The organism is Klebsiella sp. K-3, assembly GCF_051207495.1.
GTDB classification, from domain to species: Bacteria; Pseudomonadota; Gammaproteobacteria; order Enterobacterales; family Enterobacteriaceae; genus Klebsiella; species Klebsiella aerogenes.
Map to the genome: position 1 here is coordinate 167241 of NZ_JBPNXF010000008.1, position 57671 is coordinate 224911.

45 protein-coding genes, 1 tRNA gene and 1 pseudogene (2 of these 47 cut by a window edge) are annotated in these 57671 nt (G+C 55.3%); 14 read left to right on the forward strand and 33 right to left on the reverse strand.

Annotated features, from left to right (window positions below):
- From ygjK to ebgR, 7 genes are all read right to left on the reverse strand, one after another.
- Positions 1 to 2303 carry the 5' portion of an alpha-glucosidase gene (gene ygjK, locus ACSEMK_RS14930; RefSeq protein WP_430915054.1) on the reverse strand. The gene continues 49 nt to the left of window position 1, outside the view, so 2303 of the gene's 2352 nt are visible here — the first part of the coding sequence; its start codon is at positions 2301 to 2303; the stop codon falls past the left edge of the window.
- Between the two features lie 17 nt (positions 2304 to 2320).
- The gene (ygjJ, locus tag ACSEMK_RS14935; protein WP_435336602.1) at positions 2321 to 3379 is read right to left on the reverse strand and encodes a protein YgjJ; all 1059 of its coding nucleotides are present in this window, start codon (positions 3377 to 3379) and stop codon (positions 2321 to 2323) included.
- A 12-nt stretch (positions 3380 to 3391) separates the two neighbouring features.
- The gene (locus ACSEMK_RS14940) at positions 3392 to 4825 is read right to left on the reverse strand and encodes an amino acid permease (protein ID WP_430915057.1); all 1434 of its coding nucleotides are present in this window, start codon (positions 4823 to 4825) and stop codon (positions 3392 to 3394) included.
- 229 nt (positions 4826 to 5054) lie between these two features.
- A complete protein-coding gene (locus tag ACSEMK_RS14945; protein ID WP_009485171.1) occupies positions 5055 to 6488 on the reverse strand; it encodes an amino acid permease in 1434 nt (477 codons plus the stop codon).
- Between the two features lie 94 nt (positions 6489 to 6582).
- The gene (locus ACSEMK_RS14950; RefSeq protein ID WP_004900777.1) at positions 6583 to 7032 is read right to left on the reverse strand and encodes a beta-galactosidase subunit beta; all 450 of its coding nucleotides are present in this window, start codon (positions 7030 to 7032) and stop codon (positions 6583 to 6585) included.
- Entirely contained in the window at positions 7029 to 10121 is a 3093-nt protein-coding gene (gene ebgA, locus ACSEMK_RS14955) for a beta-galactosidase subunit alpha (RefSeq protein WP_435336603.1), read from the reverse strand. Before ebgA ends, ACSEMK_RS14950 begins: the two co-directional genes overlap by 4 nt.
- A 209-nt stretch (positions 10122 to 10330) precedes the next feature.
- Positions 10331 to 11314, reverse strand: a complete 984-nt coding sequence (gene ebgR, locus ACSEMK_RS14960; protein WP_113373109.1) for a transcriptional regulator EbgR — start codon at positions 11312 to 11314, stop codon at positions 10331 to 10333.
- 207 nt (positions 11315 to 11521) lie between these two features.
- On the opposite strand from ebgR, the gene ACSEMK_RS14965 reads away from it, so the two are divergent.
- On the forward strand, positions 11522 to 11854 hold the full coding sequence (locus tag ACSEMK_RS14965; RefSeq protein ID WP_015369597.1) for a tRNA-binding protein: 333 nt from the start codon (positions 11522 to 11524) through the stop codon (positions 11852 to 11854).
- 42 nt (positions 11855 to 11896) lie between these two features.
- Here the strand turns inward: ACSEMK_RS14965 and ygjG are convergent, their stop codons facing one another.
- Both ygjG and ACSEMK_RS14975 read right to left on the reverse strand, forming a co-directional pair.
- Entirely contained in the window at positions 11897 to 13276 is a 1380-nt protein-coding gene (gene ygjG / locus ACSEMK_RS14970; protein ID WP_113373108.1) for a putrescine aminotransferase, read from the reverse strand.
- A gap of 264 nt (positions 13277 to 13540) precedes the next feature.
- Positions 13541 to 14059, reverse strand: coding sequence for a PadR family transcriptional regulator (locus tag ACSEMK_RS14975; protein WP_430915059.1), 519 nt, complete (start codon positions 14057 to 14059; stop codon positions 13541 to 13543).
- A gap of 228 nt (positions 14060 to 14287) precedes the next feature.
- Between ACSEMK_RS14975 and ACSEMK_RS14980 the strand changes: the two genes are divergently transcribed.
- Positions 14288 to 15061 carry a siderophore-interacting protein gene (locus ACSEMK_RS14980; protein WP_430915060.1) on the forward strand — a complete coding sequence of 258 codons (774 nt, stop codon included), beginning with the start codon at positions 14288 to 14290 and terminating at the stop codon, positions 15059 to 15061.
- 103 nt (positions 15062 to 15164) lie between these two features.
- Here the strand turns inward: ACSEMK_RS14980 and ACSEMK_RS14985 are convergent, their stop codons facing one another.
- From ACSEMK_RS14985 to dhaK, 4 genes are all read right to left on the reverse strand, one after another.
- On the reverse strand, positions 15165 to 16814 hold the full coding sequence (locus ACSEMK_RS14985; RefSeq protein WP_430915061.1) for a glycerone kinase: 1650 nt from the start codon (positions 16812 to 16814) through the stop codon (positions 15165 to 15167).
- Positions 16815 to 16888: 74 nt separating this feature from the next.
- Complete coding sequence (gene dhaM, locus ACSEMK_RS14990) at positions 16889 to 18307, reverse strand: dihydroxyacetone kinase phosphoryl donor subunit DhaM (RefSeq protein WP_430915062.1); 1419 nt, start codon at positions 18305 to 18307, stop codon at positions 16889 to 16891.
- A gap of 10 nt (positions 18308 to 18317) precedes the next feature.
- On the reverse strand, positions 18318 to 18950 hold the full coding sequence (dhaL, locus tag ACSEMK_RS14995) for a dihydroxyacetone kinase subunit DhaL (RefSeq protein WP_007372179.1): 633 nt from the start codon (positions 18948 to 18950) through the stop codon (positions 18318 to 18320).
- 10 nt (positions 18951 to 18960) lie between these two features.
- A complete protein-coding gene (dhaK, locus tag ACSEMK_RS15000) occupies positions 18961 to 20031 on the reverse strand; it encodes a dihydroxyacetone kinase subunit DhaK (protein ID WP_113373104.1) in 1071 nt (356 codons plus the stop codon).
- A 556-nt stretch (positions 20032 to 20587) separates the two neighbouring features.
- Here dhaK and ACSEMK_RS15005 point away from each other — a divergent pair.
- Complete coding sequence (locus ACSEMK_RS15005; protein ID WP_007372182.1) at positions 20588 to 21685, forward strand: glycerol dehydrogenase; 1098 nt, start codon at positions 20588 to 20590, stop codon at positions 21683 to 21685.
- Between the two features lie 116 nt (positions 21686 to 21801).
- Positions 21802 to 23733 carry a dihydroxyacetone kinase operon transcriptional regulator DhaR gene (gene dhaR / locus ACSEMK_RS15010; RefSeq protein WP_087859867.1) on the forward strand — a complete coding sequence of 644 codons (1932 nt, stop codon included), beginning with the start codon at positions 21802 to 21804 and terminating at the stop codon, positions 23731 to 23733.
- Between the two features lie 10 nt (positions 23734 to 23743).
- On the opposite strand, the gene ACSEMK_RS15015 is transcribed toward dhaR, so the two are convergent.
- Positions 23744 to 24439 carry a helix-turn-helix domain-containing protein gene (locus tag ACSEMK_RS15015; protein WP_063446155.1) on the reverse strand — a complete coding sequence of 232 codons (696 nt, stop codon included), beginning with the start codon at positions 24437 to 24439 and terminating at the stop codon, positions 23744 to 23746.
- A 516-nt stretch (positions 24440 to 24955) separates the two neighbouring features.
- Here ACSEMK_RS15015 and ACSEMK_RS15020 point away from each other — a divergent pair.
- From ACSEMK_RS15020 to ACSEMK_RS15030, 3 genes are all read left to right on the forward strand, one after another.
- Positions 24956 to 26644, forward strand: coding sequence for an arylsulfatase (locus ACSEMK_RS15020; RefSeq protein ID WP_113373102.1), 1689 nt, complete (start codon positions 24956 to 24958; stop codon positions 26642 to 26644).
- A gap of 71 nt (positions 26645 to 26715) precedes the next feature.
- Positions 26716 to 27978: an anaerobic sulfatase maturase gene (locus ACSEMK_RS15025; RefSeq protein ID WP_047043299.1), complete on the forward strand. Its 1263-nt coding sequence runs from the start codon at positions 26716 to 26718 to the stop codon at positions 27976 to 27978.
- A gap of 36 nt (positions 27979 to 28014) precedes the next feature.
- Positions 28015 to 29010 carry an HAD family hydrolase gene (locus ACSEMK_RS15030; protein WP_430915063.1) on the forward strand — a complete coding sequence of 332 codons (996 nt, stop codon included), beginning with the start codon at positions 28015 to 28017 and terminating at the stop codon, positions 29008 to 29010.
- Between the two features lie 112 nt (positions 29011 to 29122).
- Here ACSEMK_RS15030 and ACSEMK_RS15035 read toward each other — a convergent pair whose 3' ends face one another.
- The 8 genes from ACSEMK_RS15035 to ACSEMK_RS15070 form a co-directional block, all read right to left on the reverse strand.
- The gene (locus ACSEMK_RS15035) at positions 29123 to 30121 is read right to left on the reverse strand and encodes an oxygen tolerance domain protein (protein WP_430915064.1); all 999 of its coding nucleotides are present in this window, start codon (positions 30119 to 30121) and stop codon (positions 29123 to 29125) included.
- A complete protein-coding gene (locus ACSEMK_RS15040; RefSeq protein ID WP_430915065.1) occupies positions 30118 to 31641 on the reverse strand; it encodes a VWA domain-containing protein in 1524 nt (507 codons plus the stop codon). The genes ACSEMK_RS15035 and ACSEMK_RS15040 overlap by 4 nt, the downstream gene beginning before the upstream one ends.
- Positions 31638 to 32615 carry a VWA domain-containing protein gene (locus ACSEMK_RS15045; protein WP_430915066.1) on the reverse strand — a complete coding sequence of 326 codons (978 nt, stop codon included), beginning with the start codon at positions 32613 to 32615 and terminating at the stop codon, positions 31638 to 31640. Before ACSEMK_RS15045 ends, ACSEMK_RS15040 begins: the two co-directional genes overlap by 4 nt.
- Positions 32608 to 33048: a DUF4381 family protein gene (locus tag ACSEMK_RS15050; RefSeq protein ID WP_316424694.1), complete on the reverse strand. Its 441-nt coding sequence runs from the start codon at positions 33046 to 33048 to the stop codon at positions 32608 to 32610. The genes ACSEMK_RS15045 and ACSEMK_RS15050 overlap by 8 nt, the downstream gene beginning before the upstream one ends.
- The gene (locus tag ACSEMK_RS15055; RefSeq protein WP_430915067.1) at positions 33049 to 33951 is read right to left on the reverse strand and encodes a DUF58 domain-containing protein; all 903 of its coding nucleotides are present in this window, start codon (positions 33949 to 33951) and stop codon (positions 33049 to 33051) included.
- Positions 33951 to 34949: an AAA family ATPase gene (locus ACSEMK_RS15060; protein WP_430915068.1), complete on the reverse strand. Its 999-nt coding sequence runs from the start codon at positions 34947 to 34949 to the stop codon at positions 33951 to 33953. Before ACSEMK_RS15060 ends, ACSEMK_RS15055 begins: the two co-directional genes overlap by 1 nt.
- Complete coding sequence (locus ACSEMK_RS15065; protein ID WP_271032093.1) at positions 34946 to 36241, reverse strand: anaerobic sulfatase maturase; 1296 nt, start codon at positions 36239 to 36241, stop codon at positions 34946 to 34948. The genes ACSEMK_RS15060 and ACSEMK_RS15065 overlap by 4 nt, the downstream gene beginning before the upstream one ends.
- 81 nt (positions 36242 to 36322) lie before the next feature.
- On the reverse strand, positions 36323 to 37897 hold the full coding sequence (locus ACSEMK_RS15070) for an arylsulfatase (RefSeq protein ID WP_113373093.1): 1575 nt from the start codon (positions 37895 to 37897) through the stop codon (positions 36323 to 36325).
- Positions 37898 to 38215: 318 nt separating this feature from the next.
- On the opposite strand from ACSEMK_RS15070, the gene ACSEMK_RS15075 reads away from it, so the two are divergent.
- From ACSEMK_RS15075 to ACSEMK_RS15090, 4 genes are all read left to right on the forward strand, one after another.
- Positions 38216 to 38908 (forward strand): helix-turn-helix domain-containing protein, encoded by a 693-nt coding sequence (locus ACSEMK_RS15075; protein WP_113373092.1) that lies wholly within the window; start codon positions 38216 to 38218, stop codon positions 38906 to 38908.
- Positions 38909 to 39241: 333 nt separating this feature from the next.
- Entirely contained in the window at positions 39242 to 39610 is a 369-nt protein-coding gene (locus ACSEMK_RS15080) for a hypothetical protein (RefSeq protein ID WP_430915069.1), read from the forward strand.
- Positions 39611 to 39839: 229 nt separating this feature from the next.
- Complete coding sequence (locus ACSEMK_RS15085; RefSeq protein WP_087859854.1) at positions 39840 to 40136, forward strand: hypothetical protein; 297 nt, start codon at positions 39840 to 39842, stop codon at positions 40134 to 40136.
- A gap of 387 nt (positions 40137 to 40523) precedes the next feature.
- Positions 40524 to 41564 carry a LacI family DNA-binding transcriptional regulator gene (locus ACSEMK_RS15090; protein ID WP_113373090.1) on the forward strand — a complete coding sequence of 347 codons (1041 nt, stop codon included), beginning with the start codon at positions 40524 to 40526 and terminating at the stop codon, positions 41562 to 41564.
- A 26-nt stretch (positions 41565 to 41590) separates the two neighbouring features.
- Here ACSEMK_RS15090 and ACSEMK_RS15095 read toward each other — a convergent pair whose 3' ends face one another.
- The 6 genes and pseudogenes from ACSEMK_RS15095 to ACSEMK_RS15120 form a co-directional block, all read right to left on the reverse strand.
- The gene (locus ACSEMK_RS15095) at positions 41591 to 42937 is read right to left on the reverse strand and encodes an MFS transporter (protein WP_113373089.1); all 1347 of its coding nucleotides are present in this window, start codon (positions 42935 to 42937) and stop codon (positions 41591 to 41593) included.
- 36 nt (positions 42938 to 42973) lie between these two features.
- On the reverse strand, positions 42974 to 45457 hold the full coding sequence (locus tag ACSEMK_RS15100; protein ID WP_430915070.1) for a hypothetical protein: 2484 nt from the start codon (positions 45455 to 45457) through the stop codon (positions 42974 to 42976).
- Positions 45458 to 45490: 33 nt separating this feature from the next.
- Complete coding sequence (locus tag ACSEMK_RS15105; RefSeq protein ID WP_213316642.1) at positions 45491 to 46573, reverse strand: glycoside hydrolase family 88/105 protein; 1083 nt, start codon at positions 46571 to 46573, stop codon at positions 45491 to 45493.
- Positions 46574 to 47254: 681 nt separating this feature from the next.
- Positions 47255 to 48028, reverse strand: a complete 774-nt coding sequence (locus ACSEMK_RS15110; RefSeq protein ID WP_430915071.1) for a hypothetical protein — start codon at positions 48026 to 48028, stop codon at positions 47255 to 47257.
- A pseudogene (locus ACSEMK_RS15115) lies at positions 48025 to 48525 on the reverse strand (tyrosine-type recombinase/integrase); the annotation flags it as partial. The pseudogene ACSEMK_RS15115 and the gene ACSEMK_RS15110, both read right to left, overlap by 4 nt.
- A 360-nt stretch (positions 48526 to 48885) precedes the next feature.
- Complete coding sequence (locus ACSEMK_RS15120) at positions 48886 to 49209, reverse strand: ogr/Delta-like zinc finger family protein (protein WP_047043583.1); 324 nt, start codon at positions 49207 to 49209, stop codon at positions 48886 to 48888.
- A gap of 1097 nt (positions 49210 to 50306) precedes the next feature.
- On the opposite strand from ACSEMK_RS15120, the gene ACSEMK_RS15125 reads away from it, so the two are divergent.
- Positions 50307 to 51068 carry a reverse transcriptase domain-containing protein gene (locus tag ACSEMK_RS15125; protein ID WP_074194668.1) on the forward strand — a complete coding sequence of 254 codons (762 nt, stop codon included), beginning with the start codon at positions 50307 to 50309 and terminating at the stop codon, positions 51066 to 51068.
- A gap of 199 nt (positions 51069 to 51267) precedes the next feature.
- On the opposite strand, the gene ACSEMK_RS15130 is transcribed toward ACSEMK_RS15125, so the two are convergent.
- Positions 51268 to 51343, reverse strand: a tRNA-Ile gene (locus ACSEMK_RS15130).
- Between the two features lie 125 nt (positions 51344 to 51468).
- Between ACSEMK_RS15130 and mug the strand changes: the two genes are divergently transcribed.
- Positions 51469 to 51975 (forward strand): G/U mismatch-specific DNA glycosylase, encoded by a 507-nt coding sequence (mug, locus tag ACSEMK_RS15135; RefSeq protein WP_047065600.1) that lies wholly within the window; start codon positions 51469 to 51471, stop codon positions 51973 to 51975.
- Positions 51976 to 52045: 70 nt separating this feature from the next.
- Here the strand turns inward: mug and rpoD are convergent, their stop codons facing one another.
- The 3 genes from rpoD to rpsU all read right to left on the reverse strand — a co-directional run bounded on the left by rpoD (position 52046) and on the right by rpsU (position 56179).
- A complete protein-coding gene (rpoD, locus tag ACSEMK_RS15140; protein WP_087859835.1) occupies positions 52046 to 53890 on the reverse strand; it encodes an RNA polymerase sigma factor RpoD in 1845 nt (614 codons plus the stop codon).
- Between the two features lie 150 nt (positions 53891 to 54040).
- Positions 54041 to 55786 carry a DNA primase gene (gene dnaG / locus ACSEMK_RS15145; protein ID WP_087859834.1) on the reverse strand — a complete coding sequence of 582 codons (1746 nt, stop codon included), beginning with the start codon at positions 55784 to 55786 and terminating at the stop codon, positions 54041 to 54043.
- Between the two features lie 177 nt (positions 55787 to 55963).
- On the reverse strand, positions 55964 to 56179 hold the full coding sequence (gene rpsU, locus ACSEMK_RS15150) for a 30S ribosomal protein S21 (protein ID WP_001144069.1): 216 nt from the start codon (positions 56177 to 56179) through the stop codon (positions 55964 to 55966).
- A 238-nt stretch (positions 56180 to 56417) separates the two neighbouring features.
- Here rpsU and tsaD point away from each other — a divergent pair, with 238 nt between their 5' ends.
- Positions 56418 to 57431, forward strand: coding sequence for a tRNA (adenosine(37)-N6)-threonylcarbamoyltransferase complex transferase subunit TsaD (gene tsaD / locus ACSEMK_RS15155; RefSeq protein ID WP_032712539.1), 1014 nt, complete (start codon positions 56418 to 56420; stop codon positions 57429 to 57431).
- Positions 57432 to 57477: 46 nt separating this feature from the next.
- Here the strand turns inward: tsaD and ACSEMK_RS15160 are convergent, their stop codons facing one another.
- Positions 57478 to 57671, reverse strand: partial view of an MFS transporter gene (locus ACSEMK_RS15160; protein WP_430915072.1) — the 3' portion only. The gene runs 1276 nt beyond the window's last position; 194 of the gene's 1470 nt are visible here — the last part of the coding sequence; its start codon lies beyond the right edge, outside the window; the stop codon is at positions 57478 to 57480.

Sequence of the window (57671 nt, forward strand, 5' to 3'; positions counted from 1 at the left end):
CTCCACGAGAAGTTGGGCGCTCCCTGCTGGGCGCCGGTCAGCGGATTGTAGTTCTCCTGAATCGGGCCATCGGCGGTTAAGCCTTTGGCGTGCTGGAAGAAGGCGTCCGCCAGCTTCAGCGCCTCATCGCGATGACCGTAGCGCTCCATTCCCTTCAGGCCGAACCAGAACTGATCCACCCACACTCGTCCGCGCCAGTAAATATCGGCGCCAAAGGCCGGGTTGGTCAGCGCGGCGGTGCCCAGCGGCACAAAGGTGTTGAACTCTTTCGGGTCGAACATCACCGAAACCACATCGTCAGCATGTTGCTGCGTCGCCGCGCCGTTAAACAGCGGCGACCAGCCTTCCGGCCCTTTGCCGCGCTCGACGATCGGTTTACCGGCGCAGCCGTTGGCCAGCGGTTGTTCCTCGATACGAATGTCGTAATAGAAGCGGGTCTGCGGGTCGAACATGCAGGTATTGATATAATCCGCCAGCTTCGCCGCCAGCGCCTGATAGCGCTTTGCTTCCTCCGCTTTGCCAAGAATCGTCGCCATCTGCGCCAGATAGTGGTTATCGCTGTACATATAGCTGGCCTGATCGACCGACTCCTGGAGCAGCGAATACCCCAGCAGGTTGCCGTTGCGGTCGCGGTTTTCGGCGAATTTCACCGTCCAGTCGCTGCGTTTGCCGCCGTTGGCGACGTATTTATCCAGCTGTTCTTTATCGATAAAACCAAATACCGCCGCATCGTCGCGCCCGGATTCCCACGATGCCGCTACCTGCGCCGGGATTTCGAGGCTGTCGTAATCGCCTTTGGCCGTCACCTGCTCGTAGGCGCTAAGGCCGGAAAACGTCTGCTTGGTTTGCCCTTTTTTCACCGTGAACAGCATGGCGCCGTCGGCGGTGTTGTGCGCCTTATCGCGGGTTGCGCCATATTCCGGCACGCCGTTACCGTTATGGTCGCGGTTGCGCAGCCACCAGTCATGATAGGCCACCAGCTTCGGATACATCTCTTCCAGCCATGCTTTATCTTTGGTGACGTTATACACCTCCATCACCGACCAGGCCGCGAGGCTTGGCTTGGTGTTGCGTTCGTTCCAGTTGCTGCCGTCGCCGCCGCGCTCGGGGCTCAGGTTCCAGGCAATCAGATCGGGCACAAATCCGGCATCCTGCGGGCGCACCTTATCATTGGCTTTAATCTGCCAGGAGAAGACGGCGCGGATATTCTCTTTGGCGATATCCGGGTTGAAGTGGGCCATGGCGTAGGCCTGTTTCCAGGTATCCCACGGCCAGGTCTGGTTGCCGGAGAACCAGCGGCCGGTCACGGATGGGGTGACGGTGTGGTAATGCACCGCGCCGCCCGGCGCGCGCCAGTTGCCGTTGAGCGTCTCAATGGCTTTCACCGCCACGCGGGTCTGTTCAGCGGTAGCGTCTGGATTGCTGAGCCCTTTTTGCAGATAGCCGTCCCAGCGCTGTTCGGAGGCGGTGAGATAGTAAGCCGGGCGCGCCAGAATATCGCGGATCTGCGCTTTTTCCCGTCGCGCTTGCTCCGCGGTGAGCAGGTGCGAATAAGTGGTGTAGAGGGTGGTGGAGCCGCGGATCTCCGCGCTGCTGGTGAAGCGGTGACCGTCGATACGGGTCTCGGTTGCCAGCGAACGGTGGATCTGATACTGCGATTCGCCGGAAGTCATCAGGTCAGAGGCGGCGCGAACTTTGCCAAAGCTGACCGTCAGGCCGTCGGGCGTGGCGCTCAGACGGCGCTGATAGTCCGGGAAGGCTTCATCAATGGTTTTGTCCGATAGCGCTTTACCCTCTTTGGCGGCCAGTTTTTCCAGCAGTTCGCCATCCCACACCAGCTTCAGTGGAGTGTTGCTGGTGATTTTGGTCTCCACTAGCGAAGTGTGGGCGCTGGCGAAGCGCAGCGTCATCTCCACCTTCACGCCGGGGGCGGTGAGGGTTTGTTTCAGCGCGCCCGGCAGGCTCCAGGCCTGCAGGGTGAAATCAACTTTTTTGCCGTTCTGATACACCGTCAGGCGATCGAAGTTGGTGGCCATAAAGTTGATGTACTCTTCGGTCAGCAGCGCGGGGCCGGGGAAGCCGCCCATGGTCGCCGGGCCGTCGGGCAGCAGGTGGCCGTGCCACGCCCCGAGGTCGAAAAAGGGGTTGAAGCGCTGGTGGTCGTCGGCGTCGAAATCCTGCATATACTGCGGCGCGCCGCTGCGGTCGATGACGTTTTTAAACGCCTGCGCGGTGACGGCGTGGGCGGAAAAACTCAGCATCAGCGCGCAGGCCAGCGGCGTCAGCGTAGTGGTGAGGTTCATGGTATCTCGGCTCCTTGTTACCAGTAGAAGTATTGCATCAGGAAAATTTTGTCGCTCGGGTCGCCGCTGGCGTTGCTGGTGTAAAAACGGCTGTCGGCGGCGGTGGCGAAACGCCCGCCGCCGTATTCGTACCAGATGCCAAATTGCATAAATGCGGTGGTTTCATCAGCGGCGTGGTCCGGGCGGTGTTTGGCGTAGCTGTATGCGGTGGAGAAGTAGAGCCCGCTTAAGGCTTCATACACGGCGCTGGCCATAAAGCCGGTTTCACTGCCGGGAACATCCAGCCCTTTGGCGCGGCCGGTATGGTGCCAGGCGCGGAAGGCCAGATTGGGCGACAGAACGCCGGTCAGGAATAGCTGTCCGGTGCCGTCGGTCACTTCAAGGCCGTTCATCCAGGTGACATCTTTGACGATGTCGTACTGCACGTAGCCGTTGACCATTGCCGGGTAGGTGTACTTATCGTCATAGCGATCATATTTGCCGAAGTGCAGCCAGGCCTTGCTTTCATCGTGATGCCCGGCCGGCGTGGCGGTGACGCTATAGCGGAAATCGCCGCTGCGGTTTTGTACCTTCAGCGCGTACATGATGTCGCGGGTATTGGGGATCACATAACCCAGATCGGGGGTAAAGTCGCCCCACCACTGCAGGTCGTCCAGCGACGAGTCCTGGCGCAGGCTGAGCATGATCTCGGTGTTGTTATCGGTTTTATAGCCGCCATAGAGGCGGTTAAGGCCGCCTTCCACGCCGCCCCAGCTGTGGCCGGGCGTCCAGGCATTGCCCTGGCTATCGGCCTGTACCGTCCAGGCTTCGCCGTAGATCAGCCCGAACCAGTGGCCGTTTTTGACCTCCAGCCCGCCCTCGATATAGGTGCCATCGCTGTATTTATGTTTATCCTCGCCTTCTAAATCCATGTAACCGCCAACCCCCAATTCGCCGTAAAAGCGGTAGGAGGTGGTGGTTAATTCCGGCGTTTTGGTATCGTCGTGCTCGGCCGGATGGACGGTCTCAGCGGCCGCCGCAGGGGCGCAAAAAGCCAGGGCAATGAGTGCCCCGTATAAGTAAGGGTTAGTTTTCATTTTTTAAGGTTTTTAAGAGGTATGGGAAGCCGGAGCCGCTTCTATTTGTTGTTGTTCCTGGGTTAATCCTTTGACGTATTTGCTGTATTTCCACCACGCGAAGCCAAGGAAAATCACGATCCCGCCGACGTTGTAGAAAATGATGGTCAGGATGTTGCCACCGGTTGGGAAGGTTGAGGCGACGAAACCGATGGCGAAAATCACAATCAGCATGGATACCACCACGATGCCGGTAGTACGCGAGCCCATGCGAAAATCGCGCGGCAGATGGTCGAGCTTGCGGCGCAGGTTGAGGTAGGCCAGCATGATGAACAGCGGCGGCAGCATGGAAGCGGCGGCGGTCATGTTGATGATGGTGTTCATCAGATCCTGCACGGTGTTGGATCCCAACGTCGGGATGATCATCAGCGGAATGACGATCAGATACTGGATCCAGGCAGCGCGTGCCGGGACACCGTTCTCATTAAGCTCGACGGTCTTTTTACCAAAGATGCCGGAGGGGATTTCCGAGAAGAAGATTTTAACCGGGGTGGCGGTCCACATCAGCAGCGAGCCAAACATCGCGGTAAACGAAACGAGGCCGACGAACCGGTTCATCAGGATTTCCGGCAGGCCAAAGTAAGCCGCCAAACCGTGGAACACCTGCACCGAGCCGCCGGTAAATTTCAACTCTTTGCTGCTGACGAAGACGTTGATCAGTACGGAGGAGATCGAGTACAGCACGCCGATAAAGATCCCGGCGAGAATGATCACTTTGACGAAGGATTTAGAGCCGCCTTTCACATCGTTGACATATACCGCCACCGATTCCGCGCCGCCCGCCGCCATAAAGATCCACGTGGTAATACCGAGGAACGCCCAGTTGAAGTTAGGGATCATTGCATCGACGGTGATTGGATCGGCTGGCTGTATGCCACCGACCAGCGCGGTACCGGCCAGCAAAATATAGGACAGCGTCAGCAGTAGCATCAATGAAGAGGTCACGGAGGTAATTGGCCCCAGCATTTTCGCGCCGTTGGTGGAGATCCAGGTGGAGAAAGCGAACAGCGCCATGCTCAACACGGTGGTGGCGAACGGCGTCAGAATGTATTCGTAGCCGAGGAAGGCGTAAGAGGCATAGGCGATTACGCGCGGCAGCAGCGAGGTGAAGAAAAACAGGTTTACGAACCAGTAGGTATAGGCGGTGATAAACGCCCAACGGCCGCCGAGCGAACTTTTCACCCAGGCGTAAACTCCGGCCTCGGAGTTTTTATTCAGTGATACGAACTCGGCGATAATCAGGCAAAACGGAATGAAGTAGAACAGGGTGGCGAGGAAGAACATCGGCGCCGACGCCAGCCCCAGTTCGATATTGTTGTTGATGACGTTATTGAAACTGTAAACGGCGGCAAAGGTCAGCGATAACAGGCCGAACTTGCCGATGGTATTACGTTTAGTATCAGACATAACACATCTCCACACATTGTCCTTCAGAGGGTCGCTGAAGGGGGTTGTGTTGTTTGTAGGGTAGAGGTAGTTAAGAATTAATGTCGATTTTAGTAAAAGTTTTAGTAAATAGAAGTAAAGAAACCGAATAGCTTTAACTCGATCACGAAAAAGGTTGAGTAATACGTAATCAGGCGAGGGATAAAAAAATCCCGCCAGCCGACGAGGGGCTGACGGGACGACAGGAGCGTTATTTACCGGCGGCAGCAGCGTTAACCGGCGCCGCGGCGCGCAGACGTTGCTGCTTTTTTTCAAAGCGGGTGATCCACCACCACGCCAGGCCGGAGAAGACCGCGGTCATAAAGACGTTGATAAAGAAAGCGTTAACCAGATCGACGCCCGGCGGGAAGGCGGAAGCGGTCATGCTAACCACGAAAATCACTATCAGCATCGATACCACGCTCATGCCCACTTTTCTTGAGCCCATACGGAAGTCGCGTGGCGTGTCATCGTGTTTCCAGCGGAAGACGAAGTAGGCGGCCATGATGAACAGCGGCGGCAGCATGGCGGTACCGGCGGTGAGATTAATGGCGGTGTTCATCATCTGCTGCACGCTGGCGGAGCCGAAGCCGTTAACAATCAACATCAGGAAGACGAACAGGAACTGCCACCAGGCGGCGCGTACCGGCACGCCGTGGGCGTTCAGCTCGGTGGTTTTCTGGCCGTAGATACCCTTCGGGATTTCCGAGAAGTGGATTTTGACCGGCGCGGCGGTCCACATCATCATGCTGCCGAAGATAGCGATAAACAGGATGATGCCAACGAAGCGGCCCATCAGCGCTTCAGAAATGTGGAAGTAGGCGCCGAGACCGGTAAAGATTTCCACCATTCCGCCGGCGTAGGTCAGGTTTTCACGGGCGACAAAGACGTTAACCAGCAGCGAACCTAAGGCGTACATACCGCCAATCAGCACCCCGGCGGTGATGATGACTTTAATAAAGGATTTCTGCCCGCCCTTGGTGTCGTTGAGGTAGGCGGCAACGGTTTCCGCGCCGCCTGCGGCCTGGAAAATCCAGCACATAATACCGAGCGTCGCCCAGTTGATGGTCGGCTCCATCGCCGCCAGGGTAATCGGCTGCGCCGGGACGTGACCGGAACCCAGCGCGGTCAGCGCGCCGACGACGTAAATCGCGAACAAAGCGAACACGCCGTAGGCCACACATTCGGAAATTTTCCCCAGCCAGGTCGCCCCTTTGGTGGATATATGGGTGGCCATGGCGAACAGCACGATGGAGATAAGCGAGGTCACCATCGGCGAGAAGGGGATCGCGTAACCGGTGATCGCATACGAGGCGTAGGCCACCACGTTCGGCAATAGCGAGAGGAAAAAGAACAGGTTCACAAACCAGTAGAGGAAGGAACCAAGATAGGCGGCGCGGGTGCCCAGCGGCTGCTTCAGCCACGCGTACATCCCGGATTCAGAGTGTTTATTGGCCGAGACGAATTCGGCGATGATAAACACGAACGGGATAAAGTAAACGATAGTGGCGAATAAGAAGATAGGCGCGGAACTGAGCCCTAACTCAATGTTATTATTGACGATATTTCTCACGTTAAAGACGGCGGTAAAGGCCATCGATAGCAGCGCGAACTTGCCGATTTTGGCACGTACAGATTCGGACATACGTCCTCCAATCATTCATCTACCCGCCGCAGCGGGCTGGAACCGAAAGGCCAACGGGCGTACCCGTTGACCTCCCTTGTCGCTTAACGCGGGTTTACTTATTGAGGAAGTAGCCGTCTTCAACCGTGACTCGCAGCACCACTTTTTTTACCGGCGCATCGCAGATAAAGCGGTAGGCTTCGTCGATATCGCAAATCACCATCTGCCCTTCATGAACCTTCACCGTTTCACCGATCCCTTTCAGGTATTCGCGATCGGTTTCGTCGCGGTAGCAGGCGACGGTTTGCAGATTTTCTTTGGCGGCAAACTCGATTTTCTGCTGCCCTTGCAGGTAATAGTGCACCTCAAAGTAGCGGCGGTTGCCGACAAATAGCGCATCGGTCGTACTATCGGTTTCCACCCGATAGGAGAGCGAATCGCCAATGGAATGCGCCACGCCCGGGCGGATGTTGTCGATGTTATTGATGGCTTCCACGCAGCGCTGCCATTTGCGGCCGCTATGATAAACCTGCTTAAACTGTTCTAAATTATCGAGAATTCTCATTGTTCAGCCTCGCTGTGTGCAACGGGGGAAAAGAAACCGGCGCCGAAGCTATGGTTCGCCAGTACCTGCGAGGTGCCGCATCCGCCCTCCAGCGGCAGCAGCGTAAAGCCATAGTTGAAGGTGTTGAGCCAGACGCGCCAGCTATCCAGCACTTCGCTGCCCCAGGAGTTGGAGCCGAGGCCGAGTAGTTGCGCATCGATATTCAGGGTGATGTCATCACTGCGCTGCAGTTCGTTGCAGTGCTGGGCGGCGTGCAGGTTTTCTGCCGTAAAGTGCCAGGCGCTGACGTTGAGCGGATTGCGCGGAACGACCAGCAGGCCGCTGCCGTGGCGGTCGCTGAACGATGCCCAGCGCACGTGCTGACGGTTACCGTTATTCTGTGGGAACGGATAATTGACGAACATATCGTCGACGGTGGTATGCCAGATATCAATGATGTTGCTTTGCTGGCTGTCGGCGTAGTTCTCGCCCGGCCCGCGGCCATAGTAGTTCACCTGGTCGAACTCACCGTTAATGCCCAGCATAAAGCCGATGCACGGGACAATGTGTGGATAGTCGCCGTAGCGCTCGCCGGCCAACTCAACGTTGATGTGGCCCTGTGGCGTAATCTGCCAGCGATAGGTGCAGCGCATACCGAAGTCGAACACCGGCGGCGCAATCACGCTGCGGGTGGTGATCACCACCGTTTCACCCTCTATTTCAGCGCTGAATTCGCGAAGATGCTCCTGCATTATCTGCAGGTGGGCCGGCTGCCACAGCCCTTCGTATTCCTGTTTATGGTTGTCAATCATTGGCTTGAAGAAGTTAATCTTCGGCTCGCGGGTTACCTGATCGACGCCGTTGACCTGCCATTCACTGAGTTTGCCGCTGACCTTGCTGAATACCACGCGGAAGTTATGGCCGCTGATGGTGTAGTTCAGGCGTTCATCGGCAATCTGCAGCGGGGTGGCGCTGGCGTTTAACAGCGGAGTTCGCGCGGCGGTCCGCGCCTTAAGCGGGAACTGATAGACGGCGATATCGTGATTGGCTTCGCTATACGGGGTGCGCGAATCTTTGGTCACCATGATGTTGACGAAAGCTTCACGCTCGTCGAGTTGCGGCAGGGCGATTTGCAGGTCGCGGCCGCTGTTCGGCGCCAGGTCTTTCACTTTCAGCAACTGGCTGGAGAGCGTTTCGCCCTCGGCGCGGACTTCTAAGCGCAGGGTGTAGTCATCGAGAGTGGAGAACCACAGTTTGTTTTCCACCCGCAATTGGCCGCGGCAGATATCCCGCGCCTGTACTTTTACCGGGGCGATGACCTGTTTATATTCGCGTAGGCCCGGCCCCGGCGTTTGGTCGGAGAAAATCAGCCCATCAAGGCAGAAGTTGTAGTTGTTCGGGTAGTCGCCGTAATCGCCGCCGAATTTGTACCACACCGCGCCGTTATCGTCGGTGGCCTGAATCCCGTGGTCGCACCATTCCCACACGTAGTGGCCCTGGATACAGTCGTGCTGGTAAAAAACGTTCTGATATTCAGTTAATCCGCCGGGACCATTGCCCATCGCATGGGCGTATTCGCAAATAATGCGTGGTTTTTCATGCGGATGCTCGCCGAATTCGTTCATCAGCGGTACGCGGGTATACATCGTGGAGATGATATCCACTACTTCGGCATCACGGTCCTCTTCGTAGTGCACCAGCCGGGTATCATCCAGCGCTTTGGTGGCGTGGTACATAGCGCGGATGTTGCAGCCGTAGCCGGATTCATTACCCAGTGACCAGATGATGATAGACGGATGGTTTTTCTGTGCGTGAACGTGGCGCACGATGCGCTCAACGTAGATATGTTCCCAGGCCGGATCGTCGGTGATGGCGCTGAGGTTGCCGACGTTGGCGAAACCGTGGGATTCCACATCGGTTTCTGCCATCACGAACAGCCCATAAATGTCGCACATTTCATAGAAACGCGGGTCGTTCGGATAGTGAGCGGTACGCACCGAGTTGATGTTGTGCTGCTTCATCAACAGCAGATCTTTTTCCACGCGATCCATGCCGACCGCGCGGCCTTTCAGATGGTCGTTATCGTGGCGGTTTACGCCGTGCAGCATTACGTAGCGGTTGTTGATGTAGAACAAGCCGTCACGCACTTTGATATCGCGGAAACCGACGCGCTGCGGAATGATTTCCAGCACCTCGCCGGCGGCGTTCTTTAACGTCAGCACCAGATGATAGAGATACGGGCTTTCCGCCGACCACTGCTGCGGCGCGCTCACATCAATCGTGAAGCCGGTGTTTAGCTGCTGGCTGACCTGCAGTTGACCAACGTTGCCCGAATAAAGCGCCTTTTCGCCGTCGAACAGAGTATATTCCAGCGTTGCCGCCGCCGTCTGCGGAGCCAGGTTTTCCAGCGTCAGCTGGCAGGAGAGGGTCGCGTCGATGTAGTCATCGTTAAAATCGGTGCGCACGGTGAAATCCTGCACGTGCAGCGGATTTTTCCCCACCAGATAGACGTCGCGGAAAATGCCCGCCGACCACCACATGTCCTGATCTTCAATATAGGTGGAGTCCGCCCACTGCATCACGCGCACGCACAGCAGGTTGTCGCCGGTTTGCACCACCGCGCTGATATCGAACTCGGCGGTCAGGCGGCTGCCTTTGCTAAAGCCGATGTACTGGCCGTTAACGTAGACTTCGAAATAGGTTTCGACGCCATCGAATTTGATGATGGTTTGTTTGCCCTGCCAGCCGTCGCCGAGGGTGAACAGGCGCTGGTAGGCGCCGGTCGGGTTATCGGTCGGGACATAGGGCACGTCGATGGGGAAGGGGAAACCTTCGTCGGTGTACTGCAGCTGGCCGTGGCCTTCCATCTGCCACATGCCCGGTACGGTAATCGGCCCCCACTCGTTCTGATAGCATGAGGTAAAGCTCTCCGGTACCAGCAGCGGGTTGGTGAAGAAGCGGAAGTTCCACTGCCCGCTGAGGGACAGGAAGCGGCTGCTGGTTTCGCGGGCGAAGGTCCGCGCCTGGGCCAGTGAGTCGTAAGAGAAGAAATACGCCCGCGGCGGCAGCCTGTTTTCATGAGTGAGTTGAAGGTTTTCCCAGCGATTCATATCGCCTCCCTGAACGGCTTAATAAGATAAAGCTCATTTTAGTAAAACTTTTACTAAATAAAATCGCCAGGGATGATTTACTTTAACTCGATCACAAAATGAACCGCTTTTGTGCCGGGTGGCGGCTGCGCCTTACCCGGCCTACAGAATGGCGTTCCGGGCAGGAGCGGTAGCCCGGCCAAGCGCAGCGCCGCCGGGATGGGGTTGGATTAACGGGTGGTGCCGCGCAGCTTCAACACGCTGGGAACAAAAACGTTAAGCGGCAGGGCGCGGCCATCGCGGGCCTTCTCTATCAGCAGGTTCACCCCCTGACTACCCATCATTTCGGAGTGGATCCGCACCGTTGACAGCGGCGGGAAGGTAAAGCGCGCGGTGGGGATATCGTTGACGCTAATCAGCGAAATATCTTCCGGGATCGCCAGCCCGCGTTCGTGAATGGCGCGCAGCACGCCGATGGCGATGGAGTCCGAGGCGACAAACAGCGCCCGCGGAAACTCCGTTTGCGCCAGCATCTGCTTCGCCAGCTCATAACCGGAAGAACTGGAAAAACCGCCGCGCCAGATATCATCGGCTGAAACCACGCCCTTCAACTGACCGTACTCCACAAACGCCACTTCGCGAATATCGGCCTTGCCGGGCTGGTCCTGGCCGCCGATAAATCCAATACGCGACGCGCCCTGCTGGATAAAGAAGTCGACCACCTCTTTAGCGATACGTACCAGGTCGATATCCACCGCATCGTACGGGCTGCCGGCTTCGTGGAAATCAATAAAGCAGATATTGTCGGTCAGCGCGCTGGCGGTCTCGCGGAGCTCGCGCGTCGGCTGGCCGATAATCAATACGCCAGTGACCTTTTTCAGCTCTGGCAGGGTGTTATTGAGATAGCAGTTGGTGAGTTCGATAGCGAGCTTTTCGCACTGTGTTTCAATACCGTGGCGAATGGCGAGATAGTAAGGGTCGTTAATTTCCAGCTCTTGCTGGTAGCTGTACAGCGCCAGGATATGATGATGGCCGACGGGAAGGACCTGCGTTTTACGCGCGCTGCTGCTTTTATACTCCAGCTTCTCCGCAATCTCGAGAATGCGATGCTTGGTCTCTTCTTTTACGTTCAGGGTGGGATCGTCGTTTAACACCCGGGAAACCGTCGCCAGCGAAACACCCGCTTCGGTCGCAATGTCTTTTAGCGTTGCCATCTTTTTCCTTTATCGGACGTTGCCCATGTTTGCTCATCTATTGTAAAGCAAGCGTCGCGTCCTGCACCTTATTTCAGTAAAAAACGCCAGCGCGCGAGGGCCGTTTTCCCCAGCGATAGCGTGACAGAAGTAGCATTATTATCAGCATTATGCAGACGAACGGCAAAAACTTGCTATCTTTTAGTAAAAATTTACTGGAGGTGAGAGATGGATACCGTAGCTTACGCTGATTTTGCCAAACTGGAGATGCGCGTCGGCAAGATTGTCGAGGTGAAACGCCATGACAATGCCGACAAGCTGTATATCGCGCGGATTGATGTCGGCGACCGCACGCTGCAGACGGTCACCAGCCTGGTGCCCTACTACAGCGAAGAGGAACTGCTGGGGAAAACGGTGGTGGTGCTGTGTAATCTGGCGAAAGCCAAAATGCGTGGCGAAACATCTGAGTGCATGCTGTTGTGCGCGGAAACAGAGGATGAAAGCGAAAGCGTGCTGTTGACGCCGGAACGCGTCATGCCGGCGGGCGTGCGGGTGGTATAACGCGAAAATACCCTCTCCCGACGGGAGAGGGTCGGGTGTGAATTATGTCTCTTCGACCGAAACGCGCAGTGCCGCCAGCGCCTTGCGCGCCGCCTTCAGTACCTGCTCGCACTGCTCGAGGGTGAGCGTCAGCGGCGGTTCAACGCGGATCGTCTTGGCGTTGTTTAACGTCCCGGCGACCAGCACCCGCTGTCTGAACATCTCGCTGGCAAAGTTGTAGCCAATCTCGTTATCGACAAACTCAATAGCCATCAACATGCCTTTCCCGCGGACTTCATTCACCAGATCCGGATATTCGCGCGCCAGTTGACGGAAGCCGTCCAGCAACAGATCGCCTTTTTGCTCCGCCTGCGCCGGCAGGTTCTGCGAGAGCAAGACGTTGATCGTCGCCAGCGCCGCCGCGCAGGCCAGCGGGTTGCCGCCGAAGGTGGTGGTGTGCAGGAATGGGTTATCGAACAGCACCGAGAAGACCTCTTCCGTCGCTACCGTCGCGCCGATCGGCATTACGCCGCCGCCGAGCGCTTTAGCCAGACACAGAATATCCGGCTGCACGTTTTCATGCTCGCAGGCGAACATCTTGCCGGTGCGGCCCATGCCGGTCTGTACTTCGTCGAGGATCAGCAACGCGCCAAACTCGTCGCACAGTTTACGGACCGCCGGTAAGTAACCCGTCGGCGGCAGGATCACGCCGCCTTCGCCCTGGATAGGCTCAAGGATCACCGCCGCGACGTCATCACCGGTTTTCTTGCATTCGCTCAGAATGGAACGCATGGCGTTAATATCGCCGAACGGCACGTGACGGAAGCCCGGCAGTAGCGGCATAAACGGTTTACGGAAGGTCGATTTCGCGGTGGCCGACAGCGCGCCGAGCGATTTACCGTGGAACGCGCCGCTGGTGGCGACGAAGGTAAATTTGCCGCGCGGAGACTGATAGGCTTTTGCCAGCTTCAGCGCCGCTTCCACGGATTCCGTGCCGCTGTTGCAGAAGAAACTGTATTTGAGCTTACCGGGCGTTAAGGCCGCCAGCGTTTTCGCCAGCATCGCCCGCAGCGGGTCCAGCAGCTCCTGGCTGTGAAGCGGTTGTTTCGCGAGTTGATTTTCGACGGCGGATACCACAACTGGATTACGGTGCCCTACATTGAAGATGCCAAACCCACCAAGGCAGTCGATAAACTCCTGTCCCTGGGTGTCGACAAGCGTATTTAACCCTCCCGCTTGCCACTCTACGGCTCCGTAATCCCCGCCGGCTGTGACCGATTTTCTATACTCCAGAAACCCCGGGTTCACATGTTCTTTAAAGTATTCTCTCACCTCCTGGTTCAGTGCTTTCATTTCGTCATGGGAGAGCGATTGCTTCTCAATGAGATTCAGTGCGTGCGCGCTGCAGGCCAGAGCCGATGCGCTGGAAGGTAACCTGTTCAAAATGTGCTCCTGGGGGGGGCGTATCACATGATACTGAATTAAGTATTGCAGGGATTACGCCAGCCTGGCAGCGACGATGAAAATCGGGATAAACGCAAAGTTAAGGCGCAAATGTGCAAAATTTAATCTCATAACTTAATTATTGGCACGTTTTATTCCTGAGGCCGCAAGATAAACTGCCGTTGGGGTGTGAAGCGGTATGAATTGGGGTGGTGCAGGCTGCCGCGTGTTGGAGCAGCCTGGGAACTATTGTGGTGCGAGAGGTTAATCGAGCTGGGAAATTTCCATCGCCGCGCGGTCAATCACGCCGATAATCTGTTTCAACTGCGCGTCGCTGATGCTCTGCTGGTTGACCTTCAGGTTCAGCACCGCTTTAAAGTTTTCCAGCGCGCGTTTCATCTGCGGATTTTTGCGCAATTCGCAGCCGACCATGCGTTCCTGCAGGCGCGTCTGAATTTGGCTTAACTGTGCGCCGCTTTCGGCGCACAGGCGGCGTCCCTCTTCGGTGATAGCGATTTTTTTACGCCCATTTTCCTCTTCTACGCTAATCAATCCCTGATCCTGCAGCAGGTCGAGCGTCGGATAGATAACGCCGGGGCTGGGGCTGTAATTGCCCTGCGTCAGCGCCTCAATCTCTTTAATCAGCTCATAGCCGTGGCTGGCGTTGCGCGAAAGGATATCGAGGATCACCAGGCGCAATTCGCCGTGGCCAAAGAAACGCTGGCGGCGACCGCCGCCGCGACGGCCCTGTTCGCCGTGGCCCTCTTCGTGATGATGTCGCATCGATACCTCCTGTCTTTTTGATATATCTAATTTATATCTAAAAAATAATAAAAGACAATATTTTATTTTTAATTAATTGATTTAAATGAATTTGTTTTTGATTTTGGCTTTATTGTGACTTTCTCTCGCTTTATATCAAAAAAAACTTGCCATTTTTATTAATGGCAATCATTATCATTTGCACTGAGTTTAGATATATCTATTTACCCTTCACCAAGGCGACGACGGATGACCACAATTAATCAAGTAAAATATCCGCAGCGCGTGCGTAACGAACTACGTTTTCGCGAATTAACCGTGCTGCGCGTTGAGCGTATCGGCCAGGCGTTCCAGCGGATCGTGCTGGGGGGCGAGGCGCTGGATGGCTTTGTTTCACAAGGTTTTGACGACCACACCAAACTGTTTTTCCCGCAGGCTGGCAGCGTATTCACGCCGCCGGAAGTGACCGACGAAGGCATTAACTGGGGCGAGGGCGTGCGCCCGGCGACCCGCGACTACACGCCGCTGTACGATGCCGAACGCCATGAGCTGGCTTACGATTTTTATATCCACGATGGCGGTATTGCCAGCCGCTGGGCGCTGGAAGCCAACGTCGGCGATAAGCTGGTGATCGGCGGGCCGCGCGGTTCGCTGGTGGTGCCGGAAGATTACGCCTGGCAGCTTTACGTCTGTGACGAGTCGGGCATGCCGGCGCTGCGCCGTCGCCTGCTGGGATTACGTCAGCTGCCGGTGACGCCGCAGGTGACGGCCATCGTCACCGTCGCGGATGCTTCGTATAAAGATTATCTGGCGGATCTCGACGGCTTTAATATCGAATGGGTGGTGGGCCACAACCCGGGGTTCGTCGCCGAGCGGCTGGCGCAGGTTAAGGTGCCATCGGACGATTATTTTATCTGGCTGACCGGAGAAGGCGGCGTGGTGAAATCGCTGCTGGCGCGCTTTGAGGAGCCGAGTATCGATCAGCAACTGGTGCGCTCGCAGGCGTACTGGCATAGCAAATAATCGGCAGTGTGGTAAACCCGGATAGCGGCGCGTTGCGCCTTCTCCGGGCTACCTTTCAGTGGTGTTATGTCGCCCCGGTAAGCGCAGCGCTACCGGGTGAGGCTTAGCGTTCAGCCAGCGTCTTAAACACCATCGCTACCGCGTGGGCGCCGGGGTCCATATTGCCGAGCAGGCTCTCGCTATTGAGATAGGATGCACGCCCGGCGCCGGCTTTGCTCGACTGGCAGGTGCGATCCGCGCCGGCCTGCGCCGCGGCAAAAGCGGCCTGCAGATTATCCGGTTCGGCCAGCAGCGCCGCCAGCGCCGGCTGTAGAGCATCAATCATCGTCCGGTCGCCCTCATCGGCGCCGCCGTAAAATTTCATCTGCCCCAGACCCGCATTCAGCGCTTCGGCCACGCTGGCGCCTTGCTCCAGCTTCTGCCCGGCGGCGGTGAAGAAAATCGACATCAATACGCCGCTGGAGCCGCCCATTACCACCGTCAGGCGTTCGCCGATTAGCGCGAACAGCGTGGGTAAATCATTGAGCGGCAGTTGCTGGCGTTGCAGCAGAGCTGCAATCTCGCGCGCGCCGGCGGCGAAGGTGGAGCCGGTATCGCCGTCGCCCACTTTGGCGTCCAGAGCGTTGAGATGGGTTTCGAGGCCGGAGAGCGTGCTGGTCACCTGCGCCACGTAATCGCCCACCTGCTGGTTGGCCGATGGCGTAAAGGCGACGCGTGCGCTGGCGAGCGCGGACGGCATAATGTTAACGGCCCGCGGCTGCACCGGCTTCTGCCAACTGGCGGTTTCGACATCCGACAGCAGCGCCTTTTCAATGCTCTCTTCCAGCACGATAGTGGTCAGCGAAAAGCCTTTCATATCCAGCGCCGTTACCAGCGAAGCCGGACCAATCAACCAGTCAATGCGCGCATGGAGTGGGGTATTGGCCAGCTCGCGGGTCAGAATCGCCATCTCGGCCACCGACACGCCGCCGAGATTATTGAGCATCACCGCCAGGCGGCCGGTTTCAGGTAGGGCGGCGGTCAGCTTCTCTACCATAATCTGCATGATTTCCGCGCTGTTATGGGTCGCGATCGTCGAAGCTCCCGGTTCGCCGTGGATGCCCATCCCCAGCTCGGCGTGGCCGGGCTGATGGCGCGGCGCGCTTTCCGCTTCCTGCGGCAGGTGACAGCTGGCCAGCGCCACCCCGATGCTGGCGGTATGGTTGGCGGCATATTGCGCTTCACGCAGGACGGTGGCGAGGTTGAAGCCGCGCTCGGCGAAATAGCCCGCCACTTTATGCACCAGAATGGTCCCGGCGATGCCGCGCGGCTGTTTGTTATCCGGCAGCGAAATATCGTCGCCGACGATCAGCATCTCTACGTTATAGCCAAGACGGCGCGCTTTCTCCGCCGCGAGGCCGAAGTTAAGCCGATCGCCGGTGTAGTTTTTAACGATCAGCAGACAGCCCGCCTCGCCGGTCACCGCCTGAATCGCGGTGAGTACCGCGTCGACGCTCGGCGAGGCGAACAGATCGCCGCAGACCGCGGCGGTCAGCATGCCTTTACCAATAAAGCCGACGTGCGCCGGTTCATGGCCGGAGCCGCCGCCGGAAATCACCGCCACGTTGTTTTTATTCAGATCGCGGCGCACCACCACGCGGATCGCCGGGTCGCTCTCCAGCCTGGCGAGGTTGTTCCACGGGCTGGCAATAATGGTTCCCTCGATCACGTCGTTAACGAGGCTGGCGCGCTGGTTAAAAAAGAATTGAGACATAGTGGTTCCTGATCAGTAAGCGAAAACTCACCCTCCGGAGGTGGGCCTCCGGAGGGGTAATGGTCAAAGTGGATTTAGCGACGAATAAGACGTTGCTGACGCATATCGAGCGTGATGGCTTCGCCAGGCTCAATATCATTCAGCGCTTCGCCCTGCTGGCATAGCCAGGCGATCCCCGCCGCGCGGGCGATAATCGCGCCGTGGGCCTGTTCGCTGCCGTCGCGCAGGCACAGGCCGGTGATCTTGCTGGCATCCAGTTGGAGTACGGTCGAGGGATAAATATTGTCGGCGATAATAATCGTCGGCTCACTGGGAGTTGGCAGTATTTCCTTAATACCCTGCAGATGGCGTAGCGTGCGCTGCAGAATATCTTCGATATCGATATAGCGCGCCTGCAGGTAGGCGTCATCCAGCTGGCGATACTGTTGGCTGAGCTCCATCAGCACCTGATGCCACGCCCATTCCGCCGAGCACTGTTCGGTGAGCAGGCGATCGTTGGCGGCATCAAACAGATCTTCATCGTCGAGCAAGGTGTGATGGCCGGCGAAGATCGCCGCGATATCGGCGTTAAATTTGTTTTCCGCCAGCTCGGTGAGAGCATTGAGATCGGCCAGCGTCTGGTCGAGCGCCTGGCGCAGGCGCTGCTGCTCGCGGGCGATGTCGGCGGCGGCGGGGAGCGCCGGTTGGATCGCCGCCAGCGGATAAAGCAGGGCGGCGCCTTCAACACGCGCAGGTATGGCGGGTTCCGCTGTCGGTTGCGCCTCCGGCGACTCGCCGAAGTTTTCAGCGGCCAGCGCCTGAAACGCCGCCAGCGCGGCATCGGCGTCCGGACCACGAGCCAGCAGGCGCAGCTTATCGTGGCGGCGCACCTGCAGCAGAGCGATTTGATTCAGACTGTCCGGGGTAACGCATTTGCCGTTTTTCTCCAGTACCAGGTCGGCGTTAAAACCCGCCAGTGCGGCGACCAGCTTTGATGCCGGACGCACGTGCAGGCCGTTGTGATTGTTAATAATGACTGAAACCGATTTAGCGTCGCCGTCGTCAGCAAACGTTGGGGCGGCGGCGTCAGGCGTGTGCGAAGGTAAACCCAGCTGAACCCGCTTGGCTTCCAGGGCGTTCATGGCATCGGCGATAACTTTGTCGATTCCGGCGCCGGAGGCGGCGCTGACGGTGGCCGCCAGCGTCCCTTCGACCAGCGGCGCGGCGCACAGCCGCACTTTTGCCGCCATCGCCGGATCGAGTAGATCGAGGGCGGTTTCGGCGCTGAGCAGGGCGCTGCCGATATCCATCATCACCAGTACATGGTCGGTGTCGGCGACGGACTCGATCGCCTCCATAACTTTAATCGGATCGGTGCCGATCGGGCTGTCGGGATCGTCGATCCCGGCGGCGATCGCAAGCTTACAGCCATCATTCATTAACATCTGCCGGGCCAGTTCTCCGACACCTTCGCCCAGCCGGGCGCTATGAGAAACAATAACCAGGTTTACCATCGCGATTTCCTTACTCTTTGGCGGCGGCAGCCAGCATCTGAACCATAAACAGCACCGAGGTCGCGCCGGGATCCTGATGCCCGATGCTGCGCTCGCCGAGATAGCTGGCGCGGCCTTTACGCGCCTGCATGGTGATGGTGGCGTGGGCGGCGCGCTCGGCCACTTCACAGGCGGCATCCAGCGCGGCAGGGATAGACAAATGCTGCTCGCTGGAATGACGCAGGGATTCCACTACCGGCAGCCAGACGTCGCACATCGTCTTATCGCCCGGCTCCGCTTTACCACGGTTGACGACGCCGTCCGCGCCTTCGCGGATCATCTGATAAAGTTCGTCGAGGGTCAGGCTTTGATGCGCCTGGGTGACCTGGGCGGCGCGGATAAAGAAGGTGCCGAACAGCGGACCGCTGGCGCCGCCGACGTTGGAAAGCAGCGTCATCCCGGTATTCTTGAGAATAAAACCGATGTCTTTATCGGCGATCGACGGCAGCTTTTCGACCACTTTGCTGAAGCCGCGGTGCATATTGAGGCCGTGGTCGGCATCACCGATCTCTTTATCAAGGCCGGTGAGAAAATCGCTCTGTTTGGTGAAAATGTCGCCGCAGCGGTACAGCCAGTCGACGATTTGCGTTCTGTTCAGTGACATGTCGTGCTCCTTATTTTCCCCAGTTCAGCGCCGGGGTATGAACCGGGGCGTCCCATAACGCCAGCGTGTCATCATCCGCTTTCAGCAGGGTGATGGAGAAACCCGCCATATCCAGCGAGGTGCAGTAGCTGCCGATGAGGTTGCGTTCAATCACAATGCCGGAGGCTTCGCAGCGCTGGGCGAGGCGGTTGTAAACGCCGTATAGTTCGGAAAGCGGGGTGGCGCCGAGGTTATTGACCAGCGCGATAACCCGATCGCCGTTTTGCAGCGCGGTTTTGCTCTGTTTCACTTCCTGCCACGCTCCCTTGACGTTATCCCACTGGCGCAGCGTGCGGCTGTATACGCCGTTTTCCAGCAGGGTATCGAACATCTCATCGACGGTTTGGTCGAGCGAGCTGAAGCGGCGGCGGTCGATACCCGGCTCGCCATGGATGCCGACGCCGAACTCCATCTCATCGTCTTTCAGGGTAAAGGAGGGCTGTCCGGCGGCCGGTACGGTGCAGGCGCCCAGCGCGATGCCAATCGAGTGACCAAGGTTATTTAAACGGCGGCCCAGTTCAGCGCAGGCTTCCAGCGAGTCGCCGCGTTCGGCGGCGGCGCCGACCAGTTTTTCAATCAGCACGGTATTGGCGACGCCGCGGCGTCCGGCGGTATAGAGACTATCTTTTACCGCCACGTCGTCATCCACCACGACGGTGGTGACCTTAACGCCGCTTTCGTGCAGCAGCTCGGTAGCGGTCTCAAAATTCAGGATGTCGCCGGTATAGTTTTTGATAATCAGCAGGACGCCTTCGCCGCCGTCAATCTGCATCGCGCATTCGAACATTTTGTCCGGCGTCGGCGAGGTGAAAATTTCCCCCGGGCAGGCGCCGGAAAGCATGCCCTGGCCGATGTAGCCGCAGTGCATCGGTTCGTGTCCGCTGCCACCGCCGGAGAGCAGCGCCACTTTGCCGGCGACCGGCGCATCGGCGCGGGTGACATAGACCGGGTCCTGGTGCAGCGTCAATTCAGGATGCGCCTTCGCCAGGCCGATAAGCTGTTCACTCAGTACATCTTCCACACGGTTAATCAGTTTTTTCATTGTTTATGCTCCGTAGGGTAGGGGGAGGTCGCCTGTCTATAAGGGTAGCCCGGCGATGTAGTGATTCTGGCTGAGCGGGCGCAAAATAAAATGCCGTCAAAATGGGTTCCATAACGGAACGTAGAAAATGATTTTTGTTCCTTTATGGAACGTTATTCACCGATAAACACCAGAAATGCGAGCCAGCGCTAATAATTTGTCCGTTTTTTTCTGCTATCAGAAATGGGGCAAGGATGATTTTTTTCGCCATTGTGCCGCATTGAGGCGATTTTCTGCGTTAAAGAGGGGAGACGATAGCGGCTTTTTTGCCAAAATGAGCCGATCGCGATCGCAATCCCATCGCTTTCTCAGTCACATTGTTTCAATGTGAAACGTATTATTTTTTTATCTGTTTCAGAAGAGAACAAAAAAGGGAAAAATTTTTTTCGCCGTGGCTCGCCCTACAGTGGTTGCATCGCTCCGGCAGCGTGGCTGTAAGCGCCATTGATATCAGGCGCCGCGGCATGACGGCCTGGGCTCACGTGTCAACATACGCACTTATTTGAGGGTGAAAGGAATGCTAAAAGTTATTCAATCTCCAGCCAAATATCTCCAGGGACCTGATGCCGCCATGCTGTTTGGCGAATACGCTAAAAACCTGGCCGACAGCTTTTTTGTTATCGCCGATGACTTCGTGATGAAGCTGGCGGGCGACAAAGTATTGAACGGCCTGCATAGCCACAATATTAGCTGCCATGCGGAACGGTTTAACGGCGAGTGCAGCCATGCGGAAATCAACCGTCTGATCGCCATTCTTAAGCAGCACGGCTGCCGCGGCGTGGTGGGTATCGGCGGCGGGAAAACCCTCGATACCGCGAAGGCTATCGGCTATTACCAGAAGCTGCCGGTGGTGGTGATCCCGACAATTGCCTCAACCGATGCGCCGACCAGCGCGCTGTCGGTTATCTACACCGAGGCGGGCGAGTTTGAAGAGTATCTGATCTACCCGAAAAACCCGGATATGGTGGTGATGGACACGGCGATTATCGCCAAAGCGCCGGTACGCTTGCTGGTGGCCGGGATGGGCGATGCGCTCTCCACCTGGTTTGAAGCCAAGGCCTGCTTCGATGCGCGAGCCACCAGCATGGCGGGCGGGCAGTCCACGGCGGCGGCCTTGAGCCTGGCGCGCCTGTGCTATGATACGCTGCTGGCGGAAGGCGAAAAAGCACGTCTGGCGGCTCAGGCTGGAGTGGTGACCGATGCGCTGGAGCGCATTGTCGAAGCCAACACCTATCTGAGCGGTATCGGCTTTGAGAGCAGCGGCCTGGCCGGCGCGCACGCGATTCACAACGGTTTCACCATTCTTGAAGAGTGCCACCATTTGTATCACGGCGAAAAAGTCGCTTTCGGCACCCTGGCGCAGCTGGTACTACAAAACAGCCCGCTGGAAGAGATCGAAACCGTGATGGGCTTCTGTGAAAAAGTCGGCCTGCCGATCACCCTTGCGCAGATGGGCGTGAAAGAGGGTATCGAAAGCAAAATCCACGCGGTCGCGAAAGCCACCTGCGCGGAAGGCGAAACCATCCACAATATGCCGTTCCCGGTCACCGCGGATAGCGTCTATGCCGCCATCCTTACCGCTGACCTGCTTGGGCAGCAGTGGCTGGCGCGTTAATTCGTTTTCGCCTGACCGAGACGCCGCAGCATAATGCGGCATGAACTTTCCCCTCCGGCACCCGCTGTCGGAGGGTTTTGTCGTTTTAACTGTGTTAACTCCAGCGGAAAAGGGATATGACAGCTCAGACTCAGGGCGCGGAAAATGAAGTTTCAGCCGTTATCAGCCAGTCGTGGCATCGCTGCAGCAAATTTATGCAGCGGGAAACCTGGCAGGCGCCGCATCAGGCGCAGGGGCTGACCTTTGAATCGATCTGCCGTCGCAAAACCGCGCTGCTTACCATCGGCCAGGCAGCGCTGGAAGATGCGTGGGAGTTTATGGCCAACCGCCCCTGCGCGCTGTTCATCCTTGATGAGTCGGCCTGTATTCTGAGCCGCTGTGGCAATCCTCAGACCCTGGAACAACTGGCGGAGCTGGGATTTCGCGACGGCAGCTACTGTGCGGAAAGCATTATCGGCACCTGCGCGCTGTCGCTGGCTTCGATGCTCGGACAGCCGGTCAACACCGCAGGGGACGAGCACTTTAAGCAGGCGCTGCGGCGCTGGTCGTTCAGTTCGACGCCGGTGTTCGATAACCATGGCCGTCTGTTTGGATCGATTTCGCTATGCTGCCTGCGCGAAGAGTGGGCCCCGGCGGATCTGTCGCTGACGCTGGCCATCGCCCGCGAAGTGGGTAACTCGCTGCTTACCGACAGCCTGCTGGCGGAATCTAACCGCCACCTTAATCAAATGTACGGCCTGCTGGAAAGTATGGACGACGGGGTGATGGCGTGGAACGAGCAGGGAGTGCTGCAGTTTCTCAACGTGCAGGCGGCCACGCTGCTCCATCTCGATACCCAGGCCAGCCAGGGGCGAAATATCAATGAGCTGCTGACCCTGCCGGCGTTGCTGCGCCGCGCGATTAAACAGGCCCGCGGCCTTAATCATGTGGAAGTGACCTTTGAGAGCCAGCATCAATTTATCGACGCGGTGATCACCCTGAAGCCTATCGTGGAGGAGCAGGGCAATAGTTTCATTTTACTGCTCCACCCGGTGGAGCAGATGCGTCAATTAATGACCAGCCAATTGGGCAAAGTGAGCCATACCTTCGAACAGATGTCGGCGGATGACCCGGAAACCCGCAGGCTGATCCACTTTGGCCGTCAGGCGGCGCGCGGCGCTTTCCCGGTGCTGCTGTGCGGCGAGGAAGGGGTGGGTAAAGAATTACTGAGCCAGGCGATCCATAACGAAAGCGAACGGGCGCCGGGCCCGTATATTTCGGTTAACTGCCAGCTGTACGCCGACAGCGTACTGGGCCAGGATTTTATGGGCAGCGCGCCAACCGACGATGAAAATGGCCGCCTCAGCCGACTCGAACTGGCCAACGGCGGCACGCTGTTCCTGGAAAAAATAGAGTATCTGGCCCCCGAGTTGCAGTCAGCGCTGCTGCAGGTGATAAAACAGGGCGTGCTGACGCGTCTTGATGCCCGGCGGCTGATTCCGGTGGATGTGAAAGTGATCGCCACCACCACCGTCGACCTCGCCAACCTGGTGGAGCAGAACCGCTTTAGCCGCCAGCTTTACTATGCGCTACATTCGTTTGAAATAGTCATTCCGCCGCTGCGGGCGCGGCGCGGCAGTATTCCTTCGTTAGTGCATAGCCGTCTGCGTCGGCTGGAAAAACGCTTTTCATCACGCCTGAAGGTGGATGACGACGCGCTGGCGCAACTGGTGGCCTACCCGTGGCCAGGCAACGATTTTGAGCTTAATAGCATTATTGAGAATATCGCGATGAGTAGCGATAACGGTCATATCCGCTTAAGCAATCTCCCCGAGCATCTCTTCTCTACCCGGCCGGGCAGCGAAACGGCGTCCTCATTACTACCATCAAGCCTGTCTTTCAGCGCCATCGAGAAAGAGGCGATTATCCAGGCGGCGCGAGTCACCAGCGGCCGGGTACAGGAGATGTCGCAGTTGCTGAATATTGGCCGTACCACACTGTGGCGCAAGATGAAGCAGTACGACATCGACGCCGGGCAGTTTAAGCGCCGGGGGCAGGATAAGAGTTAAGCCAACGGCGTTAATATTTTTCCGGCAGCTCGTTGACAATATCGACGAGCTCGCCGTTTTTCATCGTGATATAGCCGCCGTTTTTCAGATCGGAAAGTACCTGAAACAGATAGCTACGCGACATTTTGGTGCGTCGCAGGATAAAGTTCGCCAGGCTCGGATCGTGTAATACGCCTTCATTTTTCTGTTTGAGATAACGATAAATCATGGAGCGAATGACAAAATAGCGGGTGCCAATAGCTCTTTCGTCATGCGCATCGAGCAAAAACGCCAACGTGATGGCCATCATGTTCATCAGAAAGGTAAATTTATCGGGCTGGGTAAAATGTTTCTCAAAGTATTCGAGATTACAGCTGAACACTTTGACATTTTTTTTGGCGGTATAGTGCAACTGAATGCCCGGACCATAATTCTCGACGATACCGAAAAACATCCCTTTGATGCCTTTACCGATCTGAAACAACTTTTTCGGCTGGGTTTTTGCTTTTCCTGGGGCGACAATAAAGTTGTGCTCCTGCATCTCAACGGCAATAACGCCTTCAAGAACAATAATAATCTCGCCTGTACTCAGAGTGAAATGTGTTTCATCGGCAATCTTGCGGATATTATTGCTGAGAGCTAACGAGTCTATCGCCTTTATATTCTTTGAAATCATCTTATTATATTCATCGATGATGTGGGAATAGGGCGTTTGAATACGACTCATCTTCTCTCCAGACTCAATTCTACCGCTTAATTACTCTTTGCTATTTTGCAGTGGCGATACTTTATATTTTAACGGCGCGGAATTACGCCTGATACAAAATATCTAAATTTAAAAGCTGGCGCCAGATAGCAGACGACACTTTTAGAGTCCGTTAACGGACTGATCTATCGCTCTTTTTAAAACACTCACTTAGACTGTTTTAGTGGGTAGTTGGGCTTCTATTTTTAGTAACTAAGAATCCACTTAAATATTGAATGATAATATTGCTTTTGCGGCGGGTTTCTTTAGCGAAACGGTGATGGTGATGCGCTTTGCATAAATTAAAAAATAAAACCAGAACCTGTGGATTTTTATTGCTTTCTCTACTTCACTTAAGCGCAATCGCCTCAGTAGCGACAAGAATATCTGCCGATGTCGCTCATCTCATATTGAGACTTATCTAATCTGACAATGCCTGCCTGACTTTAGCTAAATCGTAAGTTAAATCAGGCGCATTCTGAGCAATGAGGTTTGAAGATGAATAAAAAATACAAGGGTATCGGCGTGCTGGCATTTGCCGCCGGTTCGTTATTACCCGGCGCGACGGCCAATGCCGCCGATCAAAATGCGGCTGGCTCCAGCGATGGTGCGGCAAAGAAGCCCAATATTATCCTGATCGTCTCTGACGATACCGGCTATGGCGACCTCGGCGTCTACGGCGGCGGCGAAGGCCGCGGTATGCCGACGCCAAACCTCGACAAAATGGCCGATGAGGGGATGACCTTTTTCGACTTCTACGGCCAGCCGAGCAGCACGCCGGGCCGCGCGGCGATGCAGACCGGGCGCATTCCCAACCGTAGCGGTATGACCACCGTGGCTTTCCAGGGGCAAGGCGGCGGTTTACCGAAAGAAGAGTGGACGCTGGCCTCGGTACTGAAAACCGGCGGCTATAAAACCTTCTTTACCGGTAAGTGGCACCTCGGCGAAGCCGATTACGCGTTACCAAACGCGCAGGGCTACGACGAAATGAAATACGTCGGCCTCTATCACCTGAACGCCTATACCTATGCCGACCCGACCTGGTTCCCGGATATGGATCCGCAACTGCGTGAAATGTTTGCCCGCGTCACCCGCGGCGCGCTCTCCGGCAAGGCGGGCGAAGCGCCGAAGGAAGAGTTCAAAATTAACGGCCAGTATGTGAATACCCCGGTCGTTGATGGCAAAGAGGGCGTGGTCGGGATCCCATTCTTCGACCGCTATGTCGAGAAGGCCTCGCTGGACTATCTCGAAGCAAATGCAAAATCTTCCGAACCGTTCTTCATGAGCATCAACTTTATGAAGAACCACCAGCCGAACATGCCGGATCCGGATTACGTCGGTAAGTCGATGTCGAAGAGCAAATACGCCGACTCGATGGTGGAAATGGATGCCCGCGTTGGCCATATCATGGATAAGCTGCGCGAGTTGGGGATCGATAAAAACACCCTTGTGGTATGGACCACCGATAACGGCGCCTGGCAGGACGTCTATCCGGATGCCGGCTATACGCCATTCCGCGGCACCAAAGGCACCGACCGCGAGGGCGGCAGCCGCGTTCCGGCTATCGCCTGGTGGCCGGGCAAGATTAAAGAGCACAGCCGTAACCACGATATCGTTGGCGGCCTCGATCTGATGGCGACTTTTGCTTCGGTGGCCGGCGTTAAATTACCGACCAAAGACCGCGCCGGGCAGCCGATTATCTTCGATAGCTACGATATTTCACCGGTACTGTTTGGCACGGGTAAAGATCCGCGTACCTCCTGGTTCTACTTCACTGAAAATGAGTTGACCCCGGGGGCGGCGCGCGTCGGCCACTATAAGGCGGTGTTTAACCTGCGCGGCGATAACGGCGCGAAAACCGGCGGCCTGGCGGTGGATTCCAACCTCGGCTGGAAAGGGCCGGAGTCCTATGTCGCAACGGTGCCGCAGATTTTCGACCTCTGGCAGGATCCGCAGGAACGCTACGATATCTTTATGAACAACTATACCGAGCATACCTGGACGCTGGTGACCTTCAATGAAGCCATCACTAAGTTGATGAAAACCTACGTCGAGTATCCGCCGCGTAAGCCGCAGAGCGAAGCCTACAGTGGGCCGATTACCCTGTCGCAGTACCAACGCTTTAGTAATATCCGCGAGCAGTTACAAAAAGAAGGGTTCCAGTTGGCGATGCCGACCGGTAATTAAAATGACGTTGGCCCGGGCGAGATGTCCGGGCCTTTTGCTGTTGTGAGCATTCTAAAGATAGGTTCTGGTCGATGAAAAAAAGCACCACCATTCCATTAACGCCATTACAGAACCAGGGGCGCTATCTGCCCGCCTATAAACGCCGCTATCACATGATGGCGAAACCCAGCGGCTCCACCTGCAACCTGGACTGTCAATACTGTTTTTATCTGCATAAAGAGCAGCTTTTACATCAGCCGCACGACAAAGGAATGAGCGACGAGGTACTGGAGAATTTCATTCGTCAGTACATCCAAAGCCAGGACGGCGAAGAGATTATTTTCTCCTGGCAGGGCGGCGAGCCAACCCTGATGGGACTGGAGTTTTTCGAAAAGGTCGTTGAGCTGCAAAAGAAATATCAGCCGCAGCACCAGCGCATTGAGAACGATCTGCAGACCAATGGCGTGCTGATTAACGATAAGTGGGCCGCCTTCTTGAAGGCGCATAACTTCCTGGTCGGGGTATCGATCGATGGCCCGCGCGAGATCCACGATCGCTTCCGCGTGACGCGAAGCGGCAAGCCGACCTTCGATAAGGTCATGGAAGGGATCGCGGCGCTGAAGCGCCACGGCGTGCCGTTCAACGCGCTGGCAGTCGTTAACCGGGTGAATGCCCGTTTCCCGCGCGAGGTATATCGTTTTCTTACCCGCGAACTCGGCGCCACCTATATCCAGTTTACGCCTTGCGTAGAGGCCGCCGAGTTTAAAACTACCGCGCCGCAGTTCTGGCGCGAAGAGACGATCCCCATCACCGGCAGCCGCCGGGCGAAACCGGGCGATCTGGATTCTATCGTCACCGACTGGTCGGTGGATCCGGACGATTGGGGACATTTTCTGACCGAAGCTTTTGATGAGTGGGTGACCTACGATCTGGGCCGCGTGCAGGTGAATTTGTTCGAAACCGCCGTGGTACAGACTATGGGGCTTCCATCCCAGTTATGCATCACCGCGCCGTTTTGCGGTAAGGCGCTGGCGATTGAGAAAAACGGCGACGTCTACTCCTGCGATCACTACGTCTACCCGGAATATAAGCTTGGCAATATTAAGGCGCATAAGCTGGCGCATATGGTCTTTTCCGAGCGGCAGAAAGTGTTTGGGATGGGCAAGAAAGAGACGCTGCCCGCCTACTGCAAAAGCTGCCCGCATCTGAATTTATGCTGGGGCGAATGCCCGAAAAACCGCATCGTGCGCGCCCCGGATGGCGAAGAGGGGCTCAATTATTTATGTCCTGGCTTTCGCCATTTTTACGCGACGGTTAAACCGACGCTTGAGAAGATTGCCGCCATGCTGAAGTAGGTCTGGCTTTAGGCGGTGGAATAAGAAGGATAAACAATGAAAAAAACAGTATTGCTCAGCATGCTGCTATTGAGCTTCACCAGCGCGGCAGCCACCGATATGCTGCCGGCATGGAAAGATACCCCTGCTAAACAGGCAATTGAGCAATGGGTGCAGGGGGCGACGCGTGAAGGCGGGGCGGACTTTATTCCGCTGGATAAGCGCTATGTGGTTTTCGATAACGACGGCACCCTGTGGCCGGAAGCGCCGCTGACTTTCCAACTACAGTTCGCGGTGGATGAAGTGAAAAGACTGGCGCCGGAACATCCGGAGTGGCAAAAAGATCCGCTGGTGGCGGCGGTACTGAACAATGATTTGAAAACGGTAGCGGCGGGCGGTGAAAAAGGGCTACTCAAGCTGCTGGCGTTAACCCATAGCGGCATGACCACCGAAGAGTTTAGTCAGCGAGTCAGCGCATGGTTTGACAGCCATCAGGATAAACGTACCGGCTGTCGCTACGACCAGTTGGGATATCAGCCGATGCGCCAGTTGCTGGACTATCTGCGCGCCAATGGTTTTAAAACGTGGATCGTTTCCGGCGGCGGAATTGACTTCATGCGCGTAGTGTCGGAGAAAATGTACGGTATTCCGCCGGAGCAGGTTATCGGTTCGTTCGCGCTCAGCGAGTTTAGTCTGACGGACAATGGCACCCAGCTTCGCAAAACGATGAAAGGCGCATTTAATGATGACGCCGCGGCCAAGCCGGTGGCGATCCACCTGTTTATGGGGCAGCGCCCGGTTGCGGCTTTCGGCAACAGCGATGGCGATCTGGCGATGCTGCAATACACCGCCGCCAACCCGAACTATAAAACCTTTGAGCTGCTGGTCCACCATACCGATGCGGCGCGGGAGTATGCCTACGACAGCCATCCTTCCGCCAGCGGCAAGCTGGTGAAAGGATTGGCCGAGGCGAAACAGAAGGGCTGGACGGTTGTCGATATGCAGCAGGACTGGAAGACGGTATACGACCCGGCGCAGTGTAAGGCGAAATAAAAAACGCCGCCGGGCAATGGCGGTGAGTTCGGAACCGTATTTTTGCCGGATGGCGGCTGCGCCTTATCCGGCCTACGAATAGTATCCGGTCAACCGCCGGGAAGTGCTTTGCCTAAGGGGCCAGCGGCGGCAACGGCTGCGGCTGCCAGAAACGCCGCCAGCGTCGGCTAATGCCGAGAAGCATTCGATAACACCAGCGGCGGCCAAACCATCCCCCACCGGCCGCCGCGGCAGCAATCATTATCCACATCAGGCTCTGCCAGGAGACCATTCCCGTGGTACCGCGCAGCGCTTGCTCCGCGCCGCCTTGTCGCGCCGCGGCGACGTTCAACGTTTCTCCCGTCAGCTTCGCCGTTCGCCATTGATGATTAATGGTATCCCACCAGCGCAAGCTAATCGGCGGTAGCGTCAGCGTGCCGCTATGGCTGGGCAAATAGCGCAGTCGCTCCACCCGGTGGGCGCCGATAACATCGCCGCGCTCGCTTTTTAATGGTTCACTGACCGGCGCCAGACGCTGGCTCTCGCTACCGCTAATGGCGTACAGCAGCGGTGGAATTTGCCCCGGCAGCGCATCCCGCGCCTCGACGGTCACGATACGGTCAACGGCATCGCCGACCCGCAGCGTGGCGTCTTTCCCCGCGTGGTACTGTTGAATTTGCTGGCTGAGCGTCAGCTGGCTGGCCGGTAAAAAATGGTCCGCCTGAGTGGTATTGGCCGGCCAGTTTACCGGGCGTTCCAGCGCCGGAAGATGCACCGTGACCGGCGCCTGATTGGCGGATGACGCGGTAATGTCGATTGCCGGCAGGCGTAGCACGCCTTGCTGCCAGGCGCTGACCTGACGTTCAAGGCGAATGCCGCTCCAGACGATCCCGTTCTTTTTGCGCGTCACCAGCTGTGAAGGCAACGCAGTATTCAGGAGTTCGCCGTTTTTGACGGCAAACTCGGGCCACTGCGGCGGCGGGTTAAACCAGCTATCGGTCCACCAGGTGATCGCCACCCGAACCGGCTGGCCGGGGACGATCTGCGTCGGCGCTTCCAGTTCACGGGTGATGTCCATCGCCGCATGCGCGGGAAGCGCGGCAACCAGCAGAAAAAGTAGCGCTTTGTTCATGGCGTGGTATCTCCTGAGCCGTTGCGATACAGGCTTTTCAGTAGCCCGGTAGGCGAAACCTCCAGTGCATCAAACCATTGATTAACCTGCGGACTCTCCCCGGCGATAGCGCCGATTTGCTGCTGATCGATGCCCTGATTTTTCTGCAGATCGTGGACCAGCTTATCCGGGCCATCGTCCATCGCATCGCCCTGCGCCTGTTGGCGCTCTCGCTCCTGCTGACGAATGCGCATTACGATCTGCGAGATTTTGTCGCGATTTTGCAGCGCCATGGGCCAGTCAGGGTGTAGGTAAAGGGCGCGATCGTAGCTGTCGAGCGCCTGTTGCCACTGCTTTTGCTGAGCATAGCTGTTACCCAGCCACAGCAAGGTTTCCGCGCTTGGCGGCGCGGCGCGAAACGCGCTGGCGGCGGCAGGATAGTCGCCGGCCCGATACCAGGCGATACCTTGCCATAACGGATCGCGATAGTGCCCGGCGGCAGCGGCGTAGTCGCCGCGGTTAAAGGCGTGCTGTCCCAGGATATCCGGGCGAACCCAGGCATCGAGCCAGGCGGCATCGCTGTGCGGCGACCACAGCAGCGCGGGAAATAGAAGCGCTACCATCAGTAACTGGCGTCGCCAGAACAGCAGCAGGAACAGCATCGGCGCGATCAGCAGGTAGCCGCTGTTTTTCCAGTGCAGATCCTGGCGGGCATTATTTTGCTGAGTCACCGATTGTTGAATGTGGCTGGCGATGATCGGCAGATCGTCGCCATCATCGCTGGCCAGCGTCACCGGGATCCCGGCGTCGCGCAGCTGACGGAAACGATCGACGTTTAGTCGGGTATCGATGCCGAGGCTGGCGTACTTATCCGGCAGCGTGCCGCCCGTGGCGGTGCCGGGGACCCAAATTTGCAGCGGTAGATGTTGCCCTTTCAGCCAGGTGACATCGGCAGGCGACAGGGTATCGGCAACGAGGATTAGGCTACGCGGGCTGTCTTTGGCGGTAGGCAGATTTTTTAACGCCAGTGCGACGGCCTGCGGCAGGGCGGAACCGCTACCTTCCGGCAGCAAAGAGGGCGACTGGGCGTTGAGAAACAGCTGATAAAACTGCGGATCCTGCGTCAGTGGCGTGGTGAGAAAGGCCTGGCTACTGTAAACCACCAGACCATAATGTGAACCGGGCTGCCGTTGCATCAGCGCCGCGATTTTATGCTGCATGCGCTGATGGCGCGAGGGGGGAAGATCCTGGGCATACATCGCCAGATCCTGCTGCAGTATTACCATCACGTTGCTTTGCGGGGTGAGCGCCGCCGGTAGTTCACGCTGCCAGCTCGGGCCCGCCAATGCCACGACGCCGAGTGTGAGTAGCCACGGCAGCAGCCGGGTTAGCCTGCGACGGCGTTGAATAATCAACGCACGAAAGGGTTTATCCATTAGCGTGGACCAGGCGGAGGCGCCGTAGCCAGGAAGCCAGGCCACCAGCAGACACAGCAGCAGCGCGGTTAAGCGCCACGGATAGAGAAAGTGAAAATCGCTCATGCCATTTTCTCCCTGAGGACACGGCCGCAGGCGGCCAGCAGTAGCAATAGCAGCGCGACGGCGAGCGGCCACGGATAGAGCGCCTGATGCCAGGACCAGCCGAGGCTTTTGACCTGCGCCGGAGTGAGGGCGTCGATTTGTTGCCAGACGCTATCCAGCGCGCTGCCGGAATGCGCGGCGGTCCAGCTCTGGCCGCCGGTGGTTTTCGCGATGCGTTGCAGTAGCGGCAAATCGACTTTGTCTTCGCTGGTATCGCTGAGGTCGCCGAAGGCGATGGTATGTACCCGCACATGGTGGTCGGCGGCAAGCTTTGCCGCCAGTTCAGGCGACAGCTGCGAAGCGGTATCATTGCCGTCGGTGAGTAAAATCGCCAGCTTGTCGGCCTGCTTATCGGGGCCATTTTCCAGCACCTTAACCGCCACGCCCAGCGCATCGCCGATAGCGGTTTGCTGGCCAATCATGCCCGGCGCTAGCTGATTGATGCGCGTTTGCAGCGCCTGTTTATCTTCGCTTATCGGGGCGAAGGGCCAGGCCTTGCTGGCGAAGATGACCATGCCGATGCGGTCGGATTGGCGGGCGGCGATAAACTTGCGCACCGATTGCTGTACCGCCTGCAGGCGCGTATTACCGCCCTGGACGTCATTTTTCGCCATTGACCCGGAGACATCGAGGATCAGCACGATGTCGCGCATCGGCCTGGTAATATATTGTGGCGGCGTCAGGTATTCCGGCCGCGCCAGCGCGCAAACCAGCAGCGACCAGATAAGCCAGAACAGCACGGCGCTGGCCCCATTTCCGCGTTTTGGCCGGGTATCGAGCTGTAGCGCGTCAATGAGCGAGGGTAAAAACGGTACCCGCACGCGCTCGTCGGTGGTTTTTGCCGGTAGCGGGAGAAAACGAGTGAGCAGCGGCAGCGCCAGCAGTAGCGCGGCCCAGGGCCAGGCGAAATCAATGTGGGCGAGCCATTCAGACATGTGGAAGCTCCTTTAGCCACTGCGCCAACTGAGCGCGAAGCCGCGCCGTCTGCTGGTCGTTCAGGGCGTTGTCGGCCCGGCAGTAGCGGGCGATGAGCTGGTCGCGCAGGTCAGCATCCAGCGTCAACGACGCCAGCACGGCTTCCGGTGCCAGCGTTTGGCTAACCATCTGGCGCGGCTGGTGGACCATCTGCACGCGTTTAATCAGCTGCATCCAGCTATCGACGGTATGCGGATGATTGAGCGCCAGCAGCGCTTCTCGTCGCCAGCGGTTGCGCCGCCAGCGGGCGTAGCGGATAAGCAGGAACAGCCCCGCCAGGCCTACGGCAATCGCGAGCAGAATCAGCCAGCCGATTGGTAGCGGAAACCAGCTGGGGGCGGGGGGCAGCGCGGGCGTTAGTAGCTCCGGCACCGCATAGCCTTTCTCAAACATTTAAAGCCCTTTTTGTAACTGGCGCAGCAGGTCCTGAGTTACCGTCAGATGATTAACCCGAATACCCAACTGGTTGAGTTGCTGCTGCTGACGCGCCAGCCGACCGATGATGTGTTGACGAATATCGGTGCTGAGCGCGGAGGTGAGGGTGACGCTGGCGCTGCGCCCGCCGTAGCAGGCGGCCAGCGTGCCGGAGCGCGGCAGGCGAAGATGTAAGTCGTCGAACAGCACAAATGCGCTGACCTCGCAGCGACGGCGCAGATGCGCCAGCATGGCCTGAGCTGGGGCGTCGAGATCGTGAAAATCGCTGAGGATAGCGACCCAGGCGCCGCGCGGAATCGTGCTGACCGCGCGCTGTAGCGCCTGCGAAAGCGTCTGCGTACGCTCCGGCTCGAGAGGATATTGCTGCGCCAGCAACTGGTTGTAATGCGTCAGATCGTCCAGCAGCGCGGGTAGAGAGCTACGCGGGGCGCGGCACGGGTGTAGCGCCAACGTGATATCGTTAAATACCAGGCTGCCGAGGCGATCGCCATCGTGATGGCTACGCCAGGCCAGCAGCGCGGCGGTTTTGGCCGCGGCGCTGGCTTTAGTTTGCCCGCGGGTGGCGAAATGCATATCTAATCGCTGGTCGACCAGCAAAAAGACCGGGCGTTCACGCTCTTCATTGTACTGGCGCACCCACGGCGTACGTAGACGGGCGGTCGTCTGCCAGTCGATCATGCGTATGTCGTCGCCGGGTTGATAACGACGCAGGCTGTCGAAGTTGAGCCCACGCCCCTGCTGGCGGGAGGCGCGTTCGCCGGACAACGCCCCCGGCGGGATCTGTTCCGGTGGGTTAACCATCAACCGCGCCTGCGGCGCGAGGTCGAGCAGCATCTGGCGATTCACGCAGAGGTCGCTCATCAGATCACCACGGCGTTGAGCAGCATGGTAATCACATCGTCGGCGCTGCAACCATCGGCGCTGGCCTGATAGCTTAGCATCAAGCGGTGGCGCATCACCGCCGGCGCGATAAAGCGCACGTCTTCCGGGCGAACCGCGTCACGTCCCGCGAGCCAGGCCTGCGCGCGGGCGCAGCGCTCCAGCGCTAAGGTGCCGCGCGGGCTCAGGCCGTAAGCCAGATAACTGGCTAATTGTTCGCTGATGTGCTGCGGCTGGCGGCTGGCGTTGACCAGTTCGACTATCCAGGTTTCGATAATCGGCGCGACGTGGATGGCGCTTATCTCCTGCCAGCAGGAGGCGATCTCCTGTTGGCTGAACCGCAGTGATTCCGCTTCTGGCGCGGGGGTGGTTTTTGCCGCTACGCCATATTTTGTCTGCTGCTCGGCGCGAACCAGCTGCATCACCTGCTGCTCATGCTCTTTCGATGGATAGTCGACCTGTACCTTCATCAGAAAGCGGTCGAGCTGGGCTTCCGGTAGCGGCCAGGTTCCTTCCTGGTCGACGGGGTTCTGCGTCGCCAGCACCATAAACACGCCCGGCAGCGGCCAGCTTTTGCCCGCCACGGTGACGTGGCGCTCTTCCATCGCCTCCAGCAGCGCCGACTGCACGCGGGCCGAGGCGCGGTTGATTTCGTCCGCCAGAATCACGTTGCCGAATACCGGCCCCGGGCGAAAACGAAACTGCTCCTCTTCGCGGCTGGCATTTTGCTGATAAATCTCGCTGCCGGTGATATCCGAGGGCAGCAGATCCGGAGTGAACTGAATACGGCGAAACTCGCCGGCGATATGTCGCGCCAGCTCGCGTACGGCGCGGGTCTTCGCCAGCCCCGGCAGCCCTTCGAGCAGGATATGCCCATCGCAGAGCAGGGCGATAAGCAGCATGCGAACGACGTTTTCCTGGCCGAGCACCTGCGCATTCATGCGCTGCTCCAGCCGTAGCATTTTATCGCGCAGGTTCATCGGCTAACTCCTTTAAAATCGCGTTTCACCAGAGTGACAATGCCCGCCAGAATCGGCTCGGCATAGTTGAAAAAGGCCTTAATGCCCGGGCAGAGATAGTTCAAGCCGGCTTCGCCGTCGGTGGTGAGCACCAGACGGTTTTTCGGGCACTCGCCGTGGCAAAGCTTCAGGTAAGGGCACTGCCTGCACTGCTGGGGCAGCGTGTCGCATTTACCCATACCGAAAGCCTGCTGACGTTCGGAGAAAGCCATTCGCGCCAGGCTGTTATCGGCGATATTGCCGATTTGATACTCCGGATAGACGTAGTGGTCGCAGGAGAAAACATCGCCGTTTTTCTCGACCGCGAGCCCTTTGCCGCAAAACTCCGCGGTGGTACAAATTTGCGCCGGCATGCCCATCATCTGGGCGACGGCGGTTTCGAACAGATTGACCTGGACGCGGCCAAGGTCGTTGTTCACCCACTCTTCGAAGGTTGCTATCAAAAAGCGTCCCCAATCGTCCGGGTCGACTGACCAGTCGGTGACGATAGCGTCTAAATCGCCGGGGCGCGCGCGGCGGCTGCCGACGGTGGGGATACTGTCATCACGCCAGAAATGAGGCGCGGTCTGGGTAAAGTCCACCGGTTCGACGCAGGGGTTAAACTGCACGTAGGTCGCCCCCAGTTCGCGGGTAACAAAGCGGTAAACCTCTAACGGGAAACGGGCGTTGGTGCGGTTGACGGTCACCAGCGCATTGAATGGAACGCCATTGCGTTTCAGGGCGTCGACGCCGGCCATCACTTTATCAAACGTTGGTTTACCGCTGCGGGTAATGCGATAGCGGTCGTGTAACTCTCGCGGGCCGTCAATCGACAGGCCGACAAGGAAATGATTCGCTTTGAGGAATTCAGCCCAGGCATCGTTAATCAGGATACCGTTGGTTTGCAGATCGTTTTCGATCCGCTGGCCGGGCTTTTTATATTGCTGCTGGAATTTCACCACTTTGTGGAAAAACTCCAGTCCCATCAGGGTCGGTTCGCCGCCCTGCCAGGAGAAGACCACCTGTTCGCCATCCTGTCCGTCGATGTACTGGCGGATAAAGTTTTCCAGCGTTTCATCGCTCATGTAGCGGCGTTTTTCCTGCTGGAGTAAGTGTTCTTTGTGCAGGTAAAAGCAGTAGCTGCAATCGAGATTACAGGCCGAGCCGGTGGGTTTCGCCATCACATGAAAGCGACGTTGGTAAGCGGGGCCGTTACCCGCGTACTTTTCTGCCGAAGGTAATGCGTTAACAGGCACGGTGGTGCTGTGTTTCATAAATAACTCCCGGATTAGTCAGGTCGAGGGTAAGGCGAGAAGAAAACAGGGCGGCGAACCGCCCTGGGAGATGGACTACCGTTACTTACCGGTGCTTGCGCTCTTATCGAGCATTGCGCTGACATCGGAGACGGTGAAGGAGCCCGGCTTCTGACGCGGCGGGAATTCTTTAAACGTCGCCAGCATATCTTTTGCCGACTTCTGCGCGCCGCCCAGCAGGAACAGACGATCGTAGAACCAGGTGTCGTAGCCCATGCCGTCGGAACCTTTCTCCAGCGGATCGACTTTCAGATCGAAGATCAGCGGAGTACGCAGTTTGGTGAACGGATAGCGCCACAGATCGAGACCGGTGTGTTCCTGGATCATAAAGTGGATCTTCCAGCGGCCCTGACGCATCGCCAGCAGATCGCCGTCATCGCTCCAGTAGAAGAATTCGTTACGCTGGTCTTTTCCTTTGCCCTGCAGGAAGTCGAGCTGGTTATAGCCATCAAGGTGAACCTTGTAGGTGATGGACGGCGTTTTATACCCTTTCAGCATTTCCTGTTTGATGTTGCTGTCGCCGGCGGCGGCAACCAGCGTCGGGAACCAGTCATAGCTGGCGAACATATCGTTCACCACGGTGCCCGGTTTGATGTGGCCTGGCCACTTGATCATCGCCGGTACGCGGAAGCCGCCTTCCCAGCCGGTGTTTTTCTCACCGCGGAACGGAGTTTCGCCTGCGTCCGGCCAGGTGGCGGTCATCGGGCCGTTATCGGTGGTGTAGATAACGATAGTGTTATCTTCGATACCGAGGTCTTTAATCTTCTGTAGTACCTGGCCGACGATTTTATCGTGCTCAACCATGCCGTCGGCATAGGTTCCCAACCCGGTGACGCCAACGCTGTCGTCTTTGAGGTGGGTTTTGTTGTGCATGCGGGTGGTGTTGAACCAGGTAAAGAATGGCTTACCGGCTTTCACCTGGCGCGCCATAAAGTCGTTGTTGGCGGCCAGAGTCTCTTCATCTACGGTGCCCATACGCTTCACGGTCAGCGGTCCGGTATCTTCGATCTTGCCGTCAGCGGTGCTCTTAATCACGCCGCGCGGGCCAAACTGTTTGCGGAAGTTGGGATCTTTCGGGTAATCCGGGTTTTCCGGCTCTTCTTCGGCATTCAGGTGATACAGGTTACCGAGGAATTCATCGAAACCGTGCGCGGTCGGCAGGAATTCATCGCGATCGCCAAGGTGGTTTTTACCGAACTGGCCGGTGGCGTAGCCCAGCTGCTTGAGGACGTTGGCGATGGTCGGATCTTCTTTCTGCAGACCCTGTGGCGCTCCCGGCATACCGACTTTACTCATCCCGGTGCGGAACGGCATCTGGCCGGTAATAAACGCGGAACGACCGGCGGTGGAACTCTGCTCGGCGTAGTAGGAGGTAAACTTCGCGCCCTGCGCGGCGATGCTGTCAATGTTTGGCGTCTGGTAGCCCATCAGACCCTGATTGTAGGTGCTCAGGTTCAGGTAGCCGATATCATCGCCAAAGATAACTACGATGTTAGGCTTTTTAGCATCCTGCTTCTGCGCTGTTGCGTCGGCTGCGTGAGCAACGGTCACCGCGCCGGAAGCTAATGTCAGCATACTGGCCAACATTGTTCTCTTAAAGGGAATATTTTTAAACATAGCTCGCTATCCTTTTATTTTTCCGGCTTTCTAAATGGTTTGGAAAAATAGATTGTTAACGAAGCGTCTAATTTATTTTTAAATTACAAGAGTGTTTATTATTAAAAATAAATTAGACGCTTCAGTGGGCGAAACCGGGTTAGGGTTCTCGTCGGTGTTGGTATTTTATTCAGGCATCCAGATTGATACGAGAGAGGAGTCTCTAAACGGACTGAAATAAATGGCGGGATGAACTAAAAATGCTATCTTTAATTGACAGGGTTAACTTTATCAGACTATTTTTGCATGCATTAAATAAATGCTAATTAATGAGGCAACATGAAAACGACTTATGCCGACGTTATTGATCAATATAACCATGTTGTCGCCAGCGACCTTGAGTTGATTCAACCTCTGATCTCGGCAAACCAGCCGCGAATCATCAAAGACAATGGCGTTTTCAGAATTGAGCCTGGCGAAGTCGTCATTGTAGTGGAAGGCATTATTGCGATAGAAGTGGAATACAACGTGGGCTTTGGCTCCGCGAGTAAACGCGGTGTCCTGAGTAAAACGCGAGATATGCTGCAGATTGGCAAAGGGATACGCGGTATGATCTTGGGGATTATTGAAAACTATGGTCCGGCGCTATCGCTAAAATATACCGCAAAGAAAAATGTCAAAATAGTGACCTGCGATAAAGAAGCATTTGAACACTATTTTATTCAACGCGAACGGTTTGCTTATCTGATGGAAATCATGGCATTTCAGCTATCGTTGATTATTGATGCACATCACGAAAAGAATTTACCTTCACGCTACGATACGATTAAATCGATGATCTACCGTTACAAAAAACAGCAGGATGAAGGAGTATTGCATGATAGAAGCCTGGCTAGCTTTATTCTGAAAAGAACCAAAATGTCGCGCAGCTACCTTTTTAAAATCCTTGCCGAGCTAAAGGAGGGAGGATATATCAAAATGGAAAACGGCGAACTGGTCGATATTGTGCACGAGCTGCCGGATAAATTTTAACCTTCTGTTGTTGCACGAACTTCATTTCAGGGCCGCAGAGACCGTCTAACAGATCCAGGGATTACTTTACTCTTCATTACGCTTGGACGCTGGGCGGGGAAAAGGTCTCGCCGAAGCCAGTTACCGTGCGGGATCTTGCCCGTCGTGTTTCTTTTACCGCGATGAGAATGGGGAGATAGTTGCCCTGCAATGGCATTTGGCGGGTTTGATTTTGTCTGTGTATATCTCTAAAATGCAGTCAATTATTCTGTCATAAATTCATCCTGCTAGTGAAATAAACCATTGTTTTTTCGTTTTAAGGGATACGATTTTGCTGAGAAGGGAGGCTTCTTTGTGTTCAATGGTGCAGCGCGCTCTGACGTAAACAACTTCATTAATATAGAAAAGGGAAGGCGCGGTAGAAAGAGTCAGCCGTTTATCTCTTTCTCCAAAAATGGGGGGCATGTCAGGATCGCGGCTTTTATCGCTCGTCACGGAGAACATGTTGATATTCAAATAGATTATTCCAGCAGAACCATTCGGGTTAAGAAGGTTGAGCACAACGGCGTGCGTATTAACGTCGGCGGCGTTTTTACCCGTAAGGTACTGGTGAAGCAGTTTCAGTTTGGCGAGAAGAAGACTATCCGCGTCGATCTCACCCAACAGGACGATGGCTGGTTTTATGGCGACTTGCCGGTAGAGTTCACGGCCAATTGCGCATAAGACGTTATTGTGGAAATTAGCCATTATTCAGCTATGTTGATACGGAGATAGCGGATAATGGCTTTTTTATATCAATAAGATATAAATGCGAGTCATTATAGTTTCGTATTAAAAATTTATTTTTAAGTAAATAAGCACCATTAAACCCTATTAAATAATAGTTATTTCCAATGATATCTTTGCAATAATTAAGGGAAAATAGAGACTCAATAAAAGGAAGCGATAATTAATGGAACATTTACTCAGACACTGTGAACAGGTTGTAGTTGGCCCCTATAGCCGCGACGCCCGGGCGCTGGCGCATGAAGTGATCGACACCATCTCGGCGGGCGTTCCGCCGGAGCAGCTGATTCTCCCCTGGATGTCGGTTAAAGAGGGGCTGCCCGACGCCAATAGCGGGCGCTACGTGTGCGCTTATACACCAGCGAAATCTCAGGACCGCCGCTATCAGCTGGTCTCCGCTGCGATGTTCCGCACCGTTTGTCGGGATGCCACCCACTGGTTTTATATGTGGGAAGCGCTATAAGTGAAGGAGGCTGAATATAGAGTATCGGGTGTTTCGATAATCTTTAGGGCTGATAATATAAATATTATATTTATAAATATGATGGCAAATTTTTAAACAACAGAATAATCCACACCCTAATTGAATAAAAATATAATCATCGATATCAAAATCTTCATGCTGTTACAGGATTAGCGAGTGAGCGGTAGCAATGGCAGGATAGTGCGGCTGACGATCACAAATTCGCGATTCTTAATCGATGCCGGGTAAAAAATGGCTTATCGTGCCGTGGTGCGCTAAGTCGTTTGGGCAGCATCAATGGCTACACTGAGTACTGCATATTATTCGCCAGTCGCGGCGATTTTCATTTTTACGCCGAGTAGCGCGCTGTGTCAGAAAGGATGAGAGATGAGTAAATCAGATAATCAGGCAGATCGCGATGCTGGATATCGCCGCGTGCGGCTGGAGGATATCGCTACCCGTTGTCGTACCTCGCTCAGTACCGTGTCGCGGGCGCTATCGGGCGAAAAAGGGGTTAGCAACGAACTGCGCACGCGTATTCAGGAAGTGGCGCGGGCCATGCGATATACGCCGGCTCAGGAGCTGGGCGGCGCGCGGATTGTGCTGGCTATTTCACAAGTGGCGATGCTGGATTACAACCGCTATCAGTTTAGCTGGTACGTTCTGCAAGGGTTAAAAGAGCGAGCGAAGGTGCTGGGCGTTGATCTCATTACTCATCAGCTCAGCGATAATGACAACGGCGCTCTGCAGGCGCTGCTGGAAGAAGCGGACGTAGGTGGCGTGCTGGCGCTGACGGTGGACGACAGCGGCTTTCTGAATACGGTGGCGAACCTGAAAAAACCGGCGGTATTGGTGAATACCGACGATCCATTAATGCGCTTGTCCAGCGTGCTGCCCTGTAACCGTTCGGCCACGCGCATGGCCTGTGAATATTTGCTCGAGCGCGGCCACCGCGACATTCTTTTTTTAACCCACCCAGGCAGGCGAACCATTGAACAGCGTGAAGATGGTTGGCGGGAAGCGATGCGCGCTCGCCAGCTGTTGTGCGACGATTCGCGGATCCTGACGGTTACCGACTGGCTGCCGGAGCTGGCGGAGCAGGCGGTGATCGCGCGTTTCCGTGATACTCCGCGCGAGTGTACGGCGATACTGTGCGCCAATGATTCGCTGGCGATCGGCGCGATCAACGGCGTGCGGGCCTTAGGACTTCGCGTGCCGGAAGATATCTCGGTGGTGGGTATGAATAACCTGCCGCAGGCGGAGTTTGCCACACCGCCGTTGACTACCGTTCACCTTCCGGTACACGAAATCGGCACGCTGGCGCTGGAGCTGCTGCAGGATATGATTGCCGGTAGTGTCGAAATTCCAAGGCGGGTTGAGCTGGCGTGCGCCATCGTCGAACGTCAATCGGTGGCCCGTATCGCCTGATATGAGCCACCGGCAAAGGGAACGGGTTAGTCGAATTTAGCCCGTTCCATCTTCGGCACTAACAGTAAATACATAATCGCCCATGCCAGCAGATAAGCCACAGAGCTGATGGCGAACAGCGCCCAATAGTTACCAGAGGCTTCAAGCACGGCGCCAATCACCGTTGAGAAGATTACGCTGCCGATCATCCCGAAGGTACTGCCAATCCCCACGACCGAACCGACGGCTGCGCTCGGGAACAGATCGGATACCGAGGTCAGAATATTGGCAGACCACCCCTGGTGCGCCGCCGCAGCTAACCCGACCAGCGCGACGGCGGCCCACAGATTTTCGACCTGGGTGGCGGCGAAAATCGGCAGGACCAGGCAGGCGCAGATCAGCATCGTGATTTTACGTGCGCTGGCGGTGCTAAAGCCTTTACTCATCAATTTGCCGGGTAACCAGCCTGCGCCGAGGCTGCCGACGATGGCGAAGAGATAAATAACGATCAGCGGTAGACCCAGGCCTTCCATGTTGATACCGCGGGATTCGTTGAGCCATTTTGGCAGCCAGAAGAGGAAGAACCACCAGATTGGGTCGGTCAACATTTTGCCTAATGCCACGGCCCACAGTTGGCGATAGCCCAGCAGATGCGTCCATTTAATGGCCGAAACGCTGACGGCTTCTTCTTTATCCTGAGCAATCCACGCCTGCTCTTCGGCGCTGGCCTTCGCTTTCACCGGACCAAAGGCGATGAACCAGGGAATCAGCCACAGTAAGCCAATGGCGCCGAGAATTAAAAACGCGCCGTGCCAGCCATAATGCACTGCGATAAGGGGGATCAGCGCAGGTGAGATAACCACGCCGATATTGACCGCGACGCCAAGAATGCCGGTCGCCAGCGTGCGTTCCTTTTTAGGATGCCACTCGGCAATCACTTTCATCGCCGCCGGGAAGTTAGCGGATTCACCTAGCCCAAGCAGGACGCGAACCAGCGCGAATCCCGCTACCGACCCGACGACGGCATGCGCCATCGCCGCGACGCTCCAGACGACCATCGCCGCCGCATAGCTGATTTTGGTCCCCAGTTTGTCGATAATTCGCCCGCATACCAGCGTGCCGACGCCATACGCGACGGTAAATGCATTAACCAGCCAGCTATATTCCATTTGCGTCCAGCCGATATCTTTTTGCAGCATCGGCGCCAGCAAGCCGAGGATCTGGCGATCCATATAGTTAACCGTCGTGGCAAACACCAGCATGGAACAGATGACCCAGCGATAGTTGCTTTTCGGTTTAGCCATTTCGCGAGCGGGATTGTGCAGCGTATTCGGATTAACATCATCAGCGGCCTGCCCGGAGGGCACAGCCTGTTTGTCGATTTGCGTATCCATTATTATTTTCCTTGCCCGGTCTCTGCCGGGCGTTGGTTACAGAGGAAGTTCACGGCTGCTGCCCACGACGCTCCACTGCTGTGGGTCCAGCGTGCGGTTTTCGGCGCTCACTCGTCCATCGGCCAGGAAACGCACCGTTCCGTACAGCGGGTCGTTCACTTCGATACTGCCGTCCTCGTGCTGCATCATGGTCAGGTCGCTGAAACATGCGCTGAAGGATTCCAGGGAGCTATCGACCCGATCGTTGATGCGAACCAGCCAGCGGGTTTGTTGCCCGTTAAGGCGTATTTCGCAGCCGCGGGTTGGCCCCGTATTCACCGTTTCAAATGGCTGATTGCCCACCAGTAGCGCCATACCGTTACCGCTGCGTACCGCCGCGCGCTGGCCGCTAATGACGACCTCATCAAACTGGCTTTGCGGCAGCCAGGCATGAGTAAAGCCAGGCTGATCGGCGTGCAGATTGAAAGTCAGCACCGCCAGTCCGCGATATTGCTGCACGCGCGGCAGCGTGCCGCACCCGCCCCAGTAAGAGGGGCGACCGAATCCGCCGTGCAGGGTCTCGCCTGGATGGTTGATCCAGATCTGCGCTTCAGGTTGGTTGCCCAGACGTAAATGGAACGGCGTCTCCTGATAGCCCCATTCTCCCCAGCGATAGCCGGCGATGGACCCCATCGCCGCATGGCGGTTTTTGTAGTGATAGAGTTTGGCGATCCGGTTAGCGCCCTGGGCAAAACACCACTCGATGGCGCTCTCTTTTTGCCAGGCGGCAACTTCTGCTAGTTCCGCCGGAAGGGTGAGCAGGCCATCACGCAGCAGCAGGGCTAATTGCGGCAGCGCATGGAAACGACAACCATAGTTACCTTTGCCCCACAGCAGACGCGAAATCGCCGCCAGTTCCAGAGAGCGTCCGGCGCGTAGGGTGTGTTCGTAAGAACGTCCCTGCGAGGCGGTCAGAAAACCCTGGTGGGCGGAGCGGGCAATCTGCGCCAGCAAGCGTGTGATTGCCGCGATGGCGCGCTGGCTTATTTGCGCGTCGCCGGACAGTGCCGCCAGTGCGGTGAGACCTTTTAAATCAATGGGGAAGTAGGGCGCTGAGTTCCATTCGGCCATTTCACACTGCTCGAAATGGTCCAGCCAACTGATGACCCGCGCTTTACCCGCCGCCGCCTGCTCGCGTCCGCTGCGCCCGGAACGAGTGAAAGTCGCGTCCGGGAAGAGATTGCCCGCCAGCAGCGCCGCAGTGTGGAACAACAGGGCGTGGTTCTCAGAGAAGTACCACTGTACATCGTTGCCGGGTTCGTCCATCCAGTAGCGGAAACGCAGAATCGCGTCATCGATGCGCCCGCGAACCTCCGGGTCGATCTTGTCGCCCCATACCGTCCGGCACCACAACAGCGGCACAAGCGTAAAGTCGGCACAATCGTGGCAGTCGAGCACCGACGGCAGAACGCCATCCAGCATTTGCTGGGTTTGCTCATCGTTCAGGCCGCAGGCCAGACGCGCCAGCGCTTTGACGCTGCTATATTCACCTTCATGAGCGACCACCTCCAGCGCTTCCACAATCCGTGCTTCCAGCGTTGCCGGGATCGCCGTTTGGCGGTCAGCGTGGCAGATTTCGACGCCCAGCGTGCGGCTTATCTTGAACCCTTCACGCTGCAGCGTGATGTGGAAATTGCGGAAGTCCGCCGGAATAGCTTCACTTTCAGCAATGGCGACCAGCGACTCGCCGGCGGAGAGTCGGCTATCGAGCGTGACCGGTTCATCCAGCGAGATAAAATCCCCCAGCACGTTGACGTGCAGGCAGTAGTCCGTCGACGCGGGTTGAGGAAATACGAGCCGAATGGTGCCGCGGTTATATACCGGATGCTCGAAGGAAACGCCGTCCAGTAACTGCTCCATCTCTTTGACCTGCGCATCGGTTAGCGGCGTTGCCAGCGCAATACGCAGCGGCTCGCCGTCAAGGTAGTCGAGTTGGAAAAAGAAGCGAATATCGCGTTCGGCTAAGTCATCAAACCACAGCTCCAGCTCATTTTTCCCCGCCTGTAACGACAGGCTGAATTCACGCTGGTTTTCCAGGTTGCGCTGATAATCCGCCATCCAGAGCACTTCTTCGCCGTTCAGCTTTAGCAGCGCGCCGCCACAGGTGGAGAGGCGAAAACGATACTCGCCCGCCTGTGGGCAATCGAGCAGCGTTCTGGCCCAGGCGCCGACGCGGGTTGGGCGAAACCAAAAGCCGGAGAGATCGACCCTGTCGGAAGCAAAAGGGAACCACCAGCGAGAGTAGTTTGCGCTGGCGAAAGGCTGCGGTTTTTTTTCAGCAAAGTGCTGGCGAAAATCGTCGCGGCACGGGTAGGTATGAGGAATGAAGTTTTTATGTTTACTTAAAAAGAAAAACGGGTCCATTTCGCCAGCCATCGGCGTGTCCGCCGTGTCATAGCGTAAACTGGTAATATCGGATAGCTGCCAGTAGCGCACGGCGTTACCCGCCGTTAAATTAAAATTACTATATTCGATAGTCATTATTACTTTCTCCAAATAGAGAAGGAATCTATTTTATTTATTATCAGTCAGGCGCAAACCTTCGCTCAGGCATAATATTGCTAAGGCCTGTCCATAACCGGTAGGTTGTAATGGAATATCTTTATAAAATTGCAGGGTGCGCCCCATTCGCGTGCCATAAGAAACATTGTGCACCGTTCCTGCGCCATCAATATTATCCTGAACAATCGCCAGCGCTTTCATACCCGCCTGTAGCCATCGTTCATCGCCAATGCCAAGACGGGCGCCTTTTAATAAGCCATAGCCAAAACCGGCAGTCGCGGAAATTTCAATGTAAGAGTCAGGATGGTCGAGCAGGGTGTGCCAGGCGCCATTAGCAGCCTGCAGATCGATTAACGTATTAACCTGCTTTTTCAGGCACTCTATCAGGTACTCCCGAACGCCCGCGCCTACGTCGGCTAGTTCCAGTAATTCGAGTATACCGACGGTGATCCACGCATTACCGCGCGCCCAGCGGGCTTTGGCAAAGTTGCTGTTCTCGACAAAGCTCCAGCCGTGGTACCACAGGCCGGTCTGCGGATCGTTGAGATAGCGCGCATGCAGCAGGAACTGCCGAACGGCTTCATCTACCAGCTCCTGGCGCCCGGATACCGTGCCGTAGTGCGCGAGAAACAGTACTACCATAAACAGCGTATCGTCCCAGATCTCCATGTCGTTAATGCCGTCGGAGACCACATGCTGGAAGCCTTGTTCCGGCGTACGCGGTAGTTCCGTCATCACGCGGTTTGCCCAGTTATCCAGCACCTGCTGGTAGTGCGGTTGCCGATGATGGGACCAGAAAAGCGAGAGGGGAAGCATCGGCGCGGTGGTATTGACGTTCAGGCCTGGTAGGCCTTTTTCGATATTTCCCTGAAACCACTGGTCGATAATTTGATATAGCTCATCAGACTTCGTATTTTCCCATAAACGTACCAGACCAAATAGCCCTACGCCCTGCGGCCATTCCCAACTGGAAAATGAAATATAATCGCCGGCGCTACCGTCAAGATTGGGTTCATTAAACCGCCCGTTATCCTTTAATTCAGTAAATCCGCGCAGCAGTAAATCAATATTTTTATTCAGTGGACGCTTTTCCATTTTTATTCTCATTCTATCTGTAAGGATGATTTGGCTATAAGAATTAAATCACTACGCATTTCATATGCGCAATACGAAAAAATTTTGCGTTTATATTTTGTGAGCCTTGCCGATATTTTATTGCCCTGCGAGGACGTCGTTTTTTGCGAAAAACAGGCAGGAATTGTTGATAAAACAAGAGGTTGTTGGAACGATGTTTCATTTTTGATTTGGGAAGCGCTAAAATTTTTTGCGTGAACAGCAAAATGGCTGGAAACAATCGCACAACCATTACTGAATTCAGGAAAAAACCTACTTCGTGGAGTGGCTTAATTGTATGATTTTAAAACTAAAATGTGTCGTGTTTAGTGTGGGGACAATAAGCCGGATGTTCTGCTCGCGTGAATGCGTCAGGAGTAGGTCGCCTCAAAGAAGAGTCGTCGGAAATGTTTGAGATCGCCATTTTGCTGCCAATTGCGAGCCAGAAAAGAAAAAGCCACTCTTTCGAGTGGCTTAATTATATGATTTTAAAGCTAAAATTTGGTGGCCCCTGTTGGGTTTGAACCAACGACCAAGCGATTATGAGAACCATAGTAGACAAAGTAAAAACAATAACTTAGATAAAAAACAGGTGGTTACAAAACCAATATCCACCAATAAGAGCTAATATTCTTAAGTTTGTGCGACATTTTTGCGACATTTTCATGCTCTGCTTGAACCCATCGGTTCAAGTTTTACGGTTTTTTTTTCGGGAGTAAGTTTAAGTGAGTTATATTTAAAAATGCATATAGAACCATCAGTTAGTGACATGGCGAATGCTTTATCTGAGATAGATGAGATATATCTATATTGTGTATTGGGTGTGCTTTTACATTGTCCATCAGACTGAACCAGCAACGTGTCTCTTCCTTTCATTATTTTTGTCGAATTGATATGCCCCCAAAGATAGCAAGCCACAGGTATAAAGCAGAGTATAAAAATAGCAAGTTTTCTACCGATTTTTAACTCCATTAGAAAGGTTGTTTTCTTTGAGATCAGGTAAATTGCAATTACGGCAATTGCAAAAGGAATCATTGCTTGAAAAAAATCTGTCCACGGGAAGTCTGGGGTAGGTTCTTTGTAAGCCTTGCGGATCGACAGTGCGACAGAAGCTAAGTTAGTGAAAATCACGACTGCTAGCGATACATTTTTTATCTTCTCAAAATATTTTAATTTTGCAGTGATATGTTTCTTAAGTGCTTCGTTAATATTTGTATGAAAATATTCCCACAGGTTTATGGTTGAAAAGGCAATTATCACCAAAATACATGGTATTGCAATAGTATATAAAATGGATGGAAATATTTCTGAAAAGGAAGCGAACTGCAGAATATTAATATCAAACACAGACCAAAAAGCCCAAGAGTATAAAAATGAAGTGCCTATAGCATATGCACATGCCATAGCCCATAAAGTAATTTTGTATTCTATAGTCATTTTCTTCTCATAAGTGGATTGAGTAACAGTGCTTCTTCTAAGTGATTGGGTGCAAAATGAGCATAGCGCATTGTCATCTTAATATCGGTGTGCCCAAGTATGCGCTGAAGAACAAGGATATTCCCTCCATTCATCATGAAATGCGATGCAAATGTGTGTCTGAGAACATGCGTAAGTTGTCCCGCAGGTAATTCAATCCCCGCCCGTACAAGTGCAGATCTGAATGCGTAGTAACAGGGGCTGAACAGAGCACCGTTCTTTTTAGGAAGTTCAGCGATGATTTCAGGGTCAAGCGGGATGGTTCGGTTACGCTTACCTTTCGTTTTAATAAATGTGACTTTTCCGGCAGTGATTTGATTGCGCTTCAATTTCTCGGCCTCTCCCCAGCGAGCGCCAGTAGACAGGCAAATTCTGACAATCATCTCCAAATCTTTAGCTGAGCTGTTGCGGCTTTCCTCTAAGAGCATGTCAATCTGCTCTCCAGTAAGATACCGTAATGACAGGTTGCAGGAAAACCGTATGAAACCTGAAGACGAAATCTGGCCTGGCTGGAGGTGATGCCGTGTAAGTACGTGATATGCAATGCGTAAATAATTCGTCACATGAATTATCATTTCACATATTGTGCGTTTAAGTGTACTGTATGTTTATACAGTATTTGTTTCTGAGGTGGCTGCATGGATATTTTGGAGGCGTCCGCAAAGCTGGAGCGCATCGAACTACTGGCTAAAATAGCGCATGTTTGCGATGTAAACGCAAAGGAAAAAACTATCGCTCTTGAGTGGATTGGGGAAATTGCGGAAGAGTTGAGGGAGATAACTAGGGGCAAGAAATCAAGCCCCTGTAGCGAGAGCGATTCACGCAGCCGGTGCCGCTTTCAGTAAGTCCAGCGCCATCTGCTTTTGATCGGGTGACAGATTTTTTAGCAATGTTTGTACTAAAGCATCACCCGTTTTCGCGCTGGGGCTAAGAGTGTGGGAAAACGTCAAATTCATTACAAAAGTGTGCCCACACTCAACATCTGCGCAGGCGCAATAAATATCAGCAATCTGCCGGTGTTTCCGGTTCGTCTTTCGAATTACAGCCTTTGAGCCGCATTCCGGGCATTCAATCTTCAGGACTCTCATATTCCACTCTCCGGCTGTCAAAATATGCCTGGATTTTAACCCTTTTCGCCTCATGCTGCATCCTTATCCGTTGATTCATCTGCGAATTTAAGATGCAGATGCCCCCACGAATGCGGGCGCTATCCGTGGCGCTGGCCAGAAAGCCGATCAGCTTAACGGTAAGTACTCGCCGGTGATTGGCCAGTAACCATTCTACCCCAGCCAGAATTAAAGCCCGCGTAATGCGGGTTTTTTTATACCCCCCATAAAACGCTGCGTAACGCCCGCAGCGGTCTTTTCGCGTCTAAACAATCCACCGCAACACGCAAAACAGATCGTGCGCACAGCAGGGCGCTGGCAGCGTGTGAACCTGACAAAATAAATCTTTCCGTGACGAAAACGGCGCTACACCGCACCCGCCTGCGGTTTTTGGATCGTAAAAATTTTTCAGTTGGATTTTTTTACAAACGACCCCGCCAGCCCGCGCCACTTCTGGGGCGTTACGGGCAGGTGCAAACTGAAAAGTGTGAAAAGAATTTCAGTTTTTTTCAGTGGATAGGATCTGTGGAGGATCTAGCGGAAAATGCAACCGACAGATAAGTAAGGATATTTTGTGTTTTAGGTGAGTCTGGACGATCAAGTTACACAAGTAGTAGTCGGCGAGTCAGGAAATGTGAGGTCAGGGCTGACGCGGTTTTCAAGCAAAAAAGCCAAAATGAGGTACTGTAAAAATCGAAAAGTAGACATCTTCGTGATTTTTAGTTGCCAATGATTTAAAGATGTTTCAAATATATGATGCTGCGTGTAATCTTTATTTTCCTGACGTTAGCCGGGATATCCGGCCTCTCTGTACTCGTCGTTATTCGACTTGCCGATGGTCGCCGCTCGACGCTGCAAGCTGCTTTAAGCTGCCGCTCGTCGCGGAGGGTTGCCGAAGGTTTCTTAACGCTTCTTAAGGGGGCGTCGCGTTTTTAGTTTGGGCTATGCGCTTGCGCTAAGAATCGTCAGGATTGTATAGAGAGAACGATTTATGACTAAACAACATAAAATCGGCTTAGTTAAAGTGCTCGAAACTACCACGGTAGTTTTGGCCTTTATCAACGAGTCGTGGACTTTCGTTGAAAAGGTGCTGAGCCTCTTTAACATAGTCCCTAACTACTTGACGTGCACAAATGAAACCAACATGGCTGCATAAATTTGAGGTTAAGGAAAATCGTTGGGTTTATATTCCCGATGCCGAAACACATCAGTTAGGACAAAAAATACACACCTATATCAAGAACAAATGGAAGTCACCACTCTATATGTTTCATCTCCGAGAAGGTGGACATGTTGCTGCGGCTAACTATCATCTTAGAAAGAAATATTTTAGCTTGATTGATATATCCAATTTCTTTGGAGCTACGAGCCAAAGCCGTGTTACAAGGGAGCTTGGGCGGCTAGTTCCATATGTAAAGGCTAGAGAAATTGCTCGGCTATCGACTGTGAAAAACCTCAATGGTAATGGACTAAAACACGTAATCCCATACGGATATCCACAGTCACCAATCTTAGCTAGCTTATGTTTTCATCAATCATTTTGTGGGAGTACCATCAACACTATCAGCAAATCAGGCCATGTATCAGTAAGCATTTTCATGGATGATATTTTGCTTTCGAGTGATGATCTTGATCAGCTTCAGAATGCTTTTGATATTGTTCTTAAAGCTTTGAGAACCTCCGGTTATACCGTCAATGAAGATAAAACCCAGCCTCCTTCCTTGATGGTTAGCGTTTTTAACCTCGAACTGAGCCAAAACTCACTACGTGTAACGTCAAAAAGAATCGTCGAATTTTTACAGGCATTTATTTCCAGCAAAAATTCCCATGAACGTAAAGGCATTGCATCATACGTTGGAAGCATAAACACAGCCCAAGCAAAATTGTTCCGATGAACCAGTAGGCGTCGTAGGAACTTTTGCACTTTAATCTCTCTTCTCTCTTGCTCCAAAATTACTTCTGAAGGCCACGTTTAACGCAGAGCCATCCGGCATATCTAAATCCTCATGCGACACTTTTGCGACACTTAGATAGCGAATAGCAAAAAGGCCACTCGCGAGAGTGGCCTAAGTGTATGTATTTACTGCTTAAATTTGGTGGCCCCTGTTGGGTTTGAACCAACGACCAAGCGATTATGAGTCGCCTGCTCTAACCACTGAGCTAAGGGGCCGTGGCGAGGGATTATAATGTAACTGCACGCGGCAATCCAGCGTAAAGCGCTCGGCTGCTGTTTTTATAAACAATGCATTTTCAATCCTTTATAATCAGCTTTTTAGTCATTCAGCCGGAGAAATTATGATTAGCGATATCCTGGCGCCGGGGCTACGGGTGGTCTTTTGCGGCATCAATCCGGGGAAGTCCTCCGCGCATACGGGGTTTCATTTTGCCCATCCCGGCAATCGATTCTGGAAGGTCATTCACCAGGCGGGGTTTACCGAGCGGCAGCTGAAGCCGGAAGAGGAGCAGCATCTGTTGGATACCGGCTGCGGTATCACCATGCTGGTTGAGCGGCCGACGGTGCAGGCCAGCGAGGTTGCCCTGTTGGAACTGCGCAATGGCGCGCAGGAGCTAATAAGCAAAATCCAGGACTATCAGCCGCAGGCGCTGGCGGTGCTCGGCAAGCAGGCCTTTGAGCAGGCATTCAGAGTGCGTGGCGCGAAGTGGGGACGTCAGGAAGCGACCATCGGTGAAACTGAAATCTGGGTGCTGCCCAATCCCAGCGGTTTAAACCGGGCGACGCTGGACAAGCTGGTTGAAGCCTATCGCGAACTGGATGAGGCGCTGGCGGGACGAGGGCGGTGATGGCGCCCGAATCGCAGGCATAAAAAAAGCTCCCCGCGGGGAGCTTTTTACTCTCTTTGCAGCGCGACGATTAATCGTCGAGGAAGCTACGCAGCACTTCAGAACGGCTTGGGTGGCGCAGTTTACGCAGCGCCTTCGCTTCGATCTGACGAATACGTTCGCGGGTAACGTCGAACTGTTTACCCACTTCTTCCAGCGTGTGGTCGGTGTTCATGTCGATACCGAAACGCATACGCAGCACTTTCGCTTCACGAGCGGTAAGGCCCGCCAGCACGTCGTGCGTTGCCGCACGCAGGCTCTCGGTGGTCGCAGAATCCAGCGGCAGCTCGAGGGTGGTATCCTCGATGAAGTCACCCAGATGCGAATCTTCATCGTCGCCGATCGGCGTTTCCATGGAGATCGGCTCTTTGGCGATTTTCAGCACCTTACGGATTTTGTCTTCCGGCATCAGCATGCGCTCGGCTAGTTCTTCCGGCGTCGGCTCGCGGCCCATTTCCTGCAGCATCTGGCGGGAGATACGGTTGAGCTTGTTGATAGTCTCAATCATATGCACCGGAATACGGATGGTGCGCGCCTGATCCGCGATGGAGCGGGTGATAGCCTGACGGATCCACCAGGTCGCATAGGTGGAGAACTTGTAACCACGACGGTATTCAAACTTATCTACCGCTTTCATCAGACCGATGTTGCCTTCCTGAATCAGGTCGAGGAACTGCAGACCGCGGTTGGTGTATTTCTTGGCGATAGAAATAACCAGACGTAAGTTCGCTTCAACCATCTCTTTCTTCGCACGGCGGGCTTTCGCTTCGCCGATGGACATGCGACGGTTGATATCTTTAACCTGCTCGATGGTCAGGCCGGTTTCTTCTTCAATCTGTTGCAGTTTCTGCAGGCCGCGCTGAACGTCTTCTTTAACGTCATGCAGCTTCTCGGACCACGGCTTGTTCATCGCCACGGCGGCATTGAACCAGGTTTCGCTGGTTTCGTTGCCGGTGAACAGGGTGATGAAGTTTTTCTTCGGCATTTTGCACTGTTCAACGCACAGCTTCATGATGATACGTTCTTGAGTACGAACGCGATCCATCATGCTGCGCATGCTGTTGACCAGGTAATCGAACTGTTTCGGTACCAGGCGGAACTGTTTGAAGACCTCGGACAGCTTGAGGATCTCTTCCTGCGCGGCGGCGTGGCTGCGACCTTTCGCTTTGATGGTGTCGCGAGTCAGCTCATACTGGGTGCGCAGCTCGGCGAATTTCTCGCGGGCCAGCTCCGGGTCGATGCTGTTGTCATCATCGCTGCTGTCGTCGTCGTCATCTTCTTCTTCATCTTCGTCGTCGTCCATCTCTTCCTGAGACAGCTCGGAACCGACGTGAGTGGCGGTCGGCGCCATATCTTCTTCAGCGTTCGGATCGACGAAGCCGGTGATCAGGTCAGACAGGCGAGCTTCTTCAGCTTCGACGCGGTCGTACTGTTCCAGCAGATAGGTGATGGCTTCCGGATATTCCGCAACGGAGCACTGGACCTGGTTGATCCCGTCTTCGATGCGTTTAGCGATGTCGATTTCGCCTTCGCGGGTCAGCAGTTCAACGGTACCCATTTCGCGCATGTACATGCGCACCGGGTCGGTCGTACGGCCAATTTCAGATTCAACGCTCGACAGCACCTGGGCCGCCGCTTCTTCTGCGTCTTCATCGGTATTATTGGAGGTTTCAGCAAGCAGCAGATCATCGGCATCCGGTGCTTCTTCCATCACCTGAATACCCATGTCGTTGATCATTTGGATGATGTCTTCGATCTGATCGGAGTCGACGATATCTTCCGGCAGATGGTCATTGACCTCGGCATAGGTCAGATAGCCTTGCTCCTTACCACGTTGGACAAGAAGCTTCAGCTGTGACTGCGGGTTTTGCTCCATAAGACGGTATCCACACTTAATTCGTTTGATTGGTGCAGGCAGACGAACTGCCAACATTTAAAGCGAGGGCGTACTTATATTATTGCCGCTGCGCCTCAGCGCGGCTGTCGGGGGCTTCCCGATCGATATTCGGCACTTAAGCCGTTAAATTCATTTTTTGGCCAGTTCCTGGCTGATAGTCCAGAGTTCCCGGCGCTCCTCACTGCTTAAACCATGTGTGCGATCGCGAGCTATCAACTCTTCTTGTCGCAGTTCCAGCAGTGAGTCAAACATATGGTTGAGCGAGTCGGTGAAGGTTTGTTCAGCGATATCCTTATCTGCTATATCGTCCCACATCGACAGTTTTTCAAGGGTTGCTGCTTCATTTGTCCCGCGATACTGCTCTAAAAGTTGCCCGGTGGTCAGACCTGGCTGCGCCAGACACGTATTGACCAGTTCGCTGAATAAACCAAGCCCTGGCATCTTTTGCTGATCCAGACCGGCTAAGGGCGGAACCAGCGGCGCCAGATCGGGGTTCTGCACCAGTAACCCTATAAGTATACGCATGGTCGTGCGTTTTAGCTGCGGCGCCGGGCGTTGAGCGCTATTTTCCGCCTGTTTCGGCATTAAACGTTCAAGCTGGGCGTCATCCAGAATGCCCAGTTTGTTGCCCAGCTCCTGACGCAAATAGATGCGCAGCGTTTCGCCCGGCACCTGGGTTATCAGCGGCAGCGCCAGCGTGCTCAGCTGCGCGCGCCCGTCCGGAGTGCTCAGGTCGACCTGCGGCATCAGGCTATTAAACAAAAACGTGGAGAGCGGCTGAGCCTGCTCCATCCGCGCTTCAAACGCCTCTTTGCCCTCTTTACGCACCAGCGTATCCGGGTCTTCGCCGTCAGGTAAAAACATAAAGCGTAGCTGGCGGCCATCGGTCATATACGGCAGCGCCGTTTCCAGCGCGCGCCATGCCGCGTCGCGGCCAGCCCGGTCGCCGTCGTAACAGCAGATGACCTGATTGGTCGCCCGGAACAACAGCTGAATGTGGTCGGCGGTCGTCGAGGTGCCCAGCGAGGCCACGGCATAATTAATGCCGTACTGCGCCAGCGCAACGACGTCCATATAGCCTTCGACCACCAGCAGACGCTGAGGTTCGGCGTTATCCTGCTGCGCTTCATACAGGCCGTACAGCTGGCGGCCTTTATGGAAAATATCGGTCTCCGGGGAGTTCAGGTATTTTGGCAGCGCATCGCCCAGCACGCGCCCGCCAAAACCAATCACCCGGCCTCGCTTATCGCGGATCGGGAACATTACCCGTTCGCGGAAGCGGTCGTAACTGCGCCCCTGATCGTTGGTGACCAGCATGCCCGCGTCAATAAGCGACTGGCGGTTTTCCTGATTGCCGCCAAAACGTTTTAAAACGTTATCCCAACCAGGGGGAGCGAAGCCTATTGCGAAGCGGGTAATCACCTCGCTGCTTAAGCCGCGTTTTGCCAGATACTGGCGCGCGGGTTCGGCGGCGGGTTGGTTCAGAGACTGTTGGTAAAACGTGTTCAGACCGTCCAGCAGCTGATAGAGATTTTGCCGCTGATGCCGTTCTATCTGGCTCGGTCCATTACCTGCTTCATAGGGCACTTCAAGGTTGTGCATGGCGGCCAGCTCTTCGACGGTTTCGACGAACTCGAGCTTGTCGTAGTTCATCAGGAAGTCGATGGCGTTGCCGTGCGCACCGCAGCCGAAGCAATGGTAAAACTGCTTTTCACCGTTGACGGTGAAGGAGGGGGTTTTTTCGTTATGGAATGGACAACACGCGTGATAATTCTTGCCCTGCTTTTTCAGCTTCACCCGAGCATCGATCAGATCGATGATGTCGGTGCGCGCCAGCAGGTCATTGATAAATACGCGTGGGATTCGTCCAGCCATATGCCCCGTAATCTATACACTGCATCCTGCAAACGGCCTCGATATGTCGCCTGAAGACAGTTTGAACGATCTCGTGTATCTGCTAATGCATAAACGAAAATAAGCCGCGCATTCCTTTCGGAAGCACGGCCTTACAACTACAACTCGGTCTGAATTGAGAGCTTCGCTCTCAACAGATTAGTACAGACGAGTGCGGCGTGCGTTTTCGCGAGCCAGTTTCTTCGCGTGACGTTTCACTGCAGAAGCTTTAGCGCGCTTACGTTCGGTAGTCGGTTTTTCATAGAACTCACGACGACGAACTTCCGCCAGAACACCTGCTTTTTCGCAGGAACGCTTGAAGCGACGCAGAGCTACGTCGAACGGCTCGTTTTCACGTACTTTAATTACCGGCATGTGCCTCTCACCTTTGATTAATTCGGTTTGCCGCTGGCCGCAATGCCAGCTTATTTCAAAATGGTGCGGAATTTTACTGCAACTACTGCTGCTTTGTAAAGCACCGGCGCCTTTTTTGAAAGGGGACTTTTATAAGGGTGAGGAGTATACACGAAGAGAACACCAGGGGTGAGCAAAGTTTTACATCGCCGGTCATTGGTCCTACACTGCGCGGTATTGAAACGAGGTAAAACAACTCATGCGTGTACTGGGAATTGAAACATCCTGCGATGAAACCGGCATCGCCATTTACGACGATAAACAAGGTCTGTTAGCCAACCAGCTGTATAGTCAGGTGAAATTGCACGCCGACTACGGCGGCGTGGTGCCTGAACTGGCGTCGCGCGACCACGTGCGTAAGACCGTTCCGCTGATTCAGGCGGCGCTTAAAGAAGCGGGTCTGACGGCGAAAGATATTGATGCCGTTGCCTATACGGCAGGCCCTGGCCTGGTGGGTGCGCTGCTGGTCGGCGCGACCGTTGGCCGCTCGCTGGCGTTCGCCTGGAACGTGCCGGCGATTCCGGTACACCATATGGAAGGACACCTGCTGGCGCCAATGCTGGAAGATAACCCGCCGGCGTTCCCGTTCGTCGCTCTGCTGGTTTCAGGCGGTCACACCCAGTTGATTAGCGTCACCGGCATTGGTCAGTATGAACTGCTGGGCGAGTCAATCGATGATGCCGCTGGCGAAGCCTTTGATAAGACGGCGAAACTGTTGGGGCTGGATTATCCCGGCGGGCCGATGCTGTCGAAAATGGCGTCTCAGGGCACGGAAGGCCGCTTCGTTTTCCCGCGGCCAATGACCGATCGTCCGGGGCTCGATTTTAGCTTCTCCGGCCTGAAAACCTTCGCCGCTAATACCATTCGTAACAACGGCGACGATGAGCAAACCCGTGCCGATATCGCCCGCGCATTTGAAGACGCGGTGGTCGATACGCTGATGATTAAATGCCGCCGCGCGCTGGAGCAAACCGGCTTTAAGCGTCTGGTGATGGCGGGGGGCGTAAGCGCTAACCGTACGCTGCGCGCGAAGCTGGCGGAAATGATGAGCAAACGCGGCGGCGAAGTGTTTTATGCCCGTCCTGAGTTCTGTACCGATAACGGCGCGATGATCGCTTACGCCGGGATGGTCCGCCTGCAGGGCGGCGCCAATGCCGGACTCGGCGTTACCGTGCGGCCGCGCTGGCCGTTGGCGGAACTGCCGGCCGCCTGATAACCACAAAGAAGCCGCCCATCGAGGCGGCTTTTTTACGCGTGGATTAAGGCTGCTGATAATCCTCGGCGTCGATGTCGTAGCCTGACGGCTCCCAGCGTATCGCCAGCAGCGACAATAGCCCAATCAGCGGCGCCGCGGCGATGATCCAGAAAACGCGGGTATCCAGCGCGGCGACCAGCAGCGGGAAGAGGAATAAAGAAAGCGTTGAGCTGCCGCGCATAAGCGTCTGGTTGAGCC

Bases quoted from the DNA above. Each gene is read 5' to 3' on its own strand.
- ebgR (WP_113373109.1), bottom strand. From the start codon at position 11,314: ATGGCAACGCTAAAAGACATTGCGACCGAAGCGGGTGTTTCGCTGGCG.
- mug (WP_047065600.1), top strand. From the start codon at position 51,469: ATGATTAGCGATATCCTGGCGCCGGGGCTACGGGTGGTCTTTTGCGGC.
- ACSEMK_RS14950 (WP_004900777.1), bottom strand. From the start codon at position 7,032: ATGAGAATTCTCGATAATTTAGAACAGTTTAAGCAGGTTTATCATAGC.
- ACSEMK_RS15005 (WP_007372182.1), top strand. From the start codon at position 20,588: ATGCTAAAAGTTATTCAATCTCCAGCCAAATATCTCCAGGGACCTGAT.
- ACSEMK_RS15070 (WP_113373093.1), bottom strand. From the start codon at position 37,897: ATGTTTAAAAATATTCCCTTTAAGAGAACAATGTTGGCCAGTATGCTG.
- ACSEMK_RS14945 (WP_009485171.1), bottom strand. From the start codon at position 6,488: ATGTCCGAATCTGTACGTGCCAAAATCGGCAAGTTCGCGCTGCTATCG.
- ACSEMK_RS15075 (WP_113373092.1), top strand. From the start codon at position 38,216: ATGAAAACGACTTATGCCGACGTTATTGATCAATATAACCATGTTGTC.
- ACSEMK_RS15100 (WP_430915070.1), bottom strand. From the start codon at position 45,457: ATGACTATCGAATATAGTAATTTTAATTTAACGGCGGGTAACGCCGTG.
- ACSEMK_RS15025 (WP_047043299.1), top strand. From the start codon at position 26,716: ATGAAAAAAAGCACCACCATTCCATTAACGCCATTACAGAACCAGGGG.
- ebgA (WP_435336603.1), bottom strand. From the start codon at position 10,121: ATGAATCGCTGGGAAAACCTTCAACTCACTCATGAAAACAGGCTGCCG.
- ACSEMK_RS15050 (WP_316424694.1), bottom strand. From the start codon at position 33,048: ATGTTTGAGAAAGGCTATGCGGTGCCGGAGCTACTAACGCCCGCGCTG.
- dhaK (WP_113373104.1), bottom strand. From the start codon at position 20,031: ATGAAAAAACTGATTAACCGTGTGGAAGATGTACTGAGTGAACAGCTT.
- rpoD (WP_087859835.1), bottom strand. From the start codon at position 53,890: ATGGAGCAAAACCCGCAGTCACAGCTGAAGCTTCTTGTCCAACGTGGT.
- ACSEMK_RS15105 (WP_213316642.1), bottom strand. From the start codon at position 46,573: ATGGAAAAGCGTCCACTGAATAAAAATATTGATTTACTGCTGCGCGGA.
- ACSEMK_RS15085 (WP_087859854.1), top strand. From the start codon at position 39,840: ATGGAACATTTACTCAGACACTGTGAACAGGTTGTAGTTGGCCCCTAT.
- ACSEMK_RS15090 (WP_113373090.1), top strand. From the start codon at position 40,524: ATGAGTAAATCAGATAATCAGGCAGATCGCGATGCTGGATATCGCCGC.
- ACSEMK_RS15060 (WP_430915068.1), bottom strand. From the start codon at position 34,949: ATGAACCTGCGCGATAAAATGCTACGGCTGGAGCAGCGCATGAATGCG.
- ygjJ (WP_435336602.1), bottom strand. From the start codon at position 3,379: ATGAAAACTAACCCTTACTTATACGGGGCACTCATTGCCCTGGCTTTT.
- dhaM (WP_430915062.1), bottom strand. From the start codon at position 18,307: ATGGTAAACCTGGTTATTGTTTCTCATAGCGCCCGGCTGGGCGAAGGT.
- ACSEMK_RS14980 (WP_430915060.1), top strand. From the start codon at position 14,288: ATGACCACAATTAATCAAGTAAAATATCCGCAGCGCGTGCGTAACGAA.
- ACSEMK_RS15015 (WP_063446155.1), bottom strand. From the start codon at position 24,439: ATGAGTCGTATTCAAACGCCCTATTCCCACATCATCGATGAATATAAT.
- ACSEMK_RS15045 (WP_430915066.1), bottom strand. From the start codon at position 32,615: ATGTCTGAATGGCTCGCCCACATTGATTTCGCCTGGCCCTGGGCCGCG.
- ACSEMK_RS15035 (WP_430915064.1), bottom strand. From the start codon at position 30,121: ATGAACAAAGCGCTACTTTTTCTGCTGGTTGCCGCGCTTCCCGCGCAT.
- ACSEMK_RS14985 (WP_430915061.1), bottom strand. From the start codon at position 16,814: ATGTCTCAATTCTTTTTTAACCAGCGCGCCAGCCTCGTTAACGACGTG.
- ACSEMK_RS14965 (WP_015369597.1), top strand. From the start codon at position 11,522: ATGGATACCGTAGCTTACGCTGATTTTGCCAAACTGGAGATGCGCGTC.
- ACSEMK_RS15120 (WP_047043583.1), bottom strand. From the start codon at position 49,209: ATGAGGCGAAAAGGGTTAAAATCCAGGCATATTTTGACAGCCGGAGAG.
- ACSEMK_RS15065 (WP_271032093.1), bottom strand. From the start codon at position 36,241: ATGAAACACAGCACCACCGTGCCTGTTAACGCATTACCTTCGGCAGAA.
- rpsU (WP_001144069.1), bottom strand. From the start codon at position 56,179: ATGCCGGTAATTAAAGTACGTGAAAACGAGCCGTTCGACGTAGCTCTG.
- dhaR (WP_087859867.1), top strand. From the start codon at position 21,802: ATGACAGCTCAGACTCAGGGCGCGGAAAATGAAGTTTCAGCCGTTATC.
- tsaD (WP_032712539.1), top strand. From the start codon at position 56,418: ATGCGTGTACTGGGAATTGAAACATCCTGCGATGAAACCGGCATCGCC.
- ACSEMK_RS14975 (WP_430915059.1), bottom strand. From the start codon at position 14,059: ATGCGACATCATCACGAAGAGGGCCACGGCGAACAGGGCCGTCGCGGC.
- dnaG (WP_087859834.1), bottom strand. From the start codon at position 55,786: ATGGCTGGACGAATCCCACGCGTATTTATCAATGACCTGCTGGCGCGC.
- ACSEMK_RS15125 (WP_074194668.1), top strand. From the start codon at position 50,307: ATGAAACCAACATGGCTGCATAAATTTGAGGTTAAGGAAAATCGTTGG.
- dhaL (WP_007372179.1), bottom strand. From the start codon at position 18,950: ATGTCACTGAACAGAACGCAAATCGTCGACTGGCTGTACCGCTGCGGC.
- ACSEMK_RS15020 (WP_113373102.1), top strand. From the start codon at position 24,956: ATGAATAAAAAATACAAGGGTATCGGCGTGCTGGCATTTGCCGCCGGT.
- ACSEMK_RS14940 (WP_430915057.1), bottom strand. From the start codon at position 4,825: ATGTCTGATACTAAACGTAATACCATCGGCAAGTTCGGCCTGTTATCG.
- ACSEMK_RS15110 (WP_430915071.1), bottom strand. From the start codon at position 48,028: ATGACTATAGAATACAAAATTACTTTATGGGCTATGGCATGTGCATAT.
- ACSEMK_RS15095 (WP_113373089.1), bottom strand. From the start codon at position 42,937: ATGGATACGCAAATCGACAAACAGGCTGTGCCCTCCGGGCAGGCCGCT.
- ACSEMK_RS15055 (WP_430915067.1), bottom strand. From the start codon at position 33,951: ATGAGCGACCTCTGCGTGAATCGCCAGATGCTGCTCGACCTCGCGCCG.
- ACSEMK_RS15030 (WP_430915063.1), top strand. From the start codon at position 28,015: ATGAAAAAAACAGTATTGCTCAGCATGCTGCTATTGAGCTTCACCAGC.
- ACSEMK_RS15040 (WP_430915065.1), bottom strand. From the start codon at position 31,641: ATGAGCGATTTTCACTTTCTCTATCCGTGGCGCTTAACCGCGCTGCTG.